Source organism: Aureimonas populi, from assembly GCF_017815515.1.
Classification (GTDB): Bacteria; Pseudomonadota; Alphaproteobacteria; order Rhizobiales; family Rhizobiaceae; genus Aureimonas; species Aureimonas populi.
This window is the reverse complement of sequence record NZ_CP072611.1, coordinates 1,127,885-1,185,555: the sequence shown is the minus strand read 5'-3', so window position 1 is coordinate 1,185,555 and position 57,671 is coordinate 1,127,885. Positions and strand designations below refer to the sequence as shown.

Below are 57,671 nucleotides of genomic sequence, written 5' to 3'. Positions count from 1 at the left end.
CTCTGCACCGCCTCGACCAGCACGGTGGAAAGGCCCGGCCAGTTGAACATCGCCTCCACCAGCACGGTCCCGCCCATCAAGTTGCCCAGTTGCAGGCCGATGATGGTGACGATGGGGATCGCCGCGTTGCGCAGCACATGGCGCCAGATGATCCGCCGCTCTGGCGTGCCCTTGGCGCGCAGCGTGCGCACGAAGTCGCGGTCGAGGATGTCGAGGACGGAGGAGCGCGTCATCCGCGTGATCGAGGCCGAAAGGCCGAAGCCCAGCGTCAGCGCGGGCAGGATCAGCCGGCGGAAATGCTCGGCCGGGTTGCGGTCGATCCGCATGTAGCCCGAGGAGGGCAGCCAGTCGAGCTGGAGCGCGAAGAGCAGGATCAGCATCGCGCCGAGGATGTAGACCGGGACCGAGATCCCCACCGTCGAGACGGAGGTCAGCACGACATCCAGCCGCTTGCCGCGGTTCAGCGCCGCGGCGATGCCCAGCGGCACGCCGATCAGCGTGGCGACGATCACGGCGGCCACGGCCAGCTCCAGCGTCCGGGGCAGGTTGGCGCGGATCGTGTCGATCACCGGGTATCCGTCGCGCACCGAGCGGCCGAAATCGCCCTGCAGCACGCCGCCCAGCCAGCTTGCATATTGCGTCAGAACCGGCTGATCGAGCCCCAGCCTCGCCCGCATGGCGGCCACCGCCTCGGGCGTCGGGTTGCTCTCGGCACCGAGCAGCAGGATCACCGGATCGCCGGGCATGACATACATGATGGAGAAGACGAAGGTCGCGATCACGAAGAGCTGGATCGCGGCGATGCCCAGTTTGCGCAGGACGATCCACAGGATCATGCCGGCATCCCCGACGGCACTGCTACATGCATCTGCGGCACGGCCTCCAGAAGCGTGCGCGTATACGCCTGCTGCGGCGCGGCGAAGATCCGGTCCGCGGGCCCGTATTCCACGATCCGGCCGGCGCGCATGACGGCGACGGTGTCCGAGATGTGCTCGACCACGGCGAGATCGTGCGAGATGAACAGATAGGTCAGGTCGAACTCTTGCTGCAGATCCTTCAGGAGGTTGATCACCTGCGCCTGCACCGAGACATCCAGCGCCGACACCGCCTCGTCGCAGACCAGCAGCAGCGGGTTCAGCGCAAGCGCACGGGCGATGGCGATCCGCTGGCGCTGGCCACCGGAAAAGGCATGCGGATATTTGTGCAGCGACGCGGCGGGCAGGCCCACCGCATCGATCAGCCGTGCGGTGGTCCTGCCCGCTTCGTTCGCGCGGCCGTGGATGATCAGCGGCGCGGAGACGATCTCGGCCACCGTCTGGCGAGGATTGAGCGAGGCATAGGGGTTCTGGAACACCAGCGCGATATCGCGGCGCACATCGCGAAGTCGGTTGGCGTCCAGTTTCGTCAGATCCTCGCCGTTGAACCAGACCTCCCCCTTGTCGGCCTTCTGCATCTGCAGGATCAGCCGCGACAGCGTGGTCTTGCCGCAGCCCGATTCCCCCACGAGGCCCAGCGTCGTGCGCGGTGCGATCGACAGGCTGACGGCACCGACGGCCCGGAACTCGCGCGCGGGGGCGAAGGGGCCGGCCTTCAGGCGGTAGGTCTTGGACAGCCCCTCGACCCGCAGCACCGGCGGCAGGTCGGCGGCGGGCGCGGCCTTGCGCGCCGCCGATGGACGCGGCGGCGCATCCGCGTCGCCGATGGTCCGCAGCCGGTCGCGGCGCTGGCCGATCGTCGGCATGGCGCCGATCAGCGCACGGGTGTAATCGCTGGTCGGCCGCGCGAAAATCTCGGGCGTCGAGGCCTCCTCGACCTTGTCGCCCCGATACATCACGACCACCCGGTCGGCGACCTGGAAGACGACGCCAAGGTCATGGGTGATCAGCAGGATCGCGGCGCCCACGTCGCGGTTGAGATCGCGCAGGATGTCGAGCACCTGTTTCTGCACCGTCACGTCCAGCGCGGTGGTGGGCTCGTCGGCGATGATGACATCGGGCTCGCAGGCGACCGCGATGGCGATCATCACCCGCTGGCACTGGCCGCCCGACAGCTCATGCGGATAGGCGCGCATCGCGCGCGCCGGATCGGGCAGTTGCAGCCGCTCCAGCAGCGCGAGAGCGCGCCGCCGCGCGGCCGTGCGGCCCACATTCTCGTGCATCAGGATGGCATCCATGATCTGGTCGCCGCAGGTGAAGACCGGATCGAGCGAGGCCATGGGATCCTGGAACACCATCGAGATGCGGTTGCCGCGCAAGCGCCGCATCGCCTCGGGGCCGAGCGTGCTGACCGGATTTCCATCCAGCGTGACGCGCCCGGAGGTGATCACGGCATTGGCCGGCAAAAGGCCCAGGATGGCGAGCGACAAAAGCGTCTTGCCCGAGCCGCTCTCGCCCACCAGGCCCACGATCTCGCCGGCCCCGATTTCCATGGACATGTCGTTGACGGTGGGGCGCAGGCCCTCCGGGGTATGGAAGGCGATCGAAAGATTCTCGACCGTCAGCATGGCGTTCGGCGGTCCGGCAGGCAGGAGATATGATAGAATACGTTCAAACCGTCCATCCTTTCCCACGGCAGGAACCGGATCTCAGCACAAGATACCTGTGCTGCAGCGTATGGGTGACGATATTTGAGAGTATCGGGTGACAATCTCTGCGATCTGTCAAGGAAATAGCTGGAACGCGTCACAGCACCGGCAGAACGGATCAGACTTTTGCGCAAATAATATCTTATTGCACAACATATTTGCAGTAGATGCTTTTGCATTGCGCAGATAGCGGGATTGAATGCAAACATTCGATCGATCTCTATCATCGCTCTTGCAAAATCTACCATGTCGGGCAGATTTGATTTGGCAGCATCCTGCCATGTCTCATTCAAGGATACGCCCGATGCCTCCCGGCGAGACTGCTCCAGTCATCCTGATTTCCGGCGCGAACCGCGGCATCGGCGCTGCCGTGGCGCGCGAGATGCGCGCCCGCGGCTGGCGCCTCAGTCTCGGCGCCAGGGATATCGCCGCGCTCGAAGCGCTCTTCGGACCGCAGGGCGAGGATCTGGCCTTTCACCGGTTCGATGCGCTCGACCCCGCATCGGCGCAGGCCTGGGTCGCGGGCACGGCCGACCGCTTCGGGCGGATCGACGCATTGGTCAACAATGCCGGATCGAACGAGAAGGTGAAGATCACCGACGACAACGATGCCGCTCTGGACCGCCTCTGGGCGGTCAACGTCAAGGCGCCGCTGCGGCTGACGCGCCTGTGCCTGCCGTATCTGGAGGCGACCGGTCGTGGCCGGATCGTCAACGTGGCCTCACTGTCCGGCAAACGCGTGCGCAACGAATGGGTCGGCTACAACATGACCAAATTCGCGCTGATGGGCCTGACCCACACCACCCGTCATGTCGCCTGGGAAAAAGGCGTGCGGGCCACCGCCATCTGCCCGAGCTTCGTGCGCACCGACATGACGCGCAACGTGACCAAGGTCTCCCGCGACGAGATGATCCCGCCGGAGACCATGGCCGAGTTGATCCGCACGGTGATCGAACTGCCGAACAGCGCCGCGATGGCCGAGATGCTGGTCAATTGCCGTCTGGAGGACATGCTCTGATGTCCCGCATCGCCCCCGATCCGGTGCCGTCGGGCCCATTGCCCGCCGCGGTGGACGTGGTGGTGATCGGCGGCGGGATCGTGGGCGTCTCGACAGCGCTCTTTCTGGCGCAGAAGGGTGTCAGCGTCGCTCTGTGCGAGAAGGGGCTGATCGGCGCGGAGCAGTCGGGCCGCAACTGGGGCTGGGTGCGCCAGATGGGCCGCGACCCGGCCGAGATCCCGCTGGCGGTGCAGAGCCTTGCGATCTGGCGCGGGCTGAACGCACGGGTCGGGGCGGAGACCGGCTATCGCCAGACCGGGATCAGCTATCTCTGCCGGACCGAGGCCGAAATGGCCGAATACAGCGCCTGGCTGGACCATGCCCGCGACCACGGGATCGACACGCGGATGCTGGATCGCGCGGCGCTGGCGGATCTTCTGCCCGGCATCTCGGGCGAGTTCATCGGCGGGCTTCACACCGCCTCGGACGGGCGGGCCGAGCCGCTGCAGGCAGCCGCCGCCATCGCGCGGGCGGCGGCTGCGGCGGGGGCGCATATCGTCACCGCCTGCGCGGTGCGCGGGATCGAGCGCGCGGCCGGCGCCGTCTCCGGCGTGGTGACGGAACACGGGCCCGTCCGCTGCAGCACCGTGGTGCTGGCGGGGGGCGCCTGGTCGCGGCTGTTCGCCGGCAATCTCGGCATCGACCTGCCAATGCTGAAGGTGCTGGGCTCCGTCGCGAGGATTTCGGGCGTGGCGGGCGTGGCGGGCGTGCCGGACATGCCGGTGGGCGCCGACAACTTCTCGTTTCGCCGCCGCCTCGACGGCGGTTTCTCCATCGCGCTGCGCAACGTCAACGTGGTGCCCGTGGTGCCCGACAGCTTCCGGCTCTTCACCGATTTCGCGCCCTCCTTGATCCGCAACTGGAAGGAGCTGCGGATCCGGATCGGCAAGCGCTTCCTCGACGAATTGCGGATGCCGCGCCGCTGGGCGCTGGACCGGGTGACGCCGTTCGAGCGGATGCGCGTGCTGGACCCGGTGCCGGAGGACCGCTTTCTGAAGGATGCTCTGGTGCATCTCCAACGCGGGTTTCCCGCCTTCGCGGGCGCCCGCATCACCCAGAGCTGGGGCGGGCTGATCGACACGACGCCCGATGCCGTGCCGGTGATGGACAGGGTTCCCGGCATCCCGGGCTTCTACATCGCCGGGGGCTTTTCGGGGCATGGCTTCGGTATCGGCCCCGGCTCGGGACAGATGATGGCGCAGATGGTCACGGGGGAAACCCCGCTGGTCGATCCCGCGCCGTTCCGGCTGGGGCGGTTCCGCAGGCAGGCGGCGCATCGTGCGCGGGAGCGGCAGATCGTCGGACAGGCGTGAGACGGACATTCCGGAACAACGGGGAACGCGAAGAATGGCCTGGAGAATTGGCGTCGATTCCGGTGGCACCTTCACCGATGTCTGCATGTTCGAGGACGAGACGGGGCGGCTCGACATCTGGAAGGTGCCCTCCACCCCCTCCGACCCGTCGATGGGCATCGCCGAGGGCGTACGCCAGGGGCTGGAGACGGTGGGGGCCAAAGCTGCCGAGGTGAGCTTTCTCGGCCACGGCACCACGGTCGCGACCAATGCGCTCATCGAGCTCAAGGGCGTGCGCACCGGGCTGATCGTCACCGACGGGTTCCGCGACCTTCTGGAGATCGGCCGCCAGAAGCGCCCGAGCCTTTACGACATGAACGCCGAGAAGCCCGAGCCGCTGGTCTCCCGCGACCTGCGGATGGAGGTCAAGGGGCGGCTCAACTCGGACGGCGCCGAGGATGCGGCGCTCGACGAGGCCGCGGTGCGCGCCGCCGTGCGCCGCATGGCCGCCGGGGAGGTCAAGGCCATCGCCATCTGCTTCATCTACGGCTTTCTGAACACCGCCCATGAAAAGCGCGTGCTGGAGATCGTGGCCGAGGAATGCCCCGACGTCTTCGTCTCGGCCTCGCATCAGGTGGCGCCGGAGTTCCGCGAATACGAGCGGATGTCCACGACGGTGGTCAACGCCTATCTGGGCCCGATCATGCAGCGCTACATCCGGCGGCTGGACGGCCGGCTGACGGATCTCGGCCTGACCGTCGCGCCGCAGTTGACGCAGTCGAACGGCGGCGTCATCGGCTTCGCCACCGCCGCCGGCCTGCCGGTGCGGACCTTGCTGTCCGGCCCCTCCACCGGCGTCGTCGCGGCGCAGGCGATCGGGCGGATGGCGGGCTTTCCGGACGTCATCACCTTCGACGTGGGCGGCACCTCCTCGGACGTGGCGCTGCTCCTGGGCGGCAGTTGCGGGCTGACCGGAGAGGCCTCGGTCCACGGCTACCCGATCAAGGCCCCGATGCTCGATATCCACACGGTGGGCGCGGGCGGCGGCTCGATCGCCTATGTCGACAGCGGCGGGCTCCTGAAGGTGGGGCCGCAGAGCGCCGGGGCCGATCCCGGGCCGGTCTGCTACGGGCGCGGCAGCACCGAGCCGACGGTGACGGATGCCAATATCGTGCTGCAGACGCTGAACCCGGTCGAGATCCTGGGCGGGCGGATGAAGGTGCGCCGCGATCTGGCGGTCGAGGCGGTGCAGCGGCTCGCCGACCGGCTGGGACTGGGGCTGATGGGGACGGCGCAGGGAATCGTCTCGGTCGTCACCGCCAACATCGCCAAGGCGATCCGGGTGATCTCCGTCCAGCGCGGCTACGACCCCCGCGACTATGCGCTGATGGCCTTCGGCGGCGCGGGGCCGCTGCATGCGGCGCGGCTGGCGCAGGCGCTGGACATGAAGCACATCCTCGTGCCGCTGACGCCCGGCACGCTTTGCGCCATGGGACTTCTGCTCACCGACCTGCGCGCGGATTTCGCCGTCAGCCGTCTGACGGAGCTCGTCCCCGCCGCGATCCCGGCGGTGCGGGACGCGTTCGCCGAGCTGGATGCGCAGGCACGGGAGTGGTTCGAGCGCGACGGCATCGCCCCAGACCGCCGCATGCTCGCCCGCACGGTGGACATGCGCTACGTGGGCCAGAACTACGAGCTTTCGATCCCCGCTCCCGCAGGGCCGATCAGCGAGGCGACGCTGGAGGCGCTGGCCGAAGGCTTCGCCGCCGCGCACCGCCAGCGCTTCGGATTCGTGGCCGAGGGCGAGACGGTGCAGATCGTGACGCTGCGGGTCGAGGCGACCGGGCTGGTGGCCAAGGCCCGGTTCCGACCGCAGCCGGACGCGGGGCCCGACGCTTCGGGCGCCATCCTCGCACGCCGCCCGGTCTGGCTGGCCGAGGCCGGCGATTTCGTCGACTGCCCCGTCTATGCCCGCAGCGGGCTGAAGCCCGGCCACAGCTTCACCGGCCCGGCCATCGTCGAGCAGATGGATGCGACGACCGTGGTCCTGCCCGGCATGACGGCGCGGGTCGATGCCTATCTGAACCTCGTCCTGGAGGCCGCAGCATGACCCGCACGCTGACGAAGGAGGCCGTCGCCGTCGATCCGATCACGGTCGAGGTGATCGGATCGGCCCTCGCCTCGATCACCGAGGAGATGGGCGAGGCGCTGGTCCGCGCCAGCTACTCGACCAACATCAAGGAGCGCCGCGACTGCTCGACCGCGCTCTTCGACCATCGCGGCACGACGCTCTGCCAGGCCGAGCACATCCCGATGCATCTGGGCAGCTTCCTCGGCGCCATCCCCCATATCCTCAAGCGCTTCCCGCTGGAGACGATCCGCCCCGGCGATGTCTTCATCGGCAACGACGCCTACGAGGGCGGCGGCACCCATCTGCCGGACATCGTGCTGACGGAGCCGATCTTCCACGAAGGCACGCTGGTCGCCTGGGCGATCAATACCGCGCACCATTCGGACTTCGCCGACCGGGGCAATGCCCATATCTTTCAGGAAGGACTGCGCATCCCGCCCGTGCGGCTCTATGCCGAGGGCGTGCTGCGGAAGGATATCCAGGAGCTGATCCTGCTCAACTGCCAAGTCCCGCACGAGCGGCTGTCGGACCTGCGGGCGCAGATGTCGGCCAACCGGCTGGGCGTGCAGCGCATGATCGCGCTCTGCGAGAAATACGGCACCGCGCAGGTGATGGCCGCCGGCGAGGCCCTGCAGGACTATGCCGAGCGCAAGATGCGCGCCGGCATCGCCGCGATCCCGGACGGCAGCTACAGCTTCACCGACAGCTTCGATTCGGTGCAGATGGAGGGCAGCGTCGAATTGGGCCTGACGATCACCGTGAGAGGCGACGAGATGGCGCTCGACTTTCAGGCTCCGCCGCAGATGCGCAACGCGCTGAACGTCATCTACACCGCGCTGCTGGCCGCCTGCTACTACGCGGTCAAGGCCGTGGTGGACCCGACCGTCCTGCCGAACGCGGGCCTCGCGCGGCCGCTGACGGTGACGGCGCCCGAAGGCTCGCTTCTGAACGCCGTCCTGCCGGCGGCGGTGAACTCGCGCCTCTCCGCCTGCCAGCGGGTCTGCGACATGGTGATGGGGGCTTTGGCGCAGGCGCTGCCGGGCAGGGTGATGGCGGCGGGCAACGGCTCCTGCGCCTCGGCCACCTTCAGCGGACGGCGACCGGACGGAGAGCCTTGGGTCTATCTGGAAACCATCGGCGGCGGTGGCGGCGCGCGCCCGGCCGCGGACGGGCTGTCGGGAATCCACGTCCACATGACCAACACCTCGAACCTGCCGGTGGAGGCGCTGGAGATCGAATATCCGCTGACCCTGCTGCGCTACGAGCTGGTGCGGGATTCCGCCGGCGCCGGCGCAATGCGCGGCGGCATGGGCCTGCGCCGGACCTACCGGATCGAGGCCGACTGCATGCTGGCGGTCGAGGCCTCGCGCGTGCTGTCGCGGCCCTGGGGGCTGGAAGGCGGCGGGCCGGCGACATGTTCGGTGATCCGGCGAAACGGCATCGTGCTCGACGGCCGCAACACCGCCCTCACGCCGGGCGACATCGTTGAGATCGTGACCGCCGGCGGCGGCGGCTACGGAGCGCCGGCAGCACGCAGCCCCGCCGGGATCGCCCGCGATCTGCGGGAAGAGCGCATCACCCCCGATTTCGCCCGCGCCGCCTATGGCACCGCCTGAGCGAGGCGGAACGACCAAGTGCGCTTCATGTCCGACGACCCGACCGAACAGGCGCGCCGGCGGACGCGGGCGACACGCCGGACATCGAAATCGGCCTTTGACGCGGAGCGTACGGGGGCATCTGCATCTCGTCCTCGCCTACCTCCCGCGCTAGGTTTCGGAAGCCGGGGTCTGCAAAGGGAGTGCCGATGTGAACGACATGCCGCGGCGCGAGTCCGCCGCCATCTTTCCTGGCGACATGATCCCGGATGAGCGCCAGCAGCATCTGCTGCAATGGTTCGACACCAATATCGGCGGGTCGAACCAGGAATTGGCGCGGATCTTCAACACCTCGGTCTCCACCATCCGGCGCGATCTGGACGCGCTGGCGGCGCGGGGGCTGGTACGGCGCACCCATGGCGGCGCCGTGGGCCTGCGCCGGCGCACCACGGCGGAGCCCTCCGCCCAGGCCGCCAGCATGACGGCGGTCGAGGAAAAGCAGGCTATCGCACGCGAGGCCGCGAAACGGCTGGAGCCCGAACAGAGCATCCTTCTGGATACCGGCTCCACCATCGTCCATCTCGCACATGCGATCGCCGATCTGGCGGTGCCGCTGACGGTGGTGACGAACGACATCCAGATTGCCGGGATTCTCGCCGGCCGCTCGCATATCAAACTGGTGATGCCGGGAGGCACCTGCCGCTATCGCGCCTACAGCCTGATGGGCGAGCCGGGGCTTTCCTTCCTGCGGCAGATCCGCTGCGACAGGTTTTTCCTGTCGGCGCAGGCGCTCGACGGGGAATGCGCCTCGGAAACCTCCCTGGAACTGGTGAACCTGAAGCGCGCGATGCTGGCCGCGGCGCGGGCCAGCACCCTGCTGATCGATTCCAGCCGGATTCCGGCTCGCGCGATCTACCGGCTGGCGCCGCTCGACGAGCTGAACGAGATCATCACCGACGACGGCTTTCCCGAAGCCGAGGCCGCGACCTTCCGAGACCAGGGAATCGCCTTCACCAGGGCGCAGGTGGCCGATTAGCAGGACTTGAGCACGCCGCAGCCGCACCATCGCCCGCCGTGGCATCCGCAAAGGCTCTCCATCGGTCATGAGGATGGCCTGCCGCCGGGTGCAATCGGGCGGAACGCGGATGACGCGCCCCGCCCCGGCTTCGCCCCGCTCAGGCCGGGAACCCTTTCGCGACATGATCGCGGATGAAGCCCGCTCCGATGTCGGACAGCCGTGCGACCAGCGCCTTGCCCGTCTCGGCGGAGGAATGCACCGGATCGCCGCCCCAGACGCCGTCCGGGGATGCCTCGATCGCCTCCAGCGGCGCCTGCAGCTTGGCCCCGGCATATTTCACTGCCGCATAGCCCGCGCATTCCAGCCCCATCGCCATCTGCCCGGCCGGCGGCGCCTTGCGCAGGTCGGGCCGGAACAGGCCGGGATAGTAGTGCAGCCCCACCGAGGTCAGCGGATCGCCCCCATGGCCGGAGGATTTCGCCGCCTTCTCGGGGCCGAGAATGTCCTTCAGCAGTTCGTAGCTGATCTGCCACAGATACATCGAAGCGACGAACATGCCGGTGTCGCGCCGCCATTTCTGCGTCACCTCGTTGATCGCCGAGACATTGCCGCCATGGCCGTTGATCACCAGCAGTTTCGTCAGCCCATGCCGCGAAAGGCAGCGGAACATGTCGTCCAGAACCGCGACCAGCGTTGCCTGACCGATGGCGATGCCGCCATGGGACGAGCCGAAGTAATCCTCGCCGCCGAACGGGATGACGGGGGCGACGAAGGTCGGCACGCCCTCGGCGCGCGCCTTGCGCGCGATGTCGAGCGCCACCGCCTCGGCGGCGAGATAATCGCCCATCGGCGCATGGGTGCCCTGGTCCTCCAGCGAGCCCATCGGCAGGAGGATCACCGCCTCGCCGTTCAGGTACTGGCGCGATTCCTCGCTGGTCAGCTCTGCGATCTTGAGTTTCTCGGTCAGTGTCGCGGTATCGGGCATGGAGGGTCTTTCCGGTTCGAGGGTGGAAATCTTGCGAGCCGGGCCGATCAGCCCGGCTCCGCCATGTCGGGGAGCGCCGGATCGGGCGCCGGCGCGCGGTCCGGCCAGAAGCGCACACCGGGCCGCGCCAGCCCGCCGCCGAGCGCCGCGACCGTGCCGTCGGCGCGCCAGCAGGCCGCGCCGGTCATCGTGCCGTCCGGCTCGAAGGCGATCGCGTTCATCCCGCCGCCGATATGGGGCATCACGCGGATCCGATGGCCCATCGATTCCAGCGCCTGCTGCTGCGGCGCCAGGGCCTGCTCGATCTCGACCTCCTGGCCTTCAGTCCAGATGCGCGGCGCCTCGACCGCCTCCTGAAGGCTCATGCCGTGGTCGATCAGGTTGACGATCGCCTGCATGGCCGAGGGAAAGATGCGCAGGCCTCCCGGAAGGCCGAGCGCGAAGACCGGCCGGCCCTCGCGCAGCACCATGAGCGGCGCCATCGAGGTGGGAACCCTCTTGCCAGGCACCACCGACAGGGCGCGGCCGGGATGCGGGTCGAAATTGCTCATGTAGTTGTTGAGGATGATGCCGGTGCCGGGCACCATCACGCGCGCGCCGAACAGCCCGTTGATCGTATGGGTGGCCGAGACGATGTTGCCGTCGCGATCCGCCACGGTGACATGGGTGGTGTCGCGGCTTTCATGCCCCGGCGCGGGCGGCAGGGCGCTGGCAAGCCCGATCCGGGCGCGGCATTCGGCGGCGTAGCTCCTGGACGTCAGCCGCTCCACCGGCACGTCGACGAAATCGGGATCGCCCGAATGGGCGCGCCGGTCGGCAAAGGCGATGCGGATCACCTCGGCCAGGAGATGCAGCGACCCCGGCGTGCCGAAGCCCATTCCGGCCACGTCATAGGCTTCCAGCATGTTCAGCATCTGCGCCACATGCACGCCCGAGGATGCGGGCGGCGGCGGGCCGACCACCTCGAACCCGCGATAGCGCCCCACGATGGGGCGGCGCTCGACGGGCCGGTAATCGGCCAGGTCCTGCTCGCTCACCCAGCCCGCATCGGGGCCGCCGGTGCGCATCCGCGCCGCCAGCGCCGCACCGAGCGCGCCGCCATGCAGCGCCGCCGCGCCCTCGGCCTGGATCAGGCGCAGGCTTTCGGCATAATCGCCCATCACCAGCCGCTCTCCCGCCGCGACAGGGCGCCCGCCGGGCAGCAGGAGGCGCGCCATCTCGGGGTCCGTGGCGATATCGGCCTGTCCGTCATGGACCGAGCCGGCCAGATAATGGGTCACGGTAAAGCCCCGCGCCGCCAGACGGATCGCGGGCTCCACCACATCCGCGAAGGGAAGCCGCCCGAAACGGGCCTGCATGTCGCACCAGCCGGCCAGGTTGCCCGGCACAGCGACGGAGGAAGCGCCGATGATGTTGCGCCGGCCCTCTGCCTCCATGTATCGCGCGGGCTCCTCCGACACCGGCCGGTAGATATCGGGATGCATCCCGGCCGCCGCCGTGGACAGGGCGTCGATCACGAGATGGCGCCCGTCGGCCAGTCGCAGATGCGACAGCCCCCCGCCCGCGATCCCCACCATCATGGGCTCGACCACCGTCAGCGCCAGCAGCGCCGCCACCGCCGCATCGACGGCATTGCCGCCTGCCGTCAGCATCTCCAACCCCGCCGCGGAGCCCAGCGGATGGTTGGTTACGACCACCCCGCCCGCACCGCTGGCGGGCACCTTCTCGCAGGCGAAGGGAAGAGGCAGGCAGACAGGCTCGGTCATCTCGTGTCTTTCCGTTCCCTGCGCGCCTCAGGCGAGCTTCGCCAGCACCTTTGCCGAGGCGCCGGTCAGATCGCCGAGCTTCGCCTCGCCCCGCCGCACCTGGTCCTCGCGCCCCTTGCCGGCCGTCTGGCGCGCGATGGCGGCCCTGGCCTCGGCCGCCACCTCGTCGGGCGACAGCACGACGACGCCGCTTTCGTCCGCAAGCACCGCATCGCCCGGCATCACCACCGTATTGCCGCAGGACACAGGGATGTTGATCGCCCCGCCGATATCGTAGAGCCGCGTGGTGATCGGCGAGAGGCCGCGGCACCACATCGGGAAATCGGATTGCTCGATCTCCTCCAGATCGGTGCAGGGACCGTCCACCACCGCGCCGACGGCGCCGGCGGCCTTGGCTCCCACGGTCACGCCGCCGCCCCAGCAGGCGAACCGGTCGTCATGCAGCCGGTCGACGATCACGAAATCGCCCGGCCGCAGCAGGCCCAGAAGATGGTGCAAGAGGGTCGAATCCGGCCCCGGAATGGCGATCGTCACCGCCGTGCCCACCACGCGGCGGCGCGGCAGCAGCGGCTGGATCGCGCGGTTCATGAAACCGAACTGCCGCCAGTGGCCGAGCGTCGCGGTTTCGACCTGCGACAGCAGTTCCAGATCGGCGGCTGCGATCTGCGTCGGCATCGGATTGATCTTGTAGGTCATGGGATAGGGTCCGTTCTCGGTCAGGATGGATCGGCATCGGAAAGGCTCAGCGGCTGAAGACGCGGACGAAACCGACGCTGCGCTCGATCACCAGCACCATGACGAGCGAGATGGCGATCAGCAGCACCGCCAGAACGGCCACCATCGGATCGGTGCGCTGGTCGGCATAGCGGAAGATCTCGACGGGAAGCGTCGAGAGCCTCGGCCCGACGATGAAGAGCGACAAGACGATCTCGTCGAAGGACAGGATCGAGGCGATGGCGGCAGAGGCGATCAGCCCCGGCGCGAGCTGCGGCAGCGTCACCTGCAGAAAGGTCCGCAAGGGCGGTGCCCCGAGGCTCATCGCAGCCTCTTCGACATCGGTGCCGAGGTTCGAAAGCGTCGCCTGGAGAATCCGCACGGTGAAGGGCAGCGTCATCACCAGATGCGCCAGCACGAGCCCTGGATAGGTCGCGACGAGGCCCGCCGGGGTGTAGACCATCAGTATCCCGAGCCCCAGCACGATGGTGGGCAGCACAAGCGGCATGAGGATCAGGTTGCGGACGAGGGCGCGGCCGGGGAAGTTGGTGCGCACCAGCGCCCATGCGGCCGGCAGGCCGAACAGGATGCTGAGAACGGAGACGATCCCCGCGATGATCAGGCTGTTTTTCAGCCCGTTCATGAAGTCCCGGTTCTGCAGCACGCTGGCGTACCAGTCCAGGCTCCAGCCCGAGGGCGGGAAGGAGAGGTAGCTGTCGGCGCTGAACGAGATCATCACGATGATCGCCAGCGGCAGGAAGATGGCGGCGAAGACCAGGGCCACATAGGCCCGCGCCAGCCAGGAGACGACCCGATGCATGTCAGCTCCCCCTGCGCGCGATGAGGCGGATCAGCAGCCCCATCACCAGCATGGCGATCAGGAACATCGCCAGCATCAGGAACGACAGCGCCGCCGCCATCGGCCAGTCGAGCGTCAGGAGCGCCATGTCGTAGACCTCGGTCGCCAGCAGGAACACCCTCCCCCCGCCCAGCAGCGCCGGCGTGATGAAGGACGACACCGACAGCACGAAGCCGATGGTCAGCGCCGCCACGATGGCCGGCAGGCTCAGCGGCAGGGTCACGCGCAGGAACACGACCCATGGCTGCGCCCCCAGCGACATGGCGGCATCCTCCAGCCGGCGGTCGAGCCGCCCCAGCCCGGCGGCGATGGTGAGGAACATGTAGGGCATGATGCTCTCGGACAGGCCGATCACCACGCCGGTGTAATTGTTGACCATGCGCACCGGCGCATCGGTCAGCCCCACCCCTCGCAGCAGCGAATTGATCACGCCGTCGTCGCCCAGCGTGACCATCCAGCCGAAGGCCCGCACCACTGTCGAGACCAGCAGCGGCGAGGCGGCCAGCACGATCAGCACGGTGCGCCAGCGCGAATCCATCCGCGCCAGGTAGAGCGCGATCGGGTAGGCCAGAAGCAACGCGATGACGGATGTGGTGATCGACAGCCGCAGTGTCCGGCCCAGAAGCTCCATGTAGAAGCTGTCGCCGAGAATGGTCAGATACGTGTTCGGGCTGACGGTGCGGATGATGGCGCCGAAGTTGGATTCGTTCAGCGACATGCGCAAAAGCCACATCAGCGGCGCGATGAACGACACCGCCAGCACGGCGAGCACCGGCGCGAGCAGGAGCCACGGCAGCCAGGGGCCGGGGCTGCCCGGCGGCGCGGAGACGGTGGGACGCGCCGTGAGCGCGCGGGCGGGTGCCGCGCTCATGCCGCGATCATCCGCATCTCGCCCTCGGGCCAGGAGAGGGTCACGCGGGCGCCCTCCTCGGTATGGGCCAGCCGCGCCTCGGCCGGACGCAACTCGGCGATCAGCGCCTGCCCGTCGTCCAGCAGCAGGTCGAATTCGATCATGTTGCCGACGAATACCCGGCGGCGGACCACGGCCTGAAGCCCCGCTCCCCCCGGTTCGGCCAGCAAGATGGAATGCGGACGCAGGATGGCGGTGGCCGCCGCGCCCGCCCTCACCCCCTCGGGCAGCTCTCCCGCAACGGGCAGCACCACGCCGTTGGTGTGCAGCACGGGCCGGCCGGCCTCGATGGCCAGCGTGCCGTTCAGCTCGTTTGCGCGGCCGATGAAGCGGGCGACGAAGCGCGAGGCGGCGTGGTCGTAGATTTCCTGCGGCGTGCCGATCTGCTCCAGCCGGCCCTCGTTCATCACCGCGATGCGGTCGCACATCGTGAGCGCCTCTTGCTGGTCGTGGGTGACGAACAGCGTGGTGATGCCCGTGCGCATCTGGATATCGCGGATCTCGAAGCGCATCTCGTCGCGAAGCCGGGCGTCGAGGTTCGAGAGCGGCTCGTCCAGCAGAAGGATCTCGGGCTCGATCACGATGGCGCGCGCGATGGCCACACGCTGCTGCTGCCCGCCCGACAGCTCGGACGGGCGCCGCCTGCCGAAATCCTCCAGCCGCACGGCCCGCAGGGCCTCGGCGACCCGGGCGCGGGACTCGACCTTCGCGACCCTCCGCTGTTGCAGGCCGAAGGCCACGTTCTGCTCGACGGTCATATGCGGAAACAGCGCATAGGACTGGAACACCAGCCCCAGGTTGCGCTCCCAGGGCGGGCGGGCGGTGATGTCGCGCCCGGCGATCGTGATCCGCCCCGAGGTCGGCGCCAGCAGCCCCGCGAACATCCGCAGCGTGGTGGACTTGCCGCAGCCCGAGGGGCCCAGCAGGCCGATGAACTCGCCCTTCCCGATGTCGAAGCTCAGCCGGTCCACGGCGGGCCGCGCGCCGCCGTAGTCGAAGGTCAGCGCCTCGATGCGGATATGCGCCCGGCCCTCTTCACGGTCCGCCGGCACCATGGGCTCAGTTCCCGGCCGAGATGATCTGCCGGCGCCATAGCTGGTTCCATTCGTCGTTCCTGGTCGCCACCCAGGCCCAGTCCAGCGGCAGCATCCCGTCCATTTCGTTGATCGAGGTGCGTGCGCTCGCCTCCTCCGATACTTCGGTCAGCGCGTTGACGGGGGCGTAATACATCGCCTCGGTGAAGGCCGCCTGCGCTTCGGGCGAAAGCGCATAGTCGATGAAGGCGGCGGCGGCCTGTGCATTGGCAGAGCCTTCGGTCAGGTTGATCGTGTTGATCTGCAGGACGCTGCCCTCCTCGGGCAGGACGACGCCCTGAAGCCCGTCGGACTGCACGGCATAGGTCTGCGCGCGGGCGTTCCACCCGGTCGCGATGTCCACCGTGCCGTTCAGCACCAGCGTGTAGCTGTCGGGACGCGGATCGAAGGTCTGGACCGAGGGCGCAAGCTCGCTGAGCTTCGCCACCGCCTGCTCGACGCTCTCGGTGTAGTCCTCGCCCAGCATGGAGGAGGTGATGAGCATCAGCCCGGTGCCGAGGATGCTGGGCATCGCGGTCGCCGCGATCCGCCCGGCATGGGCAGGGTCCCACAGGTCGGCGATCCCCGCGGGCGCCTCGGGAACGGTCCGGGTGTTGTAGATCAGCACGAGGCTGTCGAATGTCACCGCAGGGCCGTAGCCTTCCTGCACCGTGGCGGCGGGCACCAGATCGGCGAGGTTCGGCACCTCTTCCTGCGACAGCGGCGCGAGCAGCCCCTCGCGGTTGCCGATGAGCGAGGTGGACACGTCGAAGATCACCACGTCGGTCTGCGGGCTGCCCGCCTGCGAGCGCAGCGTTCCCAGCATCTGCGCCGAGCCGGGCTGGCCGAAATAGTTCACCGTCACATCGGGATAAAGCTCCATGAAGGGCTCGATCACGGCTGCGGTGTAGTTGTCCTTGAAGATGCCGGAATAGGCCATCAGCGTGATCTCGCCGGAAACATCGGCGGCGGACTGGGCATGGGCGGCGGGCGCGAGCACCGCCAGCGCGGCGCTTGCCATGAGCGTTCTTGCCAAGGCAGGCAGGTCGTGAATGGTCATCGATGCTCTCCTGTTGGACGACGGATGCAGCCGGCGGGCCCGCCGGCCGTAGCGTGGACTACGGCCAGTGCCCCAAGACGGGTTCGGCCGGTGCCCGCCAGCAGCTTCGGACCGGCATCATGACCGGAATGGCGCTTGCCGCCGGATCCGATCGAATTTCGCAGGCAGGCCCGTTCGAACGCTTCCGGGCGGGCCGCGCCGATGGTCTCTCCTGACGTTTCGATCAACGAGGACGATGCCCGGGCCTGCCGGCGGCGCGTTCAATATCCTCTGCCGGCATCCGCCAGATCCGGCACGGTGCCATGTTCGTCGAAGGCCCGGATGTTCGTCGCCACGATCCGGCTGCCGGTCGGTGCGTCGATCAGCGAGGCGACATGCGGCGTCACCGTGATCTTCGGGTGCCCCCAGAACGGATGGTCCTCCGGCAGCGGCTCGATATGGAACACGTCCAGCGTCGCCCCGCCGATCTGCCCCGCGTCGAGCGCGGCCAAAAGGTCCCGGTCCACCAGATGCGGCCCGCGCGCGGCATTGACGATCGACGCCCCTCGCGGCAGGCGGTTGAACGTATCGGCATTCAGGATGCCTTGCGTCGCATCGGTCAGCGGCAGCAGGCAGACGAGGATCTCGGTGCCCTCCAGAAAGGCGCCGAACTCCCCGGCGCCGGCATAGGTGGTGACGCCCGCAACCTCCTTCGGGCCGCGCGACCAGCCGACCGTCCGGAAGCCGAGATTCGCCAGCGCCTGCGCCGCCACCGCGCCCAGATTGCCAAGCCCCATCACGCCCACGCGCCGCCCCGTCGCCGGCGGCACCACGATCTGCTCCCAGACCACCTTCGCCTCGTTGGCCTGCATCTCGGGCAGCGCGCGGTGATGCCGCAGCACATGCAGCACCACGTATTCCTTCATCCTCTGCGTCAGGTCGGCGCCCACGGTGCGGATGATCGGCACGCCACGCGGCAGTTCGCCGTCGGTCAGCACATGGTCGATCCCGGCGCCCAGCGAGACGATCGCCTTGAGGTTGACGAACCGCTTCATCGCCCCCGTCGCCGGCCGCCACACCACCGCATATTCGACGGAGGCCGGATCCTCGACGGCGGCCATCGGGGCGATGTCCCAGTCCGGCATCAGGTCGCGCAGCATGCTGCACCAGTACTCCACCTTGTCCTCGCTGGGCAGCGTCACCGCAATCGTCATGTCGGATCCTGTCACGGCTGAGTTCGCAGCCAGTGTTTCGACGCGGCGCCCGCGCGTCAAAACGAAAAAACCACGTTGGCCTATAGAAAATTTTTATGACAACATGGAGCCATTGCACCCGTCCGCGAAAGGAGCCGCGCTTGAACCTCAAGCAGATGGAGGCGTTCTACTGGCTCACGCAGTTGAAGAGCCACCAGCGGGTGGCCGACCACCTGGGTCTGACGCAACCCGCCGTATCGGCGCGCATTTCCGGACTCGAGGAGAGCCTCGGCGTCCAGCTCGTCGATCGCGGCCAGCCCGGCTTCGCACTGACCGAACAGGGCTACGAGGTCGCCGAATATGCGGAAACCTTCCTCAACCTCGCCGAGACGTTGAGGTCGCGCCTGCATGTGAAGAGAAAGCGGCGTTTCTCCATCGGCCTCGTCGGCATGGTCACGATGACCTGGGGGATCGCCCTGCGCGCCAAGATCGCCGCGCAGCCCGGCGGCGCGATGGTGGATGTGCACTCGGCGCCCAATGTCGAGATTCGCCAGAAGCTGCGCTCGGGCGCGCTCGACATGGCCTTCGTCACCGGCGAGGCCGGGCTTTCCCAGGTGCAGAGCAGCTTTTCGGTGCTCTATCGCGTGGGGTGGGTGGCGCGCCCCGATGTGATCGGCGGCGCCGGCCGCGTGATGACGCCGCGGCAACTGCGCGAACTGCCGCTGATCTTCTATCCCCACAGCTCGCCGCTGTTCGGCCCCGTTGCCGACATGGTCGAGGAGACGCGCCGCCGCCCCAACGCCCGGCATACCGCCAGCTCGCTCGGCATGATCTGCGAGATGGTGCGCGCGGGCTACGGCGCCTCGGCGCTTCCGCTGGCGGCGGTGGAGCGCGAGATCGCCAATGGCATGCTGGTCGAGATCCCGACCACCGTGCAGCTCGCGCCGCTGGACGTGCGCTGCGTCCATCTGAACAAGGCCCGCAAGTCCCAGAGCGAGGAGGTGTTTGCGATGGCCCATCAAGCGGCGCGGGAATGGTGCGTCGCCCATCCCCGCTATATGACGTTCAAGGAGGGATGAAGCCGGGCTCGACATCGTCGCTCTCGCCAATGATCCCCCGACGAGCTTGCACAGATGCCGGAGGGGAGCTCCTTCTTCGCCGCATCGATGAGATGGAACCTCAGCGACTTCCCTCCTTGGCGAAAAAAGTCGCCGCCCTCTTCGGGATCTCGCGCTCTTGTCGACGGATCTCGTTCAACTCCGCTGCCAAATCCTCCTGCCGTTCGGGAGGCGGTGCTGTCGCCACACGATCGAGAAAACCGCACTAGGCTCGCCGCCATGATCACCGAAGAGGCGCAGTTCATACTCCGACCCGCGATGTGGAAGGTGGTCAGGGACTTTGCAGGTGACGACTTGGGCCTTGCCTCCGGCCACCGGATTGCGCTCTGCGCATGTGCTAACCTTTCCGTCTGGCGAAGAGAACGAAGCTGCAAAGCGCGGCGGCGAGGTTGTAGATGGTCGCGACTGCGAACGCCTGCGCGAATGCCGTCTCGCGCGCTCCGACCGCGAGCGAGCCAGTCGAGGCCGTGAATGAGAAGAAGATCACGCCGACAACCGTGACGCCGATTGATGTTCCTACCAGTTGCATGGTGCTGAGCGCGCCGGACGCCATGCCAGCCTCGCGTTCCTCGACGCTGCCAAGGATGGCGTTGATTGCCAGCGGCGAGAGCCTCAAGGGTGATCTGAGGATAGCTGAAATAGCGCGCGAGCGTATCGCTTATCAGCCCGGGAAGAAGCGTATCATCTATCCCATCGGAACCGGCGAGGCCGATCTGCCAAGCTTTCCAGTTGTCACCCGAAACGCCGGTGTCGTAAACCCAGGAGGAGGCGACCGGCGTGCCGTCGGCGGCGAGCGGTCCCCGGAACGCCGCGGTGATGGCTTGCACTTTTTCCTGCGACAGGCACTCGTCGCCCTGTCCGGCGTGGCACTGAAGGACGCTCGGGTCGAAGTTGCAGCTTTTCTGATCGAAGACCATTCCGTCCTCGGCGCCGTCCAGCTCGTCGCATTGCGCCAGGATTCCGGCGGACAGGAGGCTGAGGTCTCCCTCGGTCAGGGACATCGCCAGCCTTGGTTTGCCGTCGGCCGCGCCGGGTGCGATGCCGGCGTAGACCTTCTGGCTGTAGTTCGCCAGAACCGTCGACCGGCTGAGATGAAAGGCCGGGTTCCCCGCCACGATGCCGTCGAAGAGTTCGGAATGGCGTTGCGCGGCGATCATCGCCTCGCGGCCGCCGTTGGAGCAGCCTTCGAAATAGGTCCGCGACGGCTCGCTTCCGGTCAGGCGCGCGACGAAGCCGGTCGCCACCCGGGTGACCTTGCCGATCGCGCCATAGGCGAAGTTGATCTTGGCGACCTCATCCTTGCCGAATTCGGCATCGGGCCCCTCATGTCCGCTGTCCGTGCTCACCACCGCGAAGCCACGCGCCAGAGCCACCGGGGCGCTGGAGCCGTTGCTGATGTTGGTTCCCATCGCCGGGCTGAGAGAACCGTTCAGGCCGCTGCCGCCCTGATAGAGCAGGCGTCCATTCCAGTCTTCCGGGACCCGCAGTTCGAAACGGATCGCGAACTCCGTGCCATCCACACCCTTGCGGCTCTCGAATTCCCCCTGGACGAGGCAGTGCGCACCGATCCCGGTATCGCTTTCCCGGGCCGTTCCGTTCGGCGTTCCGGATGCGGCGAGAACGGGGCCGGGCGCCACGCGCTCGACCTTCGCGGGCCGGATGCCCGATGCGATCTCCGGCGACAGCGCACCTGCAACGCATAAGCCGCCAAATGCCTCGTCCGGTACCGAGGGCGTTTGGGCAAGAGCCGCGCTCGCCGAGAAAAGAGCTGAAAGGACCAGCGCATACCTGCTCGTTACCACATTGCTCTCCTACGGCAACCATCGAATTCCCTCGGAGCGACAAGTCCTTCGAGGTGCTATAGCGGCGTCTTATCTCGGCCTGATCGAGCGTTACGCGATCGCGATCCCCGCCCCGGCGCGTCGTTTCGGCGAGATGCGCGAGAGGCTGGAGGAGGGCCTCAGGGATTGCGTAAGGGCCATCGAGGCAGGGCTATGAGCCGCCTTCCGGCGTGCAACCGACGCCGGATATCCGAAATCGCACACCGGACAGGATAGCTTGCCCATCAAATAGATTGAATCCAATCTATTTGGATCATATTCATATGGCATGGCAGATGGCTTTTCCCCCCGCGAACATTTCGGCATGCTCTTCGTCGGAACCGCCCGCCGCTGGCGCGCGGCGCTCGATGCGCGTCTTGCCGATATCGGCCTTTCGGATGCAACCTGGGGGCCGCTCGTCCATGTCAGCCGGTCCGGCGGCGGCCTGTCCCAGAAGGAACTGGCCGCGCGCGTCGGCATCGACGGATCGAGCCTTGTCCGGCTGCTCGATATCCTGAGCGCGAAGGAACTGATCGAGCGCCGTCAGGACCCCTCGGACCGGCGCTCGAACCTGCTGTTCCTGACAGAGGCCGGGACTTCCGCCGTGCAGGAGATCCATCGCGTTCTGCTGGAGATCGAGGCGCAGTTGCTCGCCGATGTCGATGACGTGGAAATAGCTGCGCTGACGGATGCTCTCGAACGGATCGATGCACGCGTGACGTCGATACGCCGCGAGGAGGTGTAGCCCGCCGATGAACGCGCGCGCCGCCCTCGAACGGCTCGGGTTCGACCCGGCCCGCCTGAGCTACATGCTGCGAACGGCGCTGGCCGCCTGCTGCGCGGTCCTGCTGGCCTGGGGGCTGGGGCTGGAGCATCCGCAATGGTCCGGGATGACCGTCTGGGCGGCGTCACAACCGATGCGCGGCCATCTTGCTCGAAAAGAGCCTCTTTCGGGTTCTGGGCACGATCGTCGGCTCGCTGTTCGGCATCCTGCTCCTTGTCGCCTCCGATGGCCAGACCTGGGCGATCGTCATCGGCCTGTCCCTCTGGGTCGGCCTCTGTGCCGGTGCAGGCAATGTGGTGCGCGGCTTCCTGTCCTATGGTGTCATACTGGCCGGGTATTCCGCCTCGATGGTCACGCTTCTGCACAGCGCGCGATCGGCCGGCCATCTCGCGGTCGGGGTCGACCGCATGCTGACCGTTCTGATCGGCGTGGGGATCGCGCTGGCGATCGGATGGCTCTTTGCCGGGCGAAACGATCCGGACAGCCTCGGCCTGCGCGTCCGGCGGCTGTCGCGCCGCATCCTCGAGGATCTGGCCCACCATCTGGAGGGGACGCGGTCCCACGACGTCAACGAGCATCAACGCCTTCTGGCCGAAATGGCCGTGATCGAGGACGAACTCGACGGCCACGCCGCCGGTTCATTGCGCTCCCGCGACGGCGTCCGCTCGGTCCGACGGCTGTTGTCGGCGCAGGTCGCGATGCTGCTCTGGACGCGGCGACGGCAGCCTCCTGCCGGAGAAAGCCCGCTGACCGTCGCACTGAAGGATGCCGCCGCCGCCCTCGAGCTGCCGGGAGGGACGGGAACGGCGAACGCCGCGCTTCGCCGGTCGGTGGAGCTGGCGGCGGCGGATCCCGCCATGCATGAGACGCTCGCCGCGCTGGCCCGGGCCATTCATGCGCAGGGCGCCGCGACGGGGAACGAGGCCCGGTCTCCTGCTTCCTCCGGTGTCGTTCTGCACCGGGACTGGATCGGCGCCCGTGAGGCCCTGCTGCGGGCGGGCGGCGTCACGCTCGCGGTGGGCCTTCTGTGGCTGGCGACGGGCTGGCCGGCCGGCTCGCTCATGATGCTCGGGATCACCATCATGACGACCGTCTTCTCCACCGCCGACAATCCGGCGCATACGATGCGCTATGTCATGATCGGCCAGAGTCTCGGCGCGGCGGGGGCGCTGGCGTGCCGGTGGCTGATCTGGCCGCTCGCGACCGGCGAACCCGGCCTCGTCGTGTCGATGTTTCCCTTCATCCTGCTTGGCGGCGTCCTCTTCGCCCATCGCCGGACCGCGCCCGTCGGCTTCGACTACAACATGATCCTGCTGCTGCTCTTGCAGCCGGCCTGGCCACTGGCCGGCAGCTTCGCCGGTTCCCTGACCACTGCCGTCGCGGTCGTTCTGGCGCCGATGGTCGCGCTGGTCGCCTACCGGCTGATCTTCCCGGTCAGCGGAGAACGGCGGATGCGGACGCTGATCGCCATGATGGTCCGCGAGATCGAGGCGATGGCGGCCCGTCCAGGTGTTTCCAGGCAGCGGGCCGTGTGGCGGGCGCGCCTCTATCACCGCGTGCTGCGTCTGGTGCGATGGGCCGAGAAGACCGGCGCCAGCCCGGAACGGGTGATCGAAGGCGGTTTCGCGGTCCTGCTGCTCGGCAGCGCGATCCTTCATATCGACGAGCTGCTGCTCAAGCCGGATCTGGCGGCCGGAACACGCCGGAAGCTGGAAGCGGCGCGCGCGCGGCTTCGACGGGTCGGCAGCGATCCCCGCCGCGCCGTCAAGGCATTGACCGATGTCGCGCGGTATCTTGAGAAGGAACCCGACGCCGACCCGGCGCTTCTGCGGGAGGCTGCCGCGGAACTGTCGGAGCAGAACCGGTTCTTTCAGGAAGCCAAGAGCGATATCGCACTTCCGACCGACGTCCCCCGCCCGACTGGCGTCAGGCGGTCACGCCCGTCGCGCGCCATTGAGGCCTCAAGGCCGGCTCGCGGGAAAGACGGTGGTTCATGACAAGCCGTTTCGCCCTGTAGTCCAGCTTCGCCGCACCCTGTCGCGCCTTGTTGCTGCTGCTCGTAACCGCTCAGATCTGTTAATCCGGCGCGGCGCATCTGCTGCCCGGCCTCAGTGCCGACATCATCGGCCGGGCGTCATGGACGGCGAGGGCGGCGATATCCTGAACCATTCTCTGGTGATGCTGGCGGCAGCCGGAGCGCAGGTCGTTTTCGCCGTCCGTGTCATGTGGCTGGAACGCGCCCATCGCGATCGGCTTCGGGCAGGACCTGCGCTCGGCCGTTTTCGGCCATGTCCTGAGCTTCTCGCCGGCCGAGCGACGCCGCCTGCCGTCGCCAGGCTCAGGACTCATCGATCAGAGCCAGAAGATGACGGTGGCCACGATGCAGATAGTCGAGAAGCGACTTCTTCAGATCGTCCGGAAGCCCGTCACGGGCGAGAACCGCCTGCGGATCGCATCCCGCCAGAAGCTGGTCCAGAAGCTCTTAGCCATGCGATGGTCCTTTTCTGCCCATCAGCATGGCCTCGCGCACAGAATTCCTGACAGGCTCGCGCTCGGCGGACTGCCCCTGTCGTCGTGGCGCTCCCATGCTGAACTTCGCCCATGGTGCATCCTTCGATTCGGACGACAAGGATGCTCCATCAAAGCCTGGGATCAAACGTCTAGACCAGGACGACGATCTTGCCTTCCGCCGCGTTCATCTCCATGCAACGATGGGCCTCGACGATTTCGTCCAGGGAAAAGACGCGCCCGAGCCTGATGGGCAGCGTGCCGGCCGCGATGTCGTCCACCAGCGACTGGAAGGGCATTTCGATGAAGTCGGCCACCCCGCCGCTATAGGCCGTCAGCGAGACGCGGCTGGGGATCGCGTTCATCGGCGCGAAATCGTCGATCGTCCACTTGTTCCCCACGATGCCGGCCATGCAGACCACGCCTCCGCGATCGGCACAGGCCAGGGAATCCATGAGCGTCGTCGTGCCGACAAGCTCCAGAACCTTGTCGAAGCGCTGGCCCGTCGCCGCAAGCGCGCCGTCGTCGATGAGCACGCCGTGCGCGCCCAGGCCTTCGAGCGCCTCGGCACGGCCCGGCCTCCGGGTGGTGGCCGTCACCCGCGCGCCCGCGCGCCGCGCCAGCGCGATCGCCGCCATTCCCACCGATGTCGTGCCGCCCCGCACCAGCAGCCGCTGCCCCTCGCGCAGGTCGAGGGAGGAGAACAGGGCACCCCAGGCCGTCTGGAGCATTTCGGGCAGTGCGCCGAGAACCTCCCAGGGAAGGGAGGTCTCGACCCGCGCCACCTGGCCGGCCGGCACGCAGGTATATTGCGCATAGCCGCCGTCGAAACGCCGGCCCATGCCGCCCATCGCGGTGGCGACGACCTCGCCTTCGGCGAATTCGCCGCCCGGCGCCTCGTCCACGATCCCCACCGCCTCGATGCCGGGCACGCGCGGAAACGCCACAGAGGGCGAATGCCCCTGGCGGGTGAACAGCTCGGAACGGTTCAGGCCGAAGGCCTTCACGGCGATGCGAACCTGCCCGCGCGCCGGAACGGGAACCGGCCGTTCCTCGATGCGAAGAACCTCCGGCCCGCCGGGTGCGCGAATGACGACGGCCTTCATGGTGCCCATGGGCATGGCCCCGCCATGCGAGGGCACGGCCGCGCCCTCAGGTGAAGACCATCCCGCCATCGACAAGGATCGACTGGCCGGTCACGTAGTCGGAATCCGGCCCGGCCAGGAAGGCCACGCAGGCCGCGACGTCGTCGGCCTCGGAAACGCGCTTGAGGGTGATGTTCCTGGCGAACTGCTCCATGCCCCAGTCGAAGGACTCGCCGGCATTGTCGGCCAGATCCTGCGCCACCTTCTGCATCATGGGCGTGTTGACGATGCCGGGGCAGTAGGCGTTGACAGTGATGCCGAGCGGGGCGAGGTCGCGCGCGGCGGTCTGCGTGATGCCCCGCACGGCGAACTTCGAGCCACTGTAGGCGGCCAGCTCCGGATTGCCGATATGCCCGGCCTGCGAGCAGGCATTGATGATCTTGCCGCCGTGCCCGAGCTCCTTGAACGCCTTGACGGCGGCCTGGATGCCCCAGAGGACGCCGCCCACATTGATGTCGAAGACGCGGCGGTAGATGTCCGGCGTGATGGATTCGATCGGCGTGATCGGCGCGACGCCGGCATTGTTGATGACGACATCGAGCCCGCCCAGCTCCTTCACGGTCGTCTCGACCGCGGCGAACACGGAATCGCGGTCGGCCACATCCACCTCGACGACGCAGGCCTTGCCCCCTGCCGTCTCGATCTTGCCCCGCACGGACTCGGCCGTGGTCAGGTTCATGTCCGCCAATGCGACGGCGAACCCATCCTTCGCCAGGCGCAGGGCGATCGCCTCGCCGATGCCCTGGCCGGCGCCGGTGACGAAGGCGACCTTTCCCGAATTCCTGTCCATCGTCTGCTCCTTGATCCTGCCTGTTGCGGCCAACACGGCATCATGCCCGTTCCGGCCATGGACGGTGAGAGAGCGATATCGGTCGGCCGGGCCTTCCGGGAAGGCCCGGCCGGTCGATCAGTTGCTGCTTTCGCGGGGCTGCGCAGGCTCCAGGAACTCCAGCGGCGGGAGGGAGGCCTGGTAGGCTTCGATATCGGTGAGGAGCAGGCGCGCCTGCGTTCCCCAGCCGCCGACGAGGACATCGGTCTTGCCGTCGCCGTCCAGGTCGCCCTGTCCCATGCTCCAGCTCCGCCCGACGGTGATGCCCGGAACGACGTCCAGCGTCACGTCCTCGAAGCGCCCCTCGCCGTCGTTCTGCCAGGCCCGAAGCTGAAGGGGAACGAAGCCCGGCACCTCGATGGCGCCGACCAGGAGGTCGGGCGCGCCATCCTCGTTGAAATCGACGACCGTGCCCGCCCAGCTCGAGAAGCGATGGGAGGGCAGGCGCTCGGCGGTCTCGTCTCGGAAGCGGCCATTGCCGTCGTTGACCAGGAGCCGCGCCTGCGGGTCGTTCACCCAGCCGGCATTGTTGCTGGTGATGCTGAAGAAGACGATGTCGTTGTGGCCGTCCCCGTTCACGTCGAGAACGTGCACCTCGCGCGTCTCCATGGGAACGCTCAGGTCCAGCCGGTCGGACTCGTCGGTGAAGCGACCCTCCCCGTCATTGATCAACAGGCGGTTGGGGTGGGCCGGGCTCGCCAGGACCATGTCGAGGTCGCCGTCCCCGTCCATGTCCGCCAGCGCGACGCCCTCGGTCTGGTCGTCGGCCTCCGGCAGATGGGTCTGTGTGGCATCGATGAAGTGGCCGGGCCGCTCCGGATCGTTGAGGAACAGCAGGTTGCGGGCCGGCACGGTGGAGGCTCCGTGGTCGACCTCGCCCGTGCTGCCGACCACGATGTCGGGCAGGCCGTCGCCGTTCACGTCGCCCACCGCCAGGCCGTTGCCCTGGCTCGAGGCGGGCAGGCGGTCGCTGGCGTCGGTGAAGCCGCCCTCGCCATCGCCCAGGAAGAGCTGGTGCACCTCGTCCGACTCGGCGACGAAGACGACATCCATGTTGCCGTCGCCGTCGAAATCGGCCGCGCGCACATGCTCGCTGTCGTGGATCACGTCGCCGAAGGCGTCGGGCTGGTAGGAGAGCTTGCCCCCGCCCTCGTTCAGGTAGAGGCGGTTGACCCCGTATTCGACGGACAGGACCACATCGAGATCCCCGTCGTGATCGACGTCGATGAAGACGGAATCGGTCGCATGCAGGCTCGGTGCGAGCGGCATGTGCGTGGCGGTGGCGTCGACGAAGGCCGAGGACGGCGCCTCGGGAATGAGGACGAACGCGTCGTCGGCGGGGTTGCGCGGGGCCTGTTCCTGCGCGCCGGCCGAGAGGGCCACAAGGCAGACCGAGGCGGTCCACGCGAATCCGGTGAGGAGGTTCCGTTTCATGGCAATCCTTTTCATGTCCAGGGGACCGGCCGGAAGGGCCCGGCCGGTCCGATGCTCGGGTTTCGGCGCGAAGAGGCAGCTCCTGGCGGCCTCGCCGGCGCCGGGCCGCCGGCCTGCCCGAAGGCGAAGGCGGGCGGCCCGTTCGGATCCCGAAGGCGATGGTCCCTCCCCGGCCGTGCCGGGGCGGGCTCACTCCTCCAGAACCGCCATGATCCTCTCGATGAGGACCATATCCTCTCGCGCATCGGCGATGTCGGTGCCGACCGGCGCGCCCTCGCACAGCGCGGCGTGGAAATTCGCCCATTCCAGAACGAAGGCGTCCTGCCGCGCCGGCTGAAGGAAGGTCTCCTTCACGCCGGCTTCGCCTTCGCACTCGGTGACGCGCAGCGTGGCCGGCAGATGCCGGACGAAGGGGGTATCGTAATCGAGCCGGACGGTCTTCTCCTCGCCCAGCACCTCCATGCGCGCGTCGAAGCGGGCAAGCCGGTCGATGCCCGTCTCGAAATGGCAGATGAAGTCGCCATAGTCGAAATCGACGCTGAAGAAACGCCCGTCGCGGCGATGGCGGGCCGAGAGCACGCGCTCGGGCATGCCGAGGAGGCCGCGCATCACCGAGAGGTCGTGCGTGGACAGGCCCAGCAGCAACATGTGCACGAAGGCGCGGGGCCCCTCGGTGGTGCCGGCAACGGCGAGCGTGGCCTGCGCATCCGCCTCTGCGGCCTCCGCCCGGCGCTCGGGCGGAACGTCGTCGCCCGTCACGATGGCGGAGGTGGGATCGAGGAAGGCGCTGTTGGGGCCGATGATGGCGCGCAGGCGCGCCAGGTTGATGCCCGCCCTCATGGGCTGGACCAGCCGCCTGGCCTCATGGAAGGCCTGCGTGTGCCGGCGCATGTAGCCGATCTGGACGATCGCGCCCGTCTCGCGCTGCGCAGCCGCCAGCGCGTCCGCCTCCGGCAGCGTCATGCACATGGGCTTCTCGATCAGGACATGGCGCCCCGCGCGCATGGCCGCGATGGCGTGCCGGGCATGGAGCGCGCTCGGGCTGGCGACGAGCACCGCGTCGATCTGCGGATCCTCCAGCAGCGCCTCTATGGAGTCGTGCACCGCCGCGCCGGGCATCCGCGCGGCGAGCTGCCGGCCAACGGAGGGCGAGGCGTCGTAAAGGGCCCTGATGGCGAAACGCTCCCCCAACTGGCCGAGCGCGGGGATATGCAGGTGTTGCGTCACCATCCCGCAGCCGATGAGGCCGATTCCCAAGGTCTTCATGGCCGCTCCCTGCGGTGTTTCATCCGGACCGTTCGCCACGGGGCTACTGCGCCAGGAACGAACGCAGGTCCGCCACGAACTTCACGGGGTTCTTCTGCATCAGGAAGTGGTCGCCCTCCTCCTCGCTGGTGTAGCTGTAGAGGCGCCCGTCCGGCACGGTCTCGGCGATCCAGGCCTGGCTCGGCAGGTTGTTGCTCTCCTCGCCCGAGAAGACGGCCACGGGTATGTCGAGCTTGTTGCGGATCACGTCCCGCCAGTCGTTCGTCACGTGGTCGAACAGGACGCGCATGGTGGAGGCGGGGTCCACGTCGATCACCGCCTCGGTCAGGCCGGCCGCATTCTGGGCGTAGGGCGAGTCCAGCATCTGCGAGCGATGCACGACCTTCATGTCGACCACCTGCTGGTTGGTCGGCGCGCCCTGGAAGGCGGCGATCATCCGCTCGGGCGAGGTGGTCATGCCGCCGGCATCCAGCCGCTCCTCCTCGGACCAGTCCGCGTGGGTGTAGATCGACACGGGCTGGTCGACGAAGACCGCCTTGGAGATCCGGTCCGTCCCGAACAGGTCGATATAGCCCCAGATGACCGCGACTCCCATGGACCAGCCGGCCAGCACGGTCTTCTCCAGGCCGGCATGGTCGAGGAACTCGTTCAGGTCCATGGAATAGCGCGCGATCCGCGCGCCCTTGGGCGTCTCTTCCGAGAGGCCCTGGTTGCGCGGGTCGAGGACGTAGACGTGATGGGTCTGCGACAGGAGCCACAACTGGTTGATCAGCTCCGCCCCATTGGCCCCGAAGGCGGGGACGAAGACGATGGGCTCGCCGCTTCCCGCCTCCCAGTAGCTCAGCCGCACGCCGTCATTGGTGGTGAAGTCGTTGATCTGCAAGCCGGTGAAGTCCGACAGCTTCTCGGGCATGCCCTCGATGCGGTTCGCGAAGGTGTAATCCGTGCCTAGCACCTCGACGGCCGGCCCGGCGAGGGCCGAGGTCGCGAGCAGGGGCAGCGAGATCAGGGCAGAGATGACGCGGCGCTTCATGGGGTCGGTCCTCGGCTTTCATTCGTCCATCGGCCGGCAGCGAAGGCCGCCGGCCTCGAAAAGCGGAAACGTCCGGCTTCGCGGACGTCGAAGCTGATAGCGTCAGCCGTACAGCTTGCCGCCACCGGCCCAGTCGGACGGCTTCACGTCCTCGAAGATCACGTAGATATAGCTCGCATCGGTCTTCGTGTTCCGCACGATGCTCTCGGTGATCTCCTCGGCGACCTTCTGCTTTTCCTCGGCGGACTTGCCTTCGAACCAGCTAACGCGCACCATGGGCATGACGATCCCTTCCCTTTTCCAAACAGGCGGCAGGCCCGTCCGCCGTCCCATGACGACGCGGCGAGGCTTGCGGTCCACTAGATAGGCGTGTCATCCAGAACGTATAATGCGCCTTTGGTGACTTCACAGTGGAGCGATTTTCTACAATGGCGCAGATGGACAATCTCGCCGGCGTGCAGGCCTTCGTGGAAACCGCGCGGCACATGAACTTCACCGAGGCGGCGCGGACGCTGGGCGTGACCAAGTCGGCGGTGGGCAAGAGCGTGAGCCGGCTGGAGGCCCGGCTCGGCGCCAAGCTGATCCACCGCAGCACCCGCAGGCTGGTGCTGACGGCGGACGGCGAGGCCTATCTGGCCGTCGCACGCCGCGCGCTGGAGGAGATCGGCGCGGCGGAAACCTTCCTGTCGAGCGGCAACCACGATATCTCCGGGCGCCTGCGCATCGATGCGCCGGCGGCCTGGGGGCGCCAGGTGCTGCTGCCCGTCCTGGTCGAGATCACGCGGGAGCATCCCGGCCTGCACCTCTCGCTGTCCTTCGCGGACCGGATCATCGACCCGATCGAGGAGCGCGTCGATCTGGTGATCCGGTTCGGCGAGACGCCAGACACGGCGGGCCTCATCAGCCGAAAGCTGGCCGAGCAGCGCGCGCCTCTCGTCGCCGCCCCCGACTACATCGCGCGCCGGGGCGCTCCCGCGACGCCGGAGGAGCTTCACCAGCACGACTGCATCACCGTGGTTCGCCGCGATGCGCCGATCGGCTATCGGATCGCGCGCGGCGACAGGCCGGCTGAGCGCCTGAGCGTGCTTCCCACGCACGAGATCGGCGACGGGGCGGCGATGGTGGAGGCCGCGATCGCGGGGCTGGGCATCGCCCAGATGCCGCTGTCCCTCGTGGCCCGGGCGCTGGCGGAAGGCAGGCTGGTCGAGGTCCTTCCCGCCTACGGCACGGCGCCCGTCGGCATCTACGCCCTTTGGCCCGAGACGCGCCACCTCCTGGCGCGCGTTCGCCATGTGGTGGACGTGCTCGTGGACAAGGGGCAGCAGGGCGCGCTCTAGAAGAGCCGCCCCGGCCCTCAGGCGAGCGCGTTGGCGACATCCTGCAGATGCGGGATGATCTCGGCGCGCGCGCGCTCCTCGGTCCACAGCGTTCCCGAGAGCGAGCAGTGCACGGCGTAGAGGCCGCCATCGGGCGCCTGGAGCGGCACCGCGGCGCTCACCTCGTTGAGCATGAGCTGGTTGACGGTGACGGCGACGCGCTCGCGCGAGGCGCGCTCCACGCGCTCGGCCAGCAGCGCGCGGTCCATCAGAGTGAGGGAGGTGAAGCGGCGAACCCGCCATGAAGCGACCGCGCTGGCCCGCTCGCCCGGGGCGCGGCAGCCCAGCATGACGCAGCCGCTCGCCGTATTGAGCGCGGGCACGCGCCGCCCGGGAATCATCGCGGGAAAGCTCGTGCGCGCGCTCGGCAGGCGCACCAGGTAGACGATGTCCTGCCCGTCGAGCCGGGCGAGATTGACCGTCTCGCCCAGCGACTGGTGCAGGTCGATCAGCCGCGGCATGGCCGAGCGCACCATGGGGTCGGCCCACAGATAGGCGTTGGCCAGTTCCATGAAGCGCACCGAAGGGCGGAAGCGGCGCGTCACCCTGTCCTTCTCCAGATAGCCGAGCTGGTGGAAGGTCGCCGCAAAACGCTGCGTGGCGCTTTTGTCCAACCCCGCAGCCTCCGACAAATCGCGCAGGGCCATCTCCGGCCGCTCCTCCCCGAAGGCCGCCAGAACGCGCATCGCCTTCTCCAGCGAGGAGACGAAGAGTCGCCCCGCCAGGGGCGCGCCCGTCGCGCTCTCGCCCGCTTCATCCTCCGCCATGGGCAGACTGCCTGTTTTTTAATCTCTCAAGAGACTTGACGTCGATTTGGACATGCATGAGGATCGATGCATTATGCGACCTCTCGTATCGTATTGCGATACACTATGGACCCTCAGGGAAGCGGATGCAACCTGCGTCCGCCACCCGAAAACCGGAGAGCCCTTCAATGCCCGTCGCCCCCAACTTCCGTCGCGCTCTCCTCGCCGCCGGCGCGCTCGCGGCCCTGCTGCCCTTCGCCGGCATCCAGCCGGCGGGCGCGCAGGAGGTGCGCGCGGTCATGCATTCGGCCATCCGCATCCTCGACCCGATCATCACCACCGCGCACATCACGCGGAACCATGGCTACATGATCTACGACACGCTGCTGGGCATGGACGAGAACTACCAGCCGCAGCCGCAGATGGCCGAATGGGAGGTCTCCGAGGACGGCCTCGTCTATCGCTTCACCCTGCGCGAGGGCCTGACCTGGCATGACGGCACGCCGGTCACCGCCGCCGACTGCGTCGCGTCGCTGGAGCGGTGGGCGGAGCGCGACCTCGGCGGGCAGATGCTGATGGAGCACACGCAGAGCCTGGAGGCCGAGGGCGACGACGTGATCGTCCTGACGCTTTCCGAGCCCTTCACCTATGTGGCCGAGCTTCTGGCCAAGCCCTCGTCCGTGCCCGCCTTCATGATGCCCGCGCGCATCGCCGCCACGCCCGCGAGCGAGGCCATCGAGGAACATGTCGGCTCCGGCCCCTTCCGCTTCATGGTGGACGAGTTCCAGCCGGGCGTGCAGGCCGTCTACGAGAAGTTCGAGGCGTATGTGCCGCGCGAGGAGCCGGCGAGCTGGACCGCCGGCGGCAAGGTGGTGAACGTGGACCGCGTCGTCTGGGTGGCGATGCCCGACGCGCAGACCTCCATGAACGCGCTGATGGGCGGGGAGATCGACTTCATCGAGCAGGTCCCCCTCGACCTCCTGCCCATCCTGGAGACCAATCCCGAGCTGACCGTCTCCGTGGTCAACGAACTGGGCGGGCAGACCATGGGGCGGATGAACTTCCTCCATCCGCCCTTCGACGATCCGGCGATCCGCCGCGCCGCGCTCACCGCGCTCAGCCAGGAGGAGACGCTGGCGGCCTTCATCGGCAATCCCGATTACTACAATGTCTGCGGCTCCTTCTACGGCTGCGGCACGCCGCTGGCCACCGAGCCAGACCCGTCGCTCATCGCCTCGGGCGACACGGAGCGGGCGCGCGCGATGCTGGAGGAGGCCGGATATGACGGCACGCCCGTGGTGCTTCTCCAGCCCACGGACGTGGCGACGGTCTCGGCCCAGCCCGTCGTCGCCGCCCAGTCGCTGCGCGCGGCCGGCTTCAACGTCGACATGCAGCCGATGGACTGGCAGAGCGTGGTGACGCGCCGCGCCAGCCAGGAGCTGCCGGCGAACGGCGGCTGGAACATGTTCTTCACCAACTGGGTGGTCCCCGAGATCTGGAACCCGGTGGTCAACCCGATGCTGGGCGGGGCGGGGCGCGAGGACGGCTGGTTCGGCTGGCCGGACGACGCGGCGCTGGACGACATGCGCCGGGAGTTCGCCGCGGCCGAGACGGACGAGGCGCGCCTGGAAATCGCCACGCGCATCCAGACCCACGCGCTGGAGAACGTCATCTACGTTCCGCTCGGCGAGTACCGCTCCCCGAGTGCCTGGACAAGCGCCATCGGCAACGTCCTTCCCTCGCCCGCGCCGGTCTTCTGGAACCTCACGAAGTCGCAGTAGCCGGCTCCGGCCGCTCCCGGCGGGCGCGACAGGCGCCCGCCCTTCCCTCACCTGGATGCAGACGATGATCGCCTATGTTCTGCGCCGTCTCGTGGCGGCCATCCCCGTTCTCCTCGTCGTCGCGGTCTTCGTGTTCGCGCTCCTGCGGCTTGCGGGCGGCGACCCGGCGGCGATCATCGCCGGCGACATGGCCACCCCCCAGCAGCTCGCCGACATCCGCGCCCGGCTGGGGCTCGACGAGCCCCTGGTGGTGCAGTTCTTCACCTGGATCGGGCAGTTCCTGTCGGGCGATCTGGGCACCTCGCTCATCTCGCGCACGCCGGTCTCGACGCTGATCCAGCAGCGGCTGGAGCCGACGATCTCGCTGGCCGTCACCTCCATCATCCTCACCGTGGTCATCGCCGTGCCGCTCGGCGTCCTCGCCGCCTGGCGCCATGGCGGGCTGCTCGACAATTTCGTCTCCGCCGCCACCGTCCTCGGCTTCTCCGTGCCGGTCTTCGTGGTCGGCTATCTCCTGATCCAGCTCTTCGCCAACGAGCTGCGCTGGCTGCCGGTGCAGGGCTTTCGCCCCATCTCCGAGGGGCCGGTGCCGTTCCTGCGCACCATCGTCCTGCCGGCCTTCACCCTCTCCTCCATCTATGTCGCGCTGATCGCGCGCATGACGCGCGCGGCCATGCTCGACGTCCTGGGGGAGGACTATGTGAGGACGGCCCACGCCAAGGGCCTGCCGGAGCGCGTGGTGCTCTTCCGCCACGCGCTGCGAAACGCGGCGGTGCCCATCCTCACCGTGATCGGAACGGGCTTCGCGCTGATGATCTCGGGCGTCGTCGTCACCGAAAGCGTCTTCAACATTCCCGGCCTCGGGCGCCTCACGGTGGATGCGATCCTGGCGCGCGACTATCCCGTCATCCAGGCGCTGATCCTGCTCACGAGCTTCGTCTACGTCCTCATCAACCTCCTGATCGACCTCTCCTACGCCGCGCTGGACCCGAGGATCCGTTACTGATGAGTCTCGCCGCCAACACACCCGGCACGCCCCTGTCGCGCCTGCTGCCGAAGCTGTCGGGCTCCCTCGCCCCGCTGCTCGCCGCGATCGTCCTGATCGTGGTCGTCCTCGCCGCGCTGCTGGCGCCCTGGCTGGCCACGCACGACCCCGTGGCCATGTCGCCGGCGAACCGCCTCCAGTCGTCGAGCGAGGCCTATCTCCTGGGCACCGACGCCTATGGCCGCGACATCTTCTCGCGCATCCTCTACGGGGCGCGCACCTCGCTCCTCGTCGGCGTCGGCACGGCGGCCATCGCGCTTCTCATCGGCCTGCCGCTCGGGCTCCTCTCCGGCTTCTTCCGCTGGCTGGACGCGGTGCTGATGCGCGTCATGGACGGGCTGATGGCCATCCCCGGCATTCTCCTCGCCATCGCGGTGGTGGCGCTCGCCGGTTCCTCGATCCTCACCGTGATGATCGCCATCACCATCCCCGAGGTGCCGCGCGTCGTGCGCCTCGTGCGCTCCGTGGTGCTGTCCGCGCGCGAGGAGCCTTACGTGGAGGCGGCCATCGCGCTGGGCACCTCGCTGCCGCGCATCATGGTGCGGCACCTGATGCCGAACACGCTGGCGCCGCTCATCATCCAGGGCACCTATATCGCGGCCTCCGCCATCCTCACCGAGGCGATCCTCTCCTTCCTCGGCGCGGGCATCGGCACGGAGACGCCCTCCTGGGGCAACATCATGTCGGAGGGCCGGCTCTACTTCCAGATCAAGCCCTCGCTGATCTTCTGGCCCGGCCTCATCCTGTCGCTGTGCATCCTGTCCATCAACATCCTGGGCGACAAGATCCGCGATCTTCTCGACCCGCGCATGAAACTGCGGAGGGCCTGAGCCATGAGCGAGACCGCCGAGCCGATCCTGTCCGTGCGCGACCTCGTGGTGGAAACCATCGGCTACGACCGGCGCCCCATCCTGGAGAGCATCTCGCTCGACGTCAGGGCCGGCGAGACGCTCTGCGTCGTGGGCGAAAGCGGCTCGGGCAAGTCCGTCACCTCGCTTGCGGTGATGGGCCTCCTGCCCAGGAAGTCGCTGCGCATGGCCTCGGGCTCCATCCGCCTTGCCGGCGAGGAGCTGGCGGGCGCCAGCGGCGCGCATCTTCGCAGCCTGCGCGCCACGCGCATGGCGATGATCTTCCAGGAGCCGATGACGGCACTGAACCCGGTGCTCACGGTCGGGCGCCAGATCGAGGAGGTGCTGGAGACCCATTCGCGCCTCGGGGCGGGCGAGCGCCGGGCCCGCGTGCTCGACATGCTGGAGAAGGTGCACCTGCCCGATATCGAGCGCGTCTACCGCTCCTATCCCCACCAGCTTTCCGGCGGCCAGCGCCAGCGCATCATGATCGCGATGGCCCTCGTCCTCCAGCCCAAGCTCCTCATCGCCGACGAGCCGACCACCGCGCTCGACGTGACGACGCAGGCCCAGATCCTCCTTCTCATCCGCGAGCTTCAGGAGAAGCACGGCACCGCCGTCCTCTTCATCACCCACGACATGGGCGTCGTCGCCGACATCGCCGACCGCGTCGTGGTGGTGCGCCGTGGCAGGCAGGTGGAGGAAGGGCCGGTCAAGCGCATCCTGGCCGAGCCGCGCGAGACCTACACGCAGGACCTCCTGCGCTCGGTCCCCGCGCTCAGCCCCCGCCCGGCGCGGCCCGAGACCAGCCAGCGCACGGTTCTGGAGACCATCGAGCTGACCAAGCGCTATCACCGCCCCGCCCTGTTCGGGAAGGGCGCGGAGACGGTGGCGGCCGACGCGGTCAGCTTCACCCTGAAGCGCGGGCGCACGCTCGGCATCGTGGGCGAATCGGGCTCGGGCAAGTCCACCGTGGCGCGCTGCGTGATGCGTCTCGTGGACCCCTCCTCCGGCGCCATCCGCGTGCGGGGGGAGGACATATCGGACCTCGGGCGCGCCGCGCTGCGCCCGCATCGCCGCCATATCCAGATGGTGTTCCAGGACCCCAACCGCTCGCTCAACCCGCGCATCCCCATCGGCGAGAGCATCATCGAGGGGCCGGTGAACTACGGCACGCCGCGAGCCGAGGCATTGAAGCGCGCGCGCGAGCTGCTCGATCTGGTGGGCCTGCCGCCGGACGCGGTGACGCGCCATCCGCACGAATTCTCCGGCGGCCAGCGCCAGCGCATCGCCATCGCAAGGGCGCTGGCGATGGAGCCGGAGATCATCGTCGCGGACGAGGCCGTCTCCGCGCTCGACGTCTCGGTGCAGGCGCAGGTGCTCGACCTCCTGGCCGACATCCAGGAGCGGCTCGGCGTCGCCATCCTCTTCATCACCCACGACCTTCGCGTCGCCGCGCAGATCTGCGACGACATCATCGTGATGCAGAAGGGCCGGATCGTGGAGCAGGGCGAGGCCGCGCGCGTGCTGACCGCGCCGGCCGAAGCCTATACGCGCGCCCTGTTCGAGGCCGCGCCCGGCCGACACTGGGATTTCCCGAACTTCCGCCCCCTCGGGGCGCCGCCCGTGGAGACCGCACCGTCATGACGACGCCGCCGATCGCCCCCCGGATCGCCATCGCCGGCTTCCTGCACGAGACCAACACCTTCGCGCCCACCAAGGCCGGCATGGAAGCCTTCCTCCACGGCGGCGGCTGGCCGGCGCTCGCCACCGGCGAGGCGCTGGTGGAGGCGGTGCGCGACACCAATGTCGGCGCCTTCGGCTTCATCGAGGAAGCGAGGGGCCGGGGCTGGCGGCTCGCCCCGCTCCTGTGGTGCGCGGCCAGCCCCTCCGCCCATGTCACGCGGGACGCCTTCGAGCGCATCGCGGCCGACCTTCTCCAGCGGCTCGAGGCGGCCCTGCCGGTGGAGGGCGTCTATCTCGACCTGCACGGGGCGGTGGTGGCCGAGCACCTGCCGGACGGCGAGGGCGAGATCCTTTCGCGCGTGCGCGCCCTTGTCGGGCCCGACGTGCCGGTGGTCTCCAGCCTCGACCTGCACGGCAACGTCACCGGGCGCATGGTGGAGGCGGCCGACGGCCTCGTCGCCTACCGCACCTATCCGCATGTGGACATGGCCGATACGGGCCGGCGGGCGGCCAATCTGATGGCGCGGCTGCTTACCGGCCAGCGCTTCGCCAAGGCGTTCCGCCAGCTTCCCTTCCTCATCCCCATCGCATGGCAAGGCACGGGCTTCGAACCCTGCCGCTCTCTCTATGCGCTCCTGGAGGAGATGGAGGGCGGCGATATCGCCTCCCTCTCCTTCCTGCCCGGTTTTCCGGCCGCCGACTTCGCCGATTGCGGCCCGAGCGTCGTCGCCTACGGCGCGACGCAGGATGCTGCCGATGCGGCGGCGGACCGCCTCGGCGGGGCGGTGGCCGATGCCGAAACCGCCTTCGCGGGCCGGGCCTACGAACCGCTCGCCGCCGTGCGCGAGGCGATGCGCCTGGCCGAAGGCGCAAGCGGTCCCGTGGTGATCGCCGACACGCAGGACAATCCCGGCGCGGGCGGCAATTCAGACACCACCGGCATGCTGCGCGCGCTGGTGGAGGCGGGCGCCCAGAACGCCGCCATCGGCCTGATCGTCGATCCCGAGGCGGCGCGAAAGGCCCACGAGGCCGGCGTCGGCGCCACGGTCACGCTCGCTCTCGGCGGGCTTTCGGCCATTGCGGGCGACACGCCCTTCGAGGGCACCTTCACCGTGGAGGCCCTGTCGGACGGTCATCTCGTTGCCCTGGGACCCTTCTACGGCGGGGCGCGCCATCGCCTCGGCCCCTCGGCCTCTCTTCGCATCGGCGGCGTGCGGGTCGTTCTGGCCTCGAACAAGACGCAGATGGCCGATCGCGAGATGTTCCGCTTCCTGGGCATCGAGCCGGAGAGCGCGCGCATCCTCGTCGTGAAGTCCTCGGTGCATTTCCGCGCCGATTTCGAACCCATCGCGAGCGCGATCCTCGTGGCCACCGCGCCCGGCCCCATGCCGCTCGACCCGGCCAGCCTGCCCTTTCGACATCTGCGGGAGGGCGTGCGGCTTTCCCCGCGCGCCATCGCCGCCTGACAAACCGGACCCTTCCCATGACCGTTCTTCCGCGCATCGAAGCCTTCGCCAGGGATCTGGAGGCCATCCGCCACGATCTGCACGCCCATCCCGAGATCGGCTTCGAGGAGCACCGCACCAGCGCCATCGTGGCCGAAGCGCTGGAAGGGATGGGGGCCATCGTCCATCGCGGCGTGGGCGGCACGGGCGTCGTCGCGCTGATCGAGGGCAAACGCCCCGGCGCGCGGCGCATCGGCCTTCGTGCCGACATGGACGCCCTGCCGATGGACGAGGAGACCAACCTGCCCTACCGCTCCACCGTGCCGGGCCGCTTCCACGGCTGCGGGCATGACGGGCACACCACCATGCTTCTGGGCGCGGCGCGTTACCTCGCCGAGACGCGCGACTTCGCGGGCACGGCCGTGTGCATCTTCCAGCCCGCCGAGGAAGGGCTCGGCGGCGCGCGCGCCATGCTGGCCGACGGACTGTTCGAGCGCTTCCCCTGCGACGAGGTCTACGGCCTGCACAACGCGCCGCAATACGCGCTGGGCCAGGTCGCCGTCTTCCCCGGCAAGGCGATGGCCGGGGCGACCTTCTTCGACATCCATATCCGCGGGCGCGGCGCGCACGGGGCGCAGCCGCACAATTCGAAGGACGCGGTGCTGATCGCCACCATGCTGGCGCAGAACCTGCAATCGGTGGTGAGCCGCAACGTGACGCCGATGGAGCCGGCGGTCCTGTCCATCACGCGCATCGAATCGGGCTCGGCGTACAACGTCATTCCCGCCGAGGCGAAGATGAGCGGGACGCTGCGCTATTTCGACGATGGCGTGCGCGACCTGATGCACGAGCGCATCGAGAAGATCGCCGAAGGCATGGCGCTCGGCTTCGAGGTGGAGATCGCGGTGGATCTGCGCCCGATCTTCACCGTCCTCGACAATGCCGGGGAGCAGACCGCCTATCTCCAGGAGGCCGCGGCCGAGATCGTGGGCACGGACGGCGTCCTGACCGCGCGCAAGCCCGTGACCGGCTCGGAGGACTTCGCCGACATGCTGCAGGCCGTGCCCGGCGCCTATTGCTGGGTGGGCCACGGCGGCGACGTGCCCGTGCACAACCCCGCCTTCGTTCTCGACGACGCCATCCTCCCCATCGGCGCCTCGGTGCTTGCCCGCATCGTGGAAAAACGCCTGGCGGCCTGAGGCCCGAGCCCGCCCGGCTAATCCACCGCGAGGCGCAACTGGTCCAGGAAGGCGTTGACGCCCTTGGGCAGGATGCGGCCGGCCAGGGTCTGGACCTCGATGGTGCGCGCGTGCAGCTCCTCGTCGCGCAGGGGAACGATGGCGAAGCGCTGGCGGTCCTGGCGGTGGCGCACGGCCAGTTCCCCGAACAGGGCGACCCCGCCTCCCTCCACGGCGAAGTTGATGAGGGCGGTGGCGTAGTTGCTGGTGAAGACGGGCTTGAGGACGAGGCCCTGCCGCGAGCAGGAGATGTCGAACAGGCGGCGGATCGAGGTCTGCGGGCTCGGCAGCGCGAGCGGATAGGGCGTGAGCTGGGAGAGCGAAAGGCTGCGCTTGTCGGCCAGCGGATGGCCCGGCGCCGCCACCACGTGGATCGGCGCCCTCACGCGCTTCTCTATCCTGATCTCGTGTTCCGGCGCATGGCCGAAGGTGAGGCCGATGTCGCACGCGCCCTCGCGCACCAGCCGCGTCACCTCGCCCGCCGCGGCGATGCGCAGATCGAAATGGATGCCGGCATAGCGCTGGCGGAAGAGATGCACCTGGTGCGGCAGGAAGCCCTCCGCCAGCCCCTCGGTGCTGGCCAGCCGCACCATGCCCCGCTCCAGCCCTTCCAGCGCGCGGATCTCGCCGGCCACGCGCTCGGCGTCGAGCTGCGCGCGCCGCACATGCACGGCCAGAAGCTCGCCCGAGGCGCTCGGCACCATGCCGGACGGGCGCCGCTCGAACAGCGTCGTGCCCAGCTCGCGCTCCAGCCGCGCGATCTGGCGGCTGATCGCCGAGGGCGCGACGTTCAGCCGGGCCGAGGCCTTGTTCACCGATCCCGTGCGCACCACTGCCAGGAAATAGGCGAGCGCGCTGTCCTGAAGCACCCGAGACGCGACCATGGCGATTGCGCCTTTCTGCATTCATTGCCGGAACGGCAACAGCTTATTGCGAATATTGATCTGGCGACAATGGGAAAACCGTTCCTACTCTGCCCCGTCGCCCCTTCGCAGCGGCCCCTCCCGGGCGCCTCGCCGTGAAATGCGCGATGGCATGGCCGTTCGCTTCCCCACTCTCCTCCCGCCACGGAAAAGGTGCCCGACATGACCCTTGCGATCCGCCCCCTCGCGCCGCTCGCCGCGCTTCTCCTCGCCAGCGCCGCTCCCGCCCCGCTCTCGGCGCAGGAAGGGGGAACGGTGCGCGCGGTGATGCATTCGGCCCTGCGCATCCTCGACCCCATCGCCAGTTCCGGCACGATCACCCGCAACCACGGCTACATGGTCTTCGACACGCTTCTGGGCGTGGACGAGAACCTGCAGCCGAAGCCGCAGATGGCCGACTGGGAGGTGTCCGAGGACGGGCTCACCTACAGCTTCACCCTGCGCGAGGGCCTTCTGTGGCACGACGGCGCGCCCGTTACCGCCGCCGACTGCGTCGCCTCGCTGAAGCGGTGGGCGCAATTCGACGCCGGCGGGCGCGTGATGATGGCCTATGTCGAGGCGATCGAAGCGGAAGGCGACCGGCAGTTTTCCATCCGCCTGTCAGAGCCTCTGGGCTCCGTGCCGGACCTGCTCGCCAAGCCGTCCTCCGTGCCCGCCTTCATGATGCCGCAGCGGCTGGCCGAGACGCCGGCCGGCGACACCATCGCCGAGCAGATCGGCTCGGGCCCGTTCCGCTTCAGCGACGCCGAGTTCCAGCCCGGCGTGCAGGTGGTCTACGAGAAGTTCGAGGACTACGTGCCCCGCGACGAGCCGCCTTCGGGAACGGCGGGCGGCAAGGTGGTGAATGTCGACCGCGTGGAATGGATCGCCATGCCCGACGCCCAGACCTCGCTCAACGCGCTGATCTCGGGCGACATCGACTATATCGAGCGCGCGCCCATCGACCTCCTGCCCATCCTGGAGGCGCAGGAGGACATCTCGATCGAGGTTCTCGAGCCGCTCGGGATGCAGGTGGGCGGGCGGATGAACTTCCTGCATCCGCCGTTCGACAATGTCGAGATCCGCCGCGCCGCGCTGATGGCGCTCGGCCAGCCGGACGTCCTGGCCGCCCTGATCGGCGATCCGCGCTATTACGAGGTGTGCGGGGCGATCTTCGGCTGCGGCACGCCCTTCGCCTCGCAGACGGGCGCGCGGACGCTGACGGAGGGCGGAGACGTGGAGGCGGCGCGCGCCGCGCTGGAGGCCGCGGGCTACGACGGCACCCCGGTCGTCCTGCTCCAGCCGACGGACGTCGCGACGCTGGCCGCCCAGCCGATGGTGGCGGCCGACGCGCTGCGCCGCGCCGGCTTCGAGGTGCGGCTGGAGCCGATGGACTGGCAGACGCTCGTCTCGCGCCGCGCCAGCCAGGGCGCACCCTCCGAGGGCGGCTGGAACATGTTCTTCACCAACGCCAATGTGGACAGCCTGTCCAACCCTATCATCAACATGTACCTGACCGCCACGGGAACGGAGGGGAGCTGGTTCGGCTGGCCGACCGACCCCGAGCTGGAGGCCCTGCGCATCGACTTCGCCATGGCGCAGAGCGAGGAGGCGCGCGTGGCCGCCGCCGAGGCCGTGCAGGCCCATGTGATGGAGCAGGTGATCATGGTGCCGCTCGGCCAGTTCAAGAACGTGACCGCCTGGGGGCCGGCCCTGGACGGGCTGATCGAGGGGCCCGTGCCCGCCTTCTGGAACCTGACCAAGAGCGAGTAGCATCCCCATGGAACCCTGCGATCTCGGCGCGCATCAGGCGCGCCGCCTCATCGCCCGCAAGGCGCTGTCGCCGGTGGAGCTGGCCGAAAGCTGCATCGAGCGCACGCAAGGCGTGAACCCCGCCGTCAACGCCCTCGTCGCCCTCGACCTGGAGGGGCTGCGCGAAGGCGCGCGGCGCGCGGAAGCGGCCGTGATGGCGGGCGAGGCGCTGGGCCCGCTCCACGGCCTGCCGCTGGCGGTGAAGGACATGGCGGACGTGGCCGGCCTGCCGACCACCTATGGCAGCCCGATCTTCGCGCAGAACGTGGCCAGGGGCGACGACCCGATGGTGGCGCAGCTTCGCGGGGCCGGCGCGCTGGTGATGGGCAAGGCCAACAACCCGGAATGGAGCGCGGGCGGCAACACGCGCAACAGCGTCTACGGGGCGACGGGCAATCCGTTCGATCCCTCGCGCTCGGCGGCGGGCTCCTCGGGCGGCTCGGCCGCCGCGCTCGCCTGCGGCATGGCCCCGCTCGCCACGGGCTCCGACACGGGCGGAAGCCTGCGCAACCCGGCCGCCTTCTGCGGCATCGTGGGCTTCCGGCCCTCGCCGGGCGTGGTGCCCGGCCATGCCCGCGCCATGTCGCTCCTGCCGCTCTCCACCAGCGGGCCGATGGCGCGCTCGGTGGAGGATGCGGGCCTGATGCTCTCGGCGATGATCCGCCCGGACCGTCGCGACCCTTGGGTCTCGGTGGTCGAAGGGCGCACGCATCACGAGGCGGCGGCCTTCGGCCGCCTTCCCGCCTTCGACCTGTCCTCGGCGCGCGTCGCCCTCACCGTGGATTTCGGCTTCACCCTGACGGAGGGGATCGTCTCGCGCGCCTTCGAGGAGAAGGTCTCGCGCTTCTCCCACGTCTTCGCGCGCGCCAGCCGCGATCATCCCGACTGCGAGGGGGCGGACGAGATCTTCGCCATCCTGCGCGCGCTGCTTTTCAACGGCCAGCACCGCCGGCTGCTGGAAGCCCACCCGGACAAGGTGGGGCCGAATGTGCGCGCCAATGTGGAGGAGGGCGAGCGCTACAGCGCGCTGGACGTGGTGCGCGCGCTGGAAGGGCAGGGAGCGCTTCACCGGCGCTGGCAGGCCTTCTTCGAGGCGCACGACTTCATCCTCTCGCCCGCCGTCACCATCAGCCCGCGCGACTGGCACGAGCTCTACCCGGCGCAGATCGACGGGCGGGCGACCGCGAGCTATTATCACTGGCTCTCCATGGCCTACGCCTCCACCCTCGCGGGCCACCCCTCCGTCACCATCCCGGTGGGGCTGGACGAGAAGGGCATGCCCTTCGGCCTCCAGATCGTGGGGCGGCGCGGCGAGGACCTTTCCACCCTCGCTTTCGCGCAGGAGTTGGAAGCGCATCTCGCGGGCGACCCGGCCCTTGCGCGCCCCCGCCCCGATATCGAATCCTTGCGCCATGCGCCGCCCTTGTCGCAATCGGACGATTTCTACGGCTTCGGCTGACCGCACCGCCCATCAGGAGTTCGCATGTCCTCTCCCCTGCCGCTTTCCAAGGTCCGCCGCGCCGGCGACTTCGTGTTCCTCTCCGGCGAACTGCCCTTTACCGGGGACGGCTCGGTGCCCGAGGGCATCGAGGCGCAGACCGAGCTGACGCTCCAGCGCATTTCCGCGACCCTCGCCTCCGAGGGGCTGACGCTGGCCGATGTCGTGTCCGTTGCCGTCTACCTGACGGAGAAGGGCGATTTCGCCGGCTTCAACGAGGTCTACCGGCGCCATTTCGCCGATCCCTTCCCCACCCGCACCACGGTCATCGCGGGGCTGGTGGCCGAGGCGCGGATCGAGATCACCGTCACGGCGCAGAGCCGCGCCTGAGAAGGAGGGCGGTCCGATGGACGCCGATGTCATCGTCCTCGGCGCCGGCATGGTCGGCGTCTCCACCGCCCTCCAGCTCCGGCGCCAAGGGCGTTCGGTCGTCCTGGTCGACCGGCGCGGCCCCGGTGAGGAAACCTCCTACGGCAATGCGGGCATCATCCAGCGCGAGGCGGTGGAGCCCTACGGCTTCCCGCGCGACCTTCCGAGCCTCTTCAGGGCGGCGCGCAAGGGCGGGCTGGACGTGCACTACCATGCGCGCGCCCTGCCGGCCCTGTTCCCGCGCTTCCTGCGCTACTGGCTCTCCTCCTCGCCCGGGCGCTACCGCCCTCTCGCGGCGGCCCATGCCCGGCTCATCGAGCATTCCATCGCCGAGCACGCGCCCTTGATCGCGCAGGCGGGCGCGGAGCATCTGGTGCGCCGCGAGGGGCTGCGCTTCGGCTTTCGCGACACCGCCGCCTTCGAGCGGGAGGCGCGCGACGCCGAGCGGATCGTCGGCGAATACGGGCTGGAATGCGCGATCCTCGACGGGGCGCAGCTCCAGGCGGCAGAGCCGGCGCTTCTGCGGCCGCTCGCCGGGGCCGTCCACTGGCTAGATTCCTGGTCGGTGCGCGACCCGGGCGCGCTGGTGGGCCTCTACGCCGCCCTGTTCGAGGCCGAGGGCGGCACGTTCCTGCGCGGCGATGCCCGCAGCCTTCGCCCGCAGGGCGCCGGCTGGGAGGTGCGATGCGCCGACGGGCCGGTGCGCGCGGGCGAGGTCGTGCTGGCCCTCGGCCCCTGGGCGGACGAGGCGACGCGCGCCCTCGGCTACCGCCTGCCGCTCTTCGTCAAGCGCGGCTACCACCGCCATTACCGCACGGCGCCGAGCCTCAACGTGCCGCTTCTCGACGCGCAGAACGGCTTCCTCATGGCGCCGATGGAGCGGGGCCTGCGCATCACCACGGGGGCCGAGTTCGCCGCCCACACGGCACCCGCCACGCCCGTGCAGTCGGCGGGGGCGGAGAGGATCGCGCGCCAGCTCGTCCCGCTCGGCGAGGCCGTGGAGGCCGAGCCGTGGCTGGGTGCGCGCCCCTGCACGCCGGACATGCTGCCGGTGATCGGCCCCGCCCCGCGCCACAAGGGGCTCTGGTTCCATTTCGGCCACGCCCATCAGGGCTTCACCCTCGGCCCGGCCACCGCCCGGCTGCTGGCCGAGATGATGTCCGGGCAGACGCCCTATGTCGATCCGACGCCCTATTCACCCGGCCGGTTCGCCGGATCGCGCGCCTGAGCTGCTTCAAGCGAAGCCGGAACCCGGGCACCGGGGCACGCCCCCGCCCGATGCGACTGCCGCGATCGAGCCGGCCCGACGATCCGGGTCGATGGCGAGCCGCCCGGACCGTCCCGCGCCTGCGCGCCGAGCCACAGGCCCTCGCCCTGTCCGAAAGATCGAACGCGCCCGCTTCGCCGAAGGAGCTTCGCCGCCCGATCAATGACCTGAAAACAGGCAGATTTCGGAGAGATGATAAAATCATCATTTCCGCTTGACAGCGCGCCTCGGGATTACTGTTATACCGATATACCGGTAGCGCATGAACAGTTTCGGGAGGCCGCCGCGCGAGGCAGGCGTGTCCCGAATGCCTGGCCTTCATCCCCAAAAGGAAGACCGATGCCGCGAACCCTGCTGATCGCCCTTGCCGCCACCCTTTTCGCCTCCTCCGCCCTGGCGCAGGAAACGCCGACGCCCGGCGGGCGGGCCGACCTCGTGGTGCAGCCCGAGCCGCCGGGCCTCATGCTCGGCCTTCTCACCAACGCCCCCGTCCAGCTCGTCGCCGGGCAGATCTACGAGGGGCTCCTGCGCTATGACGAGAACCTTCAGCCCCTGCCCTCGCTCGCCCGCGAGTGGGACGTCTCCGAGGACGGGCTGACCTACACGTTCCGCCTCCAGGAGGGCGTCACCTGGCATGACGGCGAGCCCTTCACCTCGGCGGACGTGCTCTTCAGCGCCAACGACTTCCTGGTGGAAACCCAGTCGCGCCACCGCAACACCATGGCGCGGGTGGAAAGCGTCGAGGCGCCGGACGAGCACAGCGTCATCTTCCGCCTGAAGGAGCCCTTCGAGCCGCTGATCCGCTCCTTCGCCTTCTGGGTCATGCCGATGGTGCCGAGGCACGTCTACGAGGGCACCGACTATGCCACCAACCCGGCCAACGACCGGCCGATCGGCACCGGCCCGTTCAAGTTCGACAACTGGAACCGCGGCAGCAGCATCCGCCTCGTGAAGAACGAGGACTATTACATCGAGGGCAAGCCCTATCTCGACGAGCTGTTCTACCATGTGATCCCGGACGGTGCCTCGCGGGCGGTGGCCTACGAGACGGGCGAGGTCGACATCCTGCCCGGCGGCTCGGTGGAGAATTTCGACGTGCCGCGCCTTTCCGCGCTCGACAACACCTGCGTGTCCGACAAGGGTCGCGAGTTCGACTCGCCCCTGTCCTGGATCTGGATCAACAACCGCACGCCGCCCATGGACGATGTGCGCTTCCGGCAGGCGATCATGTACGCGATGGACCGGCAATTCGCGCTCGACGTCCTGTGGAACGGGCTCGGCAAGGTGGCGACCGGCCCCATCGCGGGCACCACGCCCTTCCATTCGGAGGTCGAGCCGCAATATCCCCACGACCCGGACCGGGCGCGCGCGCTTCTGGACGAGATGGGTTATGACGGCACGCCGCTGCGCCTCCTGCCCCTGCCCTATGGCGAGACGTGGCAGCGCTGGGCCGAGGCGGTGCGCCAGAACCTCCAGGAGGTCGGCATCCCGGTGGAGATCGAGGCGAGCGACGTCGCGGGCTGGAACCAGCGCGTCTCCAACTGGGACTACGACCTCGCCTTCACCTTCCTGTTCCAGAACGCCGACCCGGCGCTGGGCGTGGAGCGCAACTACATCTCCTCCCAGATCCAGCAGGGCAACCCGTGGAACAATGTGGAGGGCTATTCCAACCCCCGGGTGGACGAGCTCTTCGCCGAGGCCGCGACCGCCTTCCCGGCCGAGCGGCGCCAGGCGCTCTACGACGAGGTGCAGGCGATCGTCCAGGAAGAGGTTCCCGTGGCCTGGCTGCTCGATCTCGGCTTCCCGACCATCTACAATTGCCAGTTCCAGGACATCATCACCACGGCCAACGGCCTGAACGATTCCATGCGCGACGCCTGGATCCGGCAATAGGCCGCATCGGCCGGCGCCGCCCCTCCTTCTTCCCGTCCCCGGATCAGGACCCGCGCGATGCTTCGCTTCGTTCTCGCCCGCCTGGTGAAGGCGGTGATCATTCTCCTGTGCATCACCATCTTCAACTTCTTCCTGATCCACGCCGCGCCCGGCGACCCAGCCGCCGTGATGGCGGGGGAGGCGGGGGATGCGGACGAGGCCTATCTCCAGCAGCTTCGCGAGCGCTTCGGCCTCGACAAGCCCTTGCCGGTGCAGCTCCTCGTCTATCTCTCGCACATCGCCACGCTCGATCTGGGCTACTCCTACCGGCAGGGCCTGCCCGTCGCCCAGCTCATCTGGGACCGGCTGCCGGCCACGCTGCTTCTCTCCGGCACGGCCTTCGCCATCTCACTGGTGCTCGGCGTCATGGCGGGCGCCCTGGCGGCGTCGCGGCAGGGGCGCATCTCGGATTCGCTGATCTCGGCCTTCGCGCTGCTCTTCTACGCCACACCCCTCTTCTGGCTGGCGCTGATGGCGGTGGTGCTGTTCTCCGTGCAGCTCGGCTGGCTGCCGGGCTTCGGCTATGAGAGCGTCGGCTCCGGCTATACGGGCCTTGCGCGCGTGGCCGATATCGCCCGGCACCTGGTGCTGCCGGCCACCACGCTCGGCCTGTTCTTCATGGCCGTCTATGTGCGCATCACGCGCGCCTCCATGCTGGAGGTCGGCCGGCAGGATTTCGTGCGCACCGCGCGCGCCAAGGGCCTGCGGCCGGGCGTCATCCAGCGCCGCCATGTGCTGCGCAACGCCATATTGCCGGTGGTGACGCTGGCGGGCGTGCAGGCCGGGCAGCTCGTGGGCGGCGCGGTGCTGATCGAGACGGTCTTCGCCTGGCCGGGCATCGGGCGGCTGATGTTCGAGGCCCTGTCGCAGCGCGACTACAACCTGCTTCTGGGGGTTTTCGTGGTCTCCTCGGCCATGGTGCTCCTCTTCAACCTGATCACCGATGTGCTCTACCGCATCGTCGATCCGCGCATCCGGGTGTCGTGATGCGGGAGTTCTGGGCGAATTTCTCCCGCAATCGCGGCGCGCTGATCGGGCTTTGCGTGCTGGCGCTGGTGCTCCTCCTCGCCGCTGCCGCCCCCCTTCTGTTCCCGCGCTCGCCCTGGGCCATGGTGCAGCGCCCCTTCCTGCCGCCCTTCGACAATCCCGGCTTTCTGCTGGGCACCGACACGATGGGCCGCGACATCGCCTCGGCCATCGCCCATGGCGCGCGGGTCTCGCTTCTCGTCGGCCTCGTCTCCACGCTGGTCTCCCTCCTCATCGGCATTCCGGTGGGGGCGCTGGCGGGCTATTTCGGCGGCTGGGTGGACGATGCCCTGATGCGCTTCACCGAATTCTTCCAGAGCGTGCCGAGCTTTGCGCTCGCCGTGGTGCTGGTGGCGATCTTCCAGCCGAGCCTCATCTCCATCGTCATCGCCATCGCGATCGTGAGCTGGCCCCCGGTGGCGCGCCTCCTGCGCGGCGAGGTCATGTCGCTTCGCTCGCGCGAATTCGTGGAGGCGGCCACGCTGTCGGGCCAGTCCCACGCCACCATCATCTGGCGCCAGATCCTGCCCAACACGCTTTCGCCCATCATCGTGATGGCGACCATGATGGTGGCTGCCGCGATCCTTCTGGAAAGCGCGCTCTCCTTCATGGGGCTGGGCGATCCGAACATCATGTCCTGGGGCTATGTGATCGGCGCGGGGCGCACGGTGATCCGCCAGGCCTGGTGGGTCAGCTTCTTCCCCGGCATCGCCATCCTCCTCACGGTGCTCGCCCTCAACCTCATCGGCGAGGGGCTGAACGACGCGCTCAACCCGCGCCTGTCGAAGAAAGGGCGGTGAGGACCATGGCATCATCCCCCGCCCCCGTCGTCCTCATCGACAAGCTCTCCATCGCCCTGCCGCCGGGCGCGGACCGCGCCTATGCGGTGGACCGCGTCTCGCTGACGCTGCGCGCGGGCGAGATCCTGTGCGTGGTGGGCGAAAGCGGCTCCGGCAAGTCGATGTCGGCCAACGCCATGATGGGCCTTCTGCCCGAGGGGGTGGAGCCCGCCGGCGGGCGCATCCTCCTGGGCGGCGAGGACCTTCTGAGGCTCGACGAATCCGCGCTCTACGATGTGCGCGGGCGCCGCGTGGCGATGATCTTCCAGGAGCCGATGACCGCTCTCAACCCCCTGATGCGGGTGGAGGACCAGATCGCGGAAGTGTTCGAGGCGCACGGCCTCCTGACCCCGAAGGAGCGGCGCGCGCAAGCGCTGCGGCTTCTCGCCGAGGTCGGCCTGCCCGATCCGCCCCGCGCGGCGGCCTCCTACCCGTTCCAGCTCTCGGGCGGCCAGCGCCAGCGCGTGATGATCGCCATGGCGCTGGTGCTGGAGCCGGAGGTGCTGATCGCCGACGAGCCCACCACCGCCCTCGACGTGACGACGCAGGCGCAGATCCTCAAGCTCATCCGGCAATTGCAGGAACAGCGCGGCATGGCGGTGATGTTCATCACCCATGATTTCGGCGTGGTGGCCGAGATCGCCGACCATGTTGCGGTGATGGAGAAGGGCCGGGTGGTGGAGGAAGGCCCGGCGCAAGAGGTGCTGCGGCGCCCGCGCCACGCCTATACGCAAAAGCTCATCGCCGCCATTCCCTCCATGTCCGGGGGGCGCGCGGCGGGCGCGATCGAGGGCGAGCCGGTGCTCGCCGTCGAGGGACTCGGCAAGACCTACCGCATCGGCGGCGGCCTTTTTACGAAAGCCCGCGCGGTGGAGGCGGTCAGGCACGTCTCCTTCACCCTTTCGCGCGGCGAGACGCTGGGCATCGTGGGCGAAAGCGGCTCGGGCAAGTCCTCGGTCGGGCGCTGCCTGGTGCGGCTTCAGGACCCCGATACCGGCAAGGTGATGCTGGGGGGCAAGGACATGGCGCATCTGAAAGGCCGGGCGCTGCACGCGGCGCGCCGGCGCATCCAGATGATCTTCCAGGACCCCTACGGCTCGCTCAACCCGCGCATCCGCGTCGGGCGCACCATCGCGGACGGCCCCATCGCCTACGGCGTGGATGCGCAAACCGCCCTTGCCGAGGCGGGGGCGCTTCTGGAGCGCGTCGGCCTCGACGCCTCGGCGGCCGCGCGCTTTCCGCACGAATTCTCCGGCGGCCAGCGCCAGCGCATCGGCATCGCGCGGGCGCTCGCGCTCAAGCCCGAGATCATCGTGGCCGACGAGGCGGTCTCCGCCCTCGACGTGTCGATCCAGGCGCAGGTGCTGGACCTCCTGGCCGAATTGAAGGCCGAGCTGGGCCTGTCGCTGATCTTCATCACCCACGATCTGCGCGTGGCGGCGCAGATCTGCGACAGGGTGATGGTGATGCAGAAGGGCGAGATGGTGGAGATCGGACCCAGCGCCCAGATTTTCAGCGCGCCCCAAGCCGCCTATACACGAAGCCTCCTGGCGGCCATTCCCGGCGCGAAGGCCGAGATGGCCGCCGGGTGACACGCCCCCTTTTCCCGAAGATCGAGATGGACACCCCCATGAGCGCCCTTCCCAATTCCATCGAAGCCCGAGACGCAGCCTACCAGCTCCACCCGCTGGTGGACCTGAAGGCCTACGAGAAGACCGGCGGGCTCGTGATCGAGCGCGGCGAGGGCGTCTATGTCTTCGACAATTCCGGCAAGCGCTACATCGAGGGGCTGGCGGGGCTCTGGTCGGTGGCCGTGGGCTTCGGCGAGAAGCGCCTTTCGGATGTCGCCAAGGCGCAGATGGACAAGCTGCCCTATTACCACATCTTCTCCGGCAAGACGCACGGCCCCTCGGTGGAGCTGGCCGAGAAGCTCGTCCACATGGCCCCCGTGCCCATGTCCAAGGTGCATTTCACCTCCTCGGGCTCGGAGGCCAACGACCTCGTCGTCAAGCTCTGCTGGTATCGCTCCAACGCGCTCGGCAAGCCGGAAAAGAAGAAGATCATCGGCCGCCAGAAGGGCTATCACGGCGTCACCATCGCCGCCGGCTCCATCACCGGCCTGCCGCGCAACCACCAGTCCTTCGACCTGCCGCTGCCGCAGATGCGCCACACGCTGTGCCCCGACTATGCCGGCACGGCGCTCCCCGGCGAGAGCGAGCGCGACTTCTCCGGGCGCATGGCGGCCGAACTGGAAAAGCTGATCCTGGAGGAGGGGCCGGACACGGTGGCCGCCTTCTTCGGCGAGCCGGTGATGGCCTCCGGCGGCGTCTTCGTGCCCCCGGAGGGCTACTGGCAGGAGATCCAGGCGGTTCTCAGGAAATACGACGTGCTGCTGGTGGCCGACGAGGTGATCTGCGGCTTCGGGCGCACCGGGCAGATGTTCGGATCGCAGACCTACGGCATCGAGCCGGACGTGATGGTGCTGTCCAAGCAGCTTTCCTCCTCCTACCTGCCCTTGTCCGCCATCCTGATGAACGAGAGCTTCTACGAGCCCATCGCGCGCGAATCGGAGCGCCTGGGCACCTTCGGCCACGGCTTCACCGCCTCGGGCCATCCCGTGGCGACGGCGGTGGGGCTGGAGAACCTGAAGATCATCGAGGAGCGCGATCTCGTCGGCAATTGCCGCGAGCGCTCCCCGCTCTTCCTGCGCCGGCTGGCGGAATTGTCGCAGCATCCGCTCGGCAAGGGCTTTCGCGGCGTCGGGCTGATCGGCGCGCTGGAGCTGAAGCCGCGCGAGACGCCGGGCGCGGCCGGCGCGGCGCTGGCCGAGGCGGCGCTGGAAGAGGGGCTGATCGGCCGCTCCATCGGGGATGCCTTCTGCCTCTGCCCCCCGTTGATCATCACGGACGAGGAGGTGAACGCCATGTTCGACGCCCTCGCCCGCGCCCTCGACAAGATCGCAGCCTGAAGGACCGAGCCATGAGCGCCAAGACCGACCTGGGAGAGATGAGCGCGCCGGAGCTTTCGGCCCTCTTCGCCAAGGGCGCCGCCTCGCCGGTGGAAGCGGCCGAGGCCGCCCTCGCGCGCATCGAGCGCTTCAACGGTGAGGTCAACGCCTTCGCCCATGTCGTGCCGGAGCTTGCGCTGGAAGCGGCGCGGCAATCGCAGGAGCGCTGGCGGAAGGGCGAGGCGCTGGGGCCGCTCGACGGCGCGCCCGCCACGATCAAGGAACTGACGCCGGTCATCGGCATTCCGTGGCGGCGCGGCTCGAAACTGGGCAACAAGGAGCCGGCCACCCACGAGATTCTGATCGTGAAGCGGCTGCGCGCGGCGGGCGCGGTGATTCTCGGCACCACCACCTCGCCGGAAATCGGCTGGAAGGGCGTCACTCACGGGCCGGCCTTCGGCAACACGGTGAATCCGTGGCGCTCGGACCGGGCCTCGGGCGGCTCCTCGGGCGGGGCGGCCGTGGCGGCGGCGCTCAACATGGGCGTCCTGCACGAGGGCTCGGACGGAGCGGGCTCGATCCGCATTCCCGGCGCCTTCTGCGGCGTCTTCGGCATCAAGCCCACGTTCGGCTGGGTGCCGGCGGATGCCCCCTCGCCCCTGATGGAGCTGGCCCATCGCGGCCCGCTCAATCGCACGGTGGAGGAGGCCGCGCTGTTCCTCCATGCCGTCGCCGGCCCCTCGCCGGACGCGCTCTACGGTGCCTGCCCTCCCGACCTGCCGGACTGGAGCGGGGCGGCCCGGGGTTCGGTCGAGGGCCTGCGCATCGGCTACAGCCGCACGCTCGGCTATGCCGGCGTCGCGCCCGAGGTGGCGGCGGCGGTGGAGCGCGCGGCGACACGCCTCTCCGAGATGGGCGCCATCGTGGAGGAGGCCGATCCCGGCTTCGAAAACCCACTGGAGGCGCTGCGCACCCTGTGGTTCGCCGCCGAGTCGCTGACCGTGGACCGCATCGCGCCCACGGAGGCGCAAAAGGCCGAGATGGACCCCGGCCTCATCGCCATCGCCGAGAAGGGGCGTGGCTTCTCAGCCCGCGATCTCCTGCTCGCCGAGGAGGTGCGCGCGCGGCTGAAGGTGACGATGGCCCATTTCCACACCCGCTACGACGCGCTGATGACGCCCACCATGCCCATCACCGCGCTGCCCGCCGGCATCGATTTCCCCGAAGGGCAGGGCATGAGCGACTGGACCGACTGGAGCCCCTTCACCTACCCGTTCAACATGACGGGCCAGCCGGCCGTCTCCGTGCCCTGCGGCTTCGATGGAGAGGGCCTCCCGATCGGCCTCCAGTTCGTCGCCGCGCGCTTTCGCGACGAGACGGTGCTGCGCCTTGCCGGGGCCTACCAGCGCTCCTTCCCCGAGGCGGTGCCGGACCGGCCGAACCTTCACGCGCGCGCATGAACCTTGCCATGACCACGCCGGGCGAAGCGCCCCGGAGGCGGGAAGCGCCGGAGGCCATCGGCGCCGGCCTCTCCGTGGCGGGCGGCTCCGTCGCGCCCGAAACGGCGGAGGAAATCGCCGCGCGCCATTACGGCATCACGGGCAGGGCAACGCCGCTCATCGGCGAGAAGGACGCCAATTTCCGCCTCGATGCGGCCGATGGCGGCCGTTTCTTCCTCAAGATCCTGCATCCGGGCGAAAGCGCCGGGGTCTCGTCCATGCACACGCTCGCGCTCCTGCATGTGGAGGCGCGCGCGCCGGAGCTGCCGGTGCAGCGCGTCGTCCGCACGCGGGCGGGGCGGGCGGATTTCCGGATCGGGCTGGGCGGCGAGGAGCGCACGGTGCGCCTGACGGACTTCACGCCCGGGCTTGCCCAGAAGGAGACAGAGCCCTCGCCCGCCCAGGCGCGCGCCGTGGGCGAGGTGCTGGCACGCCTGCAAGGCGCGCTGGCCGATTTCCGCCATCCGGCCGAGGATCACGAGACGAGCTGGGACATGGCGCGCGCCGGCCTCCTGCGCGCGGTGCTGCCGCTCGTGCGGGACGAGACCGAGCGCGCGCTTCTCACCGAGATCCTCGACGCCTTCGACGCCCGCCTCGCGCCGCGCCTTGCCGCCCTGCCCCGGCAGATGGCGCATAACGACTTCAACAAGGACAATATCCTCGTCGACCCGGCCGCGCCGGAGCGCATCGCGGGGATCATCGATTTCGGCGACATGCTGCGCACGCCCGTCGTCTGCGATGTGGCGGTGGCGGCCGCCTACCAGCTCGGCGAAGGGGGAGACGATCCGCTGGCCGCGGCGCTGCCCTTCCTCTCGGGCCACGGCGCGCTCAACCCCCTGTCGGAGGAGGAGATCGCGCTCCTTCCCACCGCCATCCTCACCCGCATGGCCATGCGCCTTCTGGTGACGCAATGGCGGGCGGACCGCCTCCCGGAGCGCGCGGACTACATCCTGCGCAACAGCCCTTCCGTGCGCGCGCAGCTCCGCGCCTTTGCCGCCTATGCGCCGGGCGAGGCCTCGGCGCGCATCGCAAGCGCCTGCCAGGCTTGAGAGGAAGGAGCCCCTTCATGTCGCAACCCGCCGCCCCCCTCCCGTCCGATCCGGCCGAGGCGATGCTCGCGCGCCGCCGCGCGCTCCTGGGCGGCTCCTACCGCCTGTTCTACGAGCGGCCCGTGCATCTGGTGCGCGGCGAGGGGGTGTGGCTCTTCGACGCCGAGGGGCGCCGCTATCTCGACGCCTACAACAACGTGCCGGCGGTGGGCCATTCCCACCCACGGGTGAACGCGGCCGTCACCGCGCAGATGGGCCTTCTCAACACCCATACACGCTATCTGCACGAGGCGATCCTTTCCTATTCGGAACGGCTGCTCGCCACTTTCCCCGAAGAGATCGCGCAGGTCATGTACACCTGCACGGGCTCGGAGGCGGTGGACCTGGCGCTGCGCATCGCGCGCCATCATACGCAGGGCGCGGGCGTCGTCGTCACTGCCAACGCCTATCACGGCACCACGGCCGCGACGGTGGAAATCTCGCCCTCCCTCGGCCCCGCCGTGCCGCTCGGGCGTTGCGTGCGCACCGTGGAGGTTCCGGGGGAAGGGCCACGGATGGGCCGGGTCCTGGCCGAAAACGTCGCCGCCGCCTTCGCCGACCTGGCCCGCCACGGCATCCGCCCCGCCGCCTTCGTGGCGGACGGCATCTTCTCCACGGACGGCGTGCGCGCCGAGCCGGCGGGCTTCCTCCAGCCGGTGCTCGAGGCCGTCCATGCCGCCGGCGCGCTCTATGTCGCCGACGAGGTGCAGCCGGGCTTCGGGCGCACCGGCGGTGCCTTCTGGGGCTTCCAGCGCCATTCCATCGTGCCGGACATGGCGGTGATGGGAAAGCCGATGGGCAATGGCCTGCCCATCGCCGCGCTTGCCCTGCGCCCGGAGGTGGGCGAGCGGTTCGGGCGCGAGGTGCGCTATTTCAACACCTTCGGCGCGAACCACGTGTCGCTGGCCGCCGCCGGCGCGGTGCTGGACGTGATCGAGGCCGAGGGGCTCCAGGCCAATGCCGCGCGCGTGGGCACGCAGCTTCTGGAGGGGTTGAAGGGGCTGGCGGGGGAGTTCGACCGGGTGGGCGAGGCGCGCGGCGCCGGGCTCTTCCTGGCCCTCGACCTGAGGGACGGCGAAACGGGGGCCCCCGATGCCGCGCTCGCCACCCGCGTGGTGAACAGCTTGCGCGAGCGCGGCGTCCTGATCGGCGCCTCGGGGCCTGCCGGCAACGTCCTGAAGATCCGCCCCCCCTTGCCTTTCGCCTCCGCGCACGCAGACCTCTTCCTCGCAAAATTGCGGGAGGTTCTGGCAGGAACGGCATGAGGACGAGCGCGGAGACGAGACGGCAGGCGGAAACGACGGCGGGGGAGCGCGCGCGCCTCGCCATGGCCTATGGCGGCCAGGAGCTGCCCAAGGCAGCGCGCGTCTACGCCGCCCTTCGCGACGCCATCATCGCCATGCGCCTGCGGCCCGGCGCGCGCCTGGTCGAAAAGGACATCTGCGCCGAGCTCGGCGTCTCGCGCACCCCCTTTCGCGACGCGGTGATGCGGCTGGCCGGGCAGCGGCTGGTGACGGTGGTGCCGAGCGACGCCACCTTCGTCAACAAGATCATCCTGGAGGAGGTGGTGGAGGGGCAGATCGTGCGCGAAAGCCTGGAGCTGCGCTTCGCCGCCATCGCCGCCGCGCGCTTCGTGCCCGCCTTCGAAAAGGATTTCGAGCTTCTTCTGTGGCGCCAGGCGGAGGCCGCGCGGCGCTGCGACGGGGACGAGTCCTTCCATATCGACCGGGAGTTCCACCGCCTCCTGTGCCGGTGCGCCGGCTTCCCGCATATCTGGGACACGATCCACGAGGCCAACGGCCAGCTCGACCGGGTGCTCTACCGGGCCTTTCCGCTGGAGGATTACTACGGCCAGGTGCTGGACGAGCACCGCGCGATCTTCGAGGCGCTGCGCAAGCGGGACGCGGAGGGCGTGACCCGCATCATGGGGCCGCATCTTCGCGACAACCTCCACTCCTTCCGCGTGCTCATGAACCGGGAGCCGGACCTCGTGGAGTTCGACCCCTCCTCCTCGGCCTGCGAGATCATGGCGCAGATCCGCTGACGCGGGCGGGCGGGCCGAGGCTCGCCCCCGGCCGCAAGCGGAACGGCCCGTTCAGACCACCTTGCCGCGCGCTGCCACGGCCCATGGCTCGATATGCCCGTCCGCCATGCGCATCTGCACCGCATCCACC

47 protein-coding genes and 3 pseudogenes (2 of these 50 running past the window's edge) are annotated in these 57,671 nt (G+C 68.9%); 29 read left to right on the top strand and 21 right to left on the bottom strand.

The genetic code is table 11. From position 1 onward, the window contains the following. Positions 1-836, bottom strand: partial view of an ABC transporter permease gene (locus J7654_RS05450; protein ID WP_209738871.1) — the 5' portion only. Its footprint begins 121 nt before the window's first position; only the first 836 of its 957 coding nucleotides appear in the window; the start codon lies at positions 834-836; the stop codon falls past the left edge of the window. Further along, positions 833-2,569, bottom strand: a complete 1,737-nt coding sequence (locus tag J7654_RS05445; protein WP_245195664.1) for a dipeptide ABC transporter ATP-binding protein — start codon at positions 2,567-2,569, stop codon at positions 833-835. The genes J7654_RS05450 and J7654_RS05445 overlap by 4 nt, the downstream gene beginning before the upstream one ends. A gap of 319 nt (positions 2,570-2,888) precedes the next feature. Here J7654_RS05445 and J7654_RS05440 point away from each other — a divergent pair, with 319 nt between their 5' ends. From J7654_RS05440 to J7654_RS05420, 5 genes are all read left to right on the top strand, one after another. Continuing rightward, positions 2,889-3,602 carry an SDR family NAD(P)-dependent oxidoreductase gene (locus J7654_RS05440; protein WP_209738870.1) on the top strand — a complete coding sequence of 238 codons (714 nt, stop codon included), beginning with the start codon at positions 2,889-2,891 and terminating at the stop codon, positions 3,600-3,602. Further along, positions 3,602-4,954, top strand: a complete 1,353-nt coding sequence (locus tag J7654_RS05435) for an NAD(P)/FAD-dependent oxidoreductase (protein WP_209738869.1) — start codon at positions 3,602-3,604, stop codon at positions 4,952-4,954. The genes J7654_RS05440 and J7654_RS05435 overlap by 1 nt, the downstream gene beginning before the upstream one ends. A gap of 34 nt (positions 4,955-4,988) precedes the next feature. After that, positions 4,989-7,043, top strand: a complete 2,055-nt coding sequence (locus J7654_RS05430) for a hydantoinase/oxoprolinase family protein (protein WP_209738868.1) — start codon at positions 4,989-4,991, stop codon at positions 7,041-7,043. Next, positions 7,040-8,680 carry a hydantoinase B/oxoprolinase family protein gene (locus J7654_RS05425; RefSeq protein ID WP_209738867.1) on the top strand — a complete coding sequence of 547 codons (1,641 nt, stop codon included), beginning with the start codon at positions 7,040-7,042 and terminating at the stop codon, positions 8,678-8,680. Before J7654_RS05430 ends, J7654_RS05425 begins: the two co-directional genes overlap by 4 nt. 199 nt (positions 8,681-8,879) lie before the next feature. Further along, a complete protein-coding gene (locus J7654_RS05420) occupies positions 8,880-9,695 on the top strand; it encodes a DeoR/GlpR family DNA-binding transcription regulator (protein WP_245195744.1) in 816 nt (271 codons plus the stop codon). Between the two features lie 139 nt (positions 9,696-9,834). On the opposite strand, the gene J7654_RS05415 is transcribed toward J7654_RS05420, so the two are convergent. From J7654_RS05415 to J7654_RS05380, 8 genes are all read right to left on the bottom strand, one after another. Beyond that, positions 9,835-10,662, bottom strand: coding sequence for a creatininase family protein (locus J7654_RS05415; protein ID WP_209738865.1), 828 nt, complete (start codon positions 10,660-10,662; stop codon positions 9,835-9,837). 47 nt (positions 10,663-10,709) lie between these two features. Continuing rightward, complete coding sequence (gene ggt / locus J7654_RS05410; RefSeq protein WP_209738863.1) at positions 10,710-12,428, bottom strand: gamma-glutamyltransferase; 1,719 nt, start codon at positions 12,426-12,428, stop codon at positions 10,710-10,712. 27 nt (positions 12,429-12,455) lie between these two features. After that, on the bottom strand, positions 12,456-13,124 hold the full coding sequence (locus J7654_RS05405; RefSeq protein ID WP_209738861.1) for an RraA family protein: 669 nt from the start codon (positions 13,122-13,124) through the stop codon (positions 12,456-12,458). Positions 13,125-13,170: 46 nt separating this feature from the next. Then, positions 13,171-13,962, bottom strand: coding sequence for an ABC transporter permease (locus J7654_RS05400; protein WP_209738859.1), 792 nt, complete (start codon positions 13,960-13,962; stop codon positions 13,171-13,173). 1 nt (position 13,963) lies between these two features. Beyond that, entirely contained in the window at positions 13,964-14,872 is a 909-nt protein-coding gene (locus J7654_RS05395) for an ABC transporter permease (protein WP_209738857.1), read from the bottom strand. Beyond that, the gene (locus J7654_RS05390) at positions 14,869-15,966 is read right to left on the bottom strand and encodes an ABC transporter ATP-binding protein (protein WP_209738855.1); all 1,098 of its coding nucleotides are present in this window, start codon (positions 15,964-15,966) and stop codon (positions 14,869-14,871) included. The genes J7654_RS05395 and J7654_RS05390 overlap by 4 nt, the downstream gene beginning before the upstream one ends. Positions 15,967-15,970: 4 nt before the next feature. Continuing rightward, positions 15,971-17,044, bottom strand: a complete 1,074-nt coding sequence (locus J7654_RS05385; protein ID WP_209738854.1) for an ABC transporter substrate-binding protein — start codon at positions 17,042-17,044, stop codon at positions 15,971-15,973. A gap of 260 nt (positions 17,045-17,304) precedes the next feature. Beyond that, positions 17,305-18,237 (bottom strand): 2-hydroxyacid dehydrogenase, encoded by a 933-nt coding sequence (locus J7654_RS05380; RefSeq protein ID WP_209738853.1) that lies wholly within the window; start codon positions 18,235-18,237, stop codon positions 17,305-17,307. 140 nt (positions 18,238-18,377) lie between these two features. On the opposite strand from J7654_RS05380, the gene J7654_RS05375 reads away from it, so the two are divergent. Further along, positions 18,378-19,295, top strand: a complete 918-nt coding sequence (locus J7654_RS05375; RefSeq protein WP_209738852.1) for a LysR family transcriptional regulator — start codon at positions 18,378-18,380, stop codon at positions 19,293-19,295. A 30-nt stretch (positions 19,296-19,325) separates the two neighbouring features. On the opposite strand, the pseudogene J7654_RS05370 reads toward J7654_RS05375, so the two are convergent. Together J7654_RS05370 and J7654_RS05365 are read right to left on the bottom strand one after the other, a co-directional pair. Beyond that, positions 19,326-19,512 (bottom strand): annotated as a pseudogene (locus J7654_RS05370) (IS3 family transposase); the annotation flags it as partial. Positions 19,513-19,987: 475 nt separating this feature from the next. Further along, positions 19,988-20,854 (bottom strand): annotated as a pseudogene (locus J7654_RS05365) (tannase/feruloyl esterase family alpha/beta hydrolase); the annotation flags it as partial. A 625-nt stretch (positions 20,855-21,479) separates the two neighbouring features. On the opposite strand from J7654_RS05365, the gene J7654_RS05360 reads away from it, so the two are divergent. The 3 genes and pseudogenes from J7654_RS05360 to J7654_RS05350 all read left to right on the top strand — a co-directional run bounded on the left by J7654_RS05360 (position 21,480) and on the right by J7654_RS05350 (position 23,935). Then, on the top strand, positions 21,480-21,899 hold the full coding sequence (locus J7654_RS05360; RefSeq protein ID WP_245195662.1) for a MarR family winged helix-turn-helix transcriptional regulator: 420 nt from the start codon (positions 21,480-21,482) through the stop codon (positions 21,897-21,899). A 7-nt stretch (positions 21,900-21,906) separates the two neighbouring features. After that, positions 21,907-22,035: pseudogene (locus tag J7654_RS18490) on the top strand (hypothetical protein); the annotation flags it as partial. 49 nt (positions 22,036-22,084) lie between these two features. Further along, positions 22,085-23,935, top strand: coding sequence for an FUSC family protein (locus J7654_RS05350; protein WP_209738850.1), 1,851 nt, complete (start codon positions 22,085-22,087; stop codon positions 23,933-23,935). A 663-nt stretch (positions 23,936-24,598) separates the two neighbouring features. On the opposite strand, the gene J7654_RS05345 is transcribed toward J7654_RS05350, so the two are convergent. From J7654_RS05345 to J7654_RS05320, 6 genes are all read right to left on the bottom strand, one after another. After that, positions 24,599-25,567, bottom strand: coding sequence for a zinc-binding alcohol dehydrogenase family protein (locus tag J7654_RS05345; RefSeq protein WP_245195660.1), 969 nt, complete (start codon positions 25,565-25,567; stop codon positions 24,599-24,601). A gap of 31 nt (positions 25,568-25,598) precedes the next feature. Next, on the bottom strand, positions 25,599-26,381 hold the full coding sequence (locus J7654_RS05340; protein WP_209738849.1) for a (S)-acetoin forming diacetyl reductase: 783 nt from the start codon (positions 26,379-26,381) through the stop codon (positions 25,599-25,601). A 117-nt stretch (positions 26,382-26,498) separates the two neighbouring features. After that, positions 26,499-27,854: an FG-GAP repeat domain-containing protein gene (locus tag J7654_RS05335; protein WP_209738848.1), complete on the bottom strand. Its 1,356-nt coding sequence runs from the start codon at positions 27,852-27,854 to the stop codon at positions 26,499-26,501. A 189-nt stretch (positions 27,855-28,043) separates the two neighbouring features. Next, positions 28,044-29,120 (bottom strand): Gfo/Idh/MocA family oxidoreductase, encoded by a 1,077-nt coding sequence (locus J7654_RS05330; protein WP_209738847.1) that lies wholly within the window; start codon positions 29,118-29,120, stop codon positions 28,044-28,046. A 43-nt stretch (positions 29,121-29,163) separates the two neighbouring features. After that, positions 29,164-30,153, bottom strand: coding sequence for an alpha/beta fold hydrolase (locus J7654_RS05325; protein ID WP_209738846.1), 990 nt, complete (start codon positions 30,151-30,153; stop codon positions 29,164-29,166). Positions 30,154-30,255: 102 nt separating this feature from the next. Next, on the bottom strand, positions 30,256-30,435 hold the full coding sequence (locus tag J7654_RS05320; RefSeq protein ID WP_209738844.1) for a tautomerase family protein: 180 nt from the start codon (positions 30,433-30,435) through the stop codon (positions 30,256-30,258). Between the two features lie 146 nt (positions 30,436-30,581). Here J7654_RS05320 and J7654_RS05315 point away from each other — a divergent pair, with 146 nt between their 5' ends. After that, on the top strand, positions 30,582-31,490 hold the full coding sequence (locus J7654_RS05315) for a LysR family transcriptional regulator (protein WP_209738842.1): 909 nt from the start codon (positions 30,582-30,584) through the stop codon (positions 31,488-31,490). A 17-nt stretch (positions 31,491-31,507) separates the two neighbouring features. On the opposite strand, the gene J7654_RS05310 is transcribed toward J7654_RS05315, so the two are convergent. Then, on the bottom strand, positions 31,508-32,296 hold the full coding sequence (locus tag J7654_RS05310) for an IclR family transcriptional regulator (RefSeq protein WP_209738840.1): 789 nt from the start codon (positions 32,294-32,296) through the stop codon (positions 31,508-31,510). A gap of 167 nt (positions 32,297-32,463) precedes the next feature. Here J7654_RS05310 and J7654_RS05305 point away from each other — a divergent pair, with 167 nt between their 5' ends. From J7654_RS05305 to J7654_RS05280, 6 genes are all read left to right on the top strand, one after another. Then, positions 32,464-34,056 carry an ABC transporter substrate-binding protein gene (locus J7654_RS05305; RefSeq protein ID WP_209738839.1) on the top strand — a complete coding sequence of 531 codons (1,593 nt, stop codon included), beginning with the start codon at positions 32,464-32,466 and terminating at the stop codon, positions 34,054-34,056. A 64-nt stretch (positions 34,057-34,120) separates the two neighbouring features. After that, complete coding sequence (locus J7654_RS05300; RefSeq protein ID WP_209738837.1) at positions 34,121-35,062, top strand: ABC transporter permease; 942 nt, start codon at positions 34,121-34,123, stop codon at positions 35,060-35,062. Next, the gene (locus J7654_RS05295) at positions 35,062-35,931 is read left to right on the top strand and encodes an ABC transporter permease (protein WP_209738835.1); all 870 of its coding nucleotides are present in this window, start codon (positions 35,062-35,064) and stop codon (positions 35,929-35,931) included. Before J7654_RS05300 ends, J7654_RS05295 begins: the two co-directional genes overlap by 1 nt. 3 nt (positions 35,932-35,934) lie before the next feature. Next, positions 35,935-37,596, top strand: coding sequence for a dipeptide ABC transporter ATP-binding protein (locus tag J7654_RS05290; protein ID WP_209738833.1), 1,662 nt, complete (start codon positions 35,935-35,937; stop codon positions 37,594-37,596). Next, positions 37,593-39,101, top strand: coding sequence for a M81 family metallopeptidase (locus J7654_RS05285; protein WP_209738831.1), 1,509 nt, complete (start codon positions 37,593-37,595; stop codon positions 39,099-39,101). Before J7654_RS05290 ends, J7654_RS05285 begins: the two co-directional genes overlap by 4 nt. A gap of 17 nt (positions 39,102-39,118) precedes the next feature. Continuing rightward, on the top strand, positions 39,119-40,279 hold the full coding sequence (locus J7654_RS05280; protein ID WP_209738829.1) for a M20 aminoacylase family protein: 1,161 nt from the start codon (positions 39,119-39,121) through the stop codon (positions 40,277-40,279). A gap of 17 nt (positions 40,280-40,296) precedes the next feature. On the opposite strand, the gene J7654_RS05275 is transcribed toward J7654_RS05280, so the two are convergent. Further along, on the bottom strand, positions 40,297-41,202 hold the full coding sequence (locus J7654_RS05275; RefSeq protein ID WP_209738827.1) for a LysR family transcriptional regulator: 906 nt from the start codon (positions 41,200-41,202) through the stop codon (positions 40,297-40,299). Between the two features lie 201 nt (positions 41,203-41,403). Between J7654_RS05275 and J7654_RS05270 the strand changes: the two genes are divergently transcribed. From J7654_RS05270 to J7654_RS05215, 13 genes are all read left to right on the top strand, one after another. Further along, positions 41,404-42,993: an ABC transporter substrate-binding protein gene (locus J7654_RS05270; protein WP_209738825.1), complete on the top strand. Its 1,590-nt coding sequence runs from the start codon at positions 41,404-41,406 to the stop codon at positions 42,991-42,993. A 7-nt stretch (positions 42,994-43,000) separates the two neighbouring features. Further along, on the top strand, positions 43,001-44,491 hold the full coding sequence (locus J7654_RS05265) for an amidase (protein WP_209738823.1): 1,491 nt from the start codon (positions 43,001-43,003) through the stop codon (positions 44,489-44,491). Positions 44,492-44,515: 24 nt separating this feature from the next. Further along, on the top strand, positions 44,516-44,860 hold the full coding sequence (locus J7654_RS05260; RefSeq protein WP_209738821.1) for a RidA family protein: 345 nt from the start codon (positions 44,516-44,518) through the stop codon (positions 44,858-44,860). A 16-nt stretch (positions 44,861-44,876) separates the two neighbouring features. After that, positions 44,877-46,127: an NAD(P)/FAD-dependent oxidoreductase gene (locus J7654_RS05255; protein WP_209738819.1), complete on the top strand. Its 1,251-nt coding sequence runs from the start codon at positions 44,877-44,879 to the stop codon at positions 46,125-46,127. 378 nt (positions 46,128-46,505) lie between these two features. Then, entirely contained in the window at positions 46,506-48,059 is a 1,554-nt protein-coding gene (locus J7654_RS05250; protein WP_209738817.1) for an ABC transporter substrate-binding protein, read from the top strand. A 57-nt stretch (positions 48,060-48,116) separates the two neighbouring features. Then, the gene (locus J7654_RS05245) at positions 48,117-49,085 is read left to right on the top strand and encodes an ABC transporter permease (protein ID WP_209738815.1); all 969 of its coding nucleotides are present in this window, start codon (positions 48,117-48,119) and stop codon (positions 49,083-49,085) included. Next, a complete protein-coding gene (locus tag J7654_RS18300; protein WP_245195659.1) occupies positions 49,085-49,924 on the top strand; it encodes an ABC transporter permease in 840 nt (279 codons plus the stop codon). The genes J7654_RS05245 and J7654_RS18300 overlap by 1 nt, the downstream gene beginning before the upstream one ends. A 5-nt stretch (positions 49,925-49,929) precedes the next feature. Beyond that, positions 49,930-51,555, top strand: coding sequence for an ABC transporter ATP-binding protein (locus tag J7654_RS18295; protein WP_245195657.1), 1,626 nt, complete (start codon positions 49,930-49,932; stop codon positions 51,553-51,555). Positions 51,556-51,593: 38 nt separating this feature from the next. After that, positions 51,594-52,931 carry an aspartate aminotransferase family protein gene (locus J7654_RS05235; protein ID WP_209738812.1) on the top strand — a complete coding sequence of 446 codons (1,338 nt, stop codon included), beginning with the start codon at positions 51,594-51,596 and terminating at the stop codon, positions 52,929-52,931. An 11-nt stretch (positions 52,932-52,942) separates the two neighbouring features. Continuing rightward, on the top strand, positions 52,943-54,370 hold the full coding sequence (locus J7654_RS05230; RefSeq protein ID WP_209738810.1) for an amidase: 1,428 nt from the start codon (positions 52,943-52,945) through the stop codon (positions 54,368-54,370). After that, positions 54,367-55,458 carry a phosphotransferase gene (locus J7654_RS05225; protein ID WP_209738808.1) on the top strand — a complete coding sequence of 364 codons (1,092 nt, stop codon included), beginning with the start codon at positions 54,367-54,369 and terminating at the stop codon, positions 55,456-55,458. Before J7654_RS05230 ends, J7654_RS05225 begins: the two co-directional genes overlap by 4 nt. 17 nt (positions 55,459-55,475) lie before the next feature. Next, positions 55,476-56,762, top strand: a complete 1,287-nt coding sequence (locus J7654_RS05220; protein ID WP_245195656.1) for an aspartate aminotransferase family protein — start codon at positions 55,476-55,478, stop codon at positions 56,760-56,762. Continuing rightward, the gene (locus J7654_RS05215) at positions 56,759-57,541 is read left to right on the top strand and encodes a GntR family transcriptional regulator (protein WP_209738805.1); all 783 of its coding nucleotides are present in this window, start codon (positions 56,759-56,761) and stop codon (positions 57,539-57,541) included. Before J7654_RS05220 ends, J7654_RS05215 begins: the two co-directional genes overlap by 4 nt. A 51-nt stretch (positions 57,542-57,592) precedes the next feature. On the opposite strand, the gene J7654_RS05210 is transcribed toward J7654_RS05215, so the two are convergent. Further along, positions 57,593-57,671 carry the end of an alanine racemase gene (locus J7654_RS05210; protein ID WP_209738803.1) on the bottom strand. The gene runs 992 nt beyond the window's last position, so 79 of the gene's 1,071 nt are visible here — the last part of the coding sequence; its start codon lies beyond the right edge, outside the window — the gene reads right to left on this strand; it ends in the stop codon at positions 57,593-57,595.

Coding starts and splice junctions, on each gene's coding strand:
- J7654_RS05385 (WP_209738854.1), bottom strand. CDS start 17,044: ATGACCATTCACGACCTGCCTGCCTTGGCAAGAACGCTCATGGCAAGC.
- J7654_RS05315 (WP_209738842.1), top strand. CDS start 30,582: ATGGCGCAGATGGACAATCTCGCCGGCGTGCAGGCCTTCGTGGAAACC.
- J7654_RS05430 (WP_209738868.1), top strand. CDS start 4,989: ATGGCCTGGAGAATTGGCGTCGATTCCGGTGGCACCTTCACCGATGTC.
- J7654_RS05250 (WP_209738817.1), top strand. CDS start 46,506: ATGCCGCGAACCCTGCTGATCGCCCTTGCCGCCACCCTTTTCGCCTCC.
- J7654_RS05280 (WP_209738829.1), top strand. CDS start 39,119: ATGACCGTTCTTCCGCGCATCGAAGCCTTCGCCAGGGATCTGGAGGCC.
- J7654_RS05295 (WP_209738835.1), top strand. CDS start 35,062: ATGAGTCTCGCCGCCAACACACCCGGCACGCCCCTGTCGCGCCTGCTG.
- J7654_RS18300 (WP_245195659.1), top strand. CDS start 49,085: ATGCGGGAGTTCTGGGCGAATTTCTCCCGCAATCGCGGCGCGCTGATC.
- J7654_RS05220 (WP_245195656.1), top strand. CDS start 55,476: ATGTCGCAACCCGCCGCCCCCCTCCCGTCCGATCCGGCCGAGGCGATG.
- J7654_RS05420 (WP_245195744.1), top strand. CDS start 8,880: ATGCCGCGGCGCGAGTCCGCCGCCATCTTTCCTGGCGACATGATCCCG.
- J7654_RS05325 (WP_209738846.1), bottom strand. CDS start 30,153: ATGAAGCGCCGCGTCATCTCTGCCCTGATCTCGCTGCCCCTGCTCGCG.
- J7654_RS05425 (WP_209738867.1), top strand. CDS start 7,040: ATGACCCGCACGCTGACGAAGGAGGCCGTCGCCGTCGATCCGATCACG.
- J7654_RS05245 (WP_209738815.1), top strand. CDS start 48,117: ATGCTTCGCTTCGTTCTCGCCCGCCTGGTGAAGGCGGTGATCATTCTC.
- J7654_RS05310 (WP_209738840.1), bottom strand. CDS start 32,296: ATGGCGGAGGATGAAGCGGGCGAGAGCGCGACGGGCGCGCCCCTGGCG.
- J7654_RS05235 (WP_209738812.1), top strand. CDS start 51,594: ATGAGCGCCCTTCCCAATTCCATCGAAGCCCGAGACGCAGCCTACCAG.
- J7654_RS05225 (WP_209738808.1), top strand. CDS start 54,367: ATGAACCTTGCCATGACCACGCCGGGCGAAGCGCCCCGGAGGCGGGAA.
- J7654_RS05415 (WP_209738865.1), bottom strand. CDS start 10,662: ATGCCCGATACCGCGACACTGACCGAGAAACTCAAGATCGCAGAGCTG.
- J7654_RS05265 (WP_209738823.1), top strand. CDS start 43,001: ATGGAACCCTGCGATCTCGGCGCGCATCAGGCGCGCCGCCTCATCGCC.
- J7654_RS05275 (WP_209738827.1), bottom strand. CDS start 41,202: ATGGTCGCGTCTCGGGTGCTTCAGGACAGCGCGCTCGCCTATTTCCTG.
- J7654_RS05405 (WP_209738861.1), bottom strand. CDS start 13,124: ATGACCTACAAGATCAATCCGATGCCGACGCAGATCGCAGCCGCCGAT.
- J7654_RS05335 (WP_209738848.1), bottom strand. CDS start 27,854: ATGAAACGGAACCTCCTCACCGGATTCGCGTGGACCGCCTCGGTCTGC.
- J7654_RS05380 (WP_209738853.1), bottom strand. CDS start 18,237: ATGACGATTGCGGTGACGCTGCCCAGCGAGGACAAGGTGGAGTACTGG.
- J7654_RS05435 (WP_209738869.1), top strand. CDS start 3,602: ATGTCCCGCATCGCCCCCGATCCGGTGCCGTCGGGCCCATTGCCCGCC.
- J7654_RS05395 (WP_209738857.1), bottom strand. CDS start 14,872: ATGAGCGCGGCACCCGCCCGCGCGCTCACGGCGCGTCCCACCGTCTCC.
- J7654_RS05400 (WP_209738859.1), bottom strand. CDS start 13,962: ATGCATCGGGTCGTCTCCTGGCTGGCGCGGGCCTATGTGGCCCTGGTC.
- J7654_RS05270 (WP_209738825.1), top strand. CDS start 41,404: ATGACCCTTGCGATCCGCCCCCTCGCGCCGCTCGCCGCGCTTCTCCTC.
- ggt (WP_209738863.1), bottom strand. CDS start 12,428: ATGACCGAGCCTGTCTGCCTGCCTCTTCCCTTCGCCTGCGAGAAGGTG.
- J7654_RS05330 (WP_209738847.1), bottom strand. CDS start 29,120: ATGAAGACCTTGGGAATCGGCCTCATCGGCTGCGGGATGGTGACGCAA.
- J7654_RS05305 (WP_209738839.1), top strand. CDS start 32,464: ATGCCCGTCGCCCCCAACTTCCGTCGCGCTCTCCTCGCCGCCGGCGCG.
- J7654_RS05300 (WP_209738837.1), top strand. CDS start 34,121: ATGATCGCCTATGTTCTGCGCCGTCTCGTGGCGGCCATCCCCGTTCTC.
- J7654_RS05285 (WP_209738831.1), top strand. CDS start 37,593: ATGACGACGCCGCCGATCGCCCCCCGGATCGCCATCGCCGGCTTCCTG.
- J7654_RS05360 (WP_245195662.1), top strand. CDS start 21,480: ATGCTCTTCGTCGGAACCGCCCGCCGCTGGCGCGCGGCGCTCGATGCG.
- J7654_RS05260 (WP_209738821.1), top strand. CDS start 44,516: ATGTCCTCTCCCCTGCCGCTTTCCAAGGTCCGCCGCGCCGGCGACTTC.
- J7654_RS05440 (WP_209738870.1), top strand. CDS start 2,889: ATGCCTCCCGGCGAGACTGCTCCAGTCATCCTGATTTCCGGCGCGAAC.
- J7654_RS05215 (WP_209738805.1), top strand. CDS start 56,759: ATGAGGACGAGCGCGGAGACGAGACGGCAGGCGGAAACGACGGCGGGG.
- J7654_RS05255 (WP_209738819.1), top strand. CDS start 44,877: ATGGACGCCGATGTCATCGTCCTCGGCGCCGGCATGGTCGGCGTCTCC.
- J7654_RS05340 (WP_209738849.1), bottom strand. CDS start 26,381: ATGGACAGGAATTCGGGAAAGGTCGCCTTCGTCACCGGCGCCGGCCAG.
- J7654_RS05345 (WP_245195660.1), bottom strand. CDS start 25,567: ATGCCCATGGGCACCATGAAGGCCGTCGTCATTCGCGCACCCGGCGGG.
- J7654_RS05230 (WP_209738810.1), top strand. CDS start 52,943: ATGAGCGCCAAGACCGACCTGGGAGAGATGAGCGCGCCGGAGCTTTCG.
- J7654_RS18295 (WP_245195657.1), top strand. CDS start 49,930: ATGGCATCATCCCCCGCCCCCGTCGTCCTCATCGACAAGCTCTCCATC.
- J7654_RS05320 (WP_209738844.1), bottom strand. CDS start 30,435: ATGCCCATGGTGCGCGTTAGCTGGTTCGAAGGCAAGTCCGCCGAGGAA.
- J7654_RS05390 (WP_209738855.1), bottom strand. CDS start 15,966: ATGGTGCCGGCGGACCGTGAAGAGGGCCGGGCGCATATCCGCATCGAG.
- J7654_RS05290 (WP_209738833.1), top strand. CDS start 35,935: ATGAGCGAGACCGCCGAGCCGATCCTGTCCGTGCGCGACCTCGTGGTG.